This is a genomic window from Mesorhizobium sp. ArgA1 (assembly GCF_053714375.1).
In genome coordinates this window covers 1-50,665 of record NZ_JBSKBQ010000024.1, presented here as the reverse complement: position 1 = coordinate 50,665, position 50,665 = coordinate 1, and the positions used below count along the sequence as shown (strand labels likewise).

Annotated in this window: 47 protein-coding genes and 2 pseudogenes; 28 read left to right on the top strand and 21 right to left on the bottom strand. The window is 61.8% G+C overall.

What is annotated here, in order from left to right:
• On the top strand, positions 1-301 hold a 301-nt coding region (locus tag ACWGTI_RS29295), incomplete at its 5' end, for a hypothetical protein (RefSeq protein ID WP_454590265.1).
• Here the strand turns inward: ACWGTI_RS29295 and ACWGTI_RS29290 are convergent.
• From ACWGTI_RS29290 to ACWGTI_RS29280, 3 genes are all read right to left on the bottom strand, one after another.
• Positions 298-636: a hypothetical protein gene (locus ACWGTI_RS29290; RefSeq protein WP_454590264.1), complete on the bottom strand. Its 339-nt coding sequence runs from the start codon at positions 634-636 to the stop codon at positions 298-300. The two genes, ACWGTI_RS29295 and ACWGTI_RS29290, sit on opposite strands and share 4 nt — an antisense overlap.
• Positions 637-923: 287 nt before the next feature.
• Positions 924-1,103, bottom strand: coding sequence for a thermonuclease family protein (locus tag ACWGTI_RS29285; RefSeq protein WP_454590263.1), 180 nt, complete (start codon positions 1,101-1,103; stop codon positions 924-926).
• 183 nt (positions 1,104-1,286) lie between these two features.
• Positions 1,287-1,886, bottom strand: coding sequence for a thermonuclease family protein (locus ACWGTI_RS29280; RefSeq protein WP_454590268.1), 600 nt, complete (start codon positions 1,884-1,886; stop codon positions 1,287-1,289).
• A 628-nt stretch (positions 1,887-2,514) separates the two neighbouring features.
• On the opposite strand from ACWGTI_RS29280, the gene ACWGTI_RS29275 reads away from it, so the two are divergent.
• The 14 genes from ACWGTI_RS29275 (at position 2,515) to ACWGTI_RS29210 (ending at position 17,271) form a co-directional block, all read left to right on the top strand.
• Positions 2,515-3,375 carry a lytic transglycosylase domain-containing protein gene (locus tag ACWGTI_RS29275; protein ID WP_454590262.1) on the top strand — a complete coding sequence of 287 codons (861 nt, stop codon included), beginning with the start codon at positions 2,515-2,517 and terminating at the stop codon, positions 3,373-3,375.
• Between the two features lie 12 nt (positions 3,376-3,387).
• Entirely contained in the window at positions 3,388-3,696 is a 309-nt protein-coding gene (locus ACWGTI_RS29270) for a TrbC/VirB2 family protein (protein WP_454590261.1), read from the top strand.
• Between the two features lie 5 nt (positions 3,697-3,701).
• Positions 3,702-4,010: a type IV secretion system protein VirB3 gene (locus ACWGTI_RS29265; protein ID WP_454590260.1), complete on the top strand. Its 309-nt coding sequence runs from the start codon at positions 3,702-3,704 to the stop codon at positions 4,008-4,010.
• A gap of 2 nt (positions 4,011-4,012) precedes the next feature.
• On the top strand, positions 4,013-6,424 hold the full coding sequence (locus ACWGTI_RS29260) for a VirB4 family type IV secretion/conjugal transfer ATPase (RefSeq protein ID WP_454590259.1): 2,412 nt from the start codon (positions 4,013-4,015) through the stop codon (positions 6,422-6,424).
• Entirely contained in the window at positions 6,421-7,308 is an 888-nt protein-coding gene (locus ACWGTI_RS29255) for a hypothetical protein (protein ID WP_454590258.1), read from the top strand. The genes ACWGTI_RS29260 and ACWGTI_RS29255 overlap by 4 nt, the downstream gene beginning before the upstream one ends.
• A 12-nt stretch (positions 7,309-7,320) precedes the next feature.
• Positions 7,321-8,034, top strand: a complete 714-nt coding sequence (locus ACWGTI_RS29250) for a type IV secretion system protein (protein ID WP_454590257.1) — start codon at positions 7,321-7,323, stop codon at positions 8,032-8,034.
• Positions 8,035-8,260: 226 nt separating this feature from the next.
• Positions 8,261-9,328, top strand: coding sequence for a type IV secretion system protein (locus ACWGTI_RS29245; RefSeq protein WP_454590256.1), 1,068 nt, complete (start codon positions 8,261-8,263; stop codon positions 9,326-9,328).
• 15 nt (positions 9,329-9,343) lie between these two features.
• Positions 9,344-10,075: a virB8 family protein gene (locus tag ACWGTI_RS29240; protein WP_454590255.1), complete on the top strand. Its 732-nt coding sequence runs from the start codon at positions 9,344-9,346 to the stop codon at positions 10,073-10,075.
• Positions 10,072-10,908 carry a P-type conjugative transfer protein VirB9 gene (virB9, locus tag ACWGTI_RS29235; RefSeq protein WP_454590254.1) on the top strand — a complete coding sequence of 279 codons (837 nt, stop codon included), beginning with the start codon at positions 10,072-10,074 and terminating at the stop codon, positions 10,906-10,908. The genes ACWGTI_RS29240 and virB9 overlap by 4 nt, the downstream gene beginning before the upstream one ends.
• Entirely contained in the window at positions 10,892-12,247 is a 1,356-nt protein-coding gene (gene virB10, locus ACWGTI_RS29230; protein WP_454590253.1) for a type IV secretion system protein VirB10, read from the top strand. The genes virB9 and virB10 overlap by 17 nt, the downstream gene beginning before the upstream one ends.
• Positions 12,213-13,259, top strand: coding sequence for a P-type DNA transfer ATPase VirB11 (gene virB11 / locus ACWGTI_RS29225; protein ID WP_454590252.1), 1,047 nt, complete (start codon positions 12,213-12,215; stop codon positions 13,257-13,259). The genes virB10 and virB11 overlap by 35 nt, the downstream gene beginning before the upstream one ends.
• 64 nt (positions 13,260-13,323) lie before the next feature.
• The gene (locus tag ACWGTI_RS29220; protein ID WP_454590251.1) at positions 13,324-15,624 is read left to right on the top strand and encodes a type IV secretory system conjugative DNA transfer family protein; all 2,301 of its coding nucleotides are present in this window, start codon (positions 13,324-13,326) and stop codon (positions 15,622-15,624) included.
• Positions 15,625-15,953: 329 nt separating this feature from the next.
• The gene (locus ACWGTI_RS29215; RefSeq protein ID WP_454590250.1) at positions 15,954-16,370 is read left to right on the top strand and encodes a DUF6088 family protein; all 417 of its coding nucleotides are present in this window, start codon (positions 15,954-15,956) and stop codon (positions 16,368-16,370) included.
• The gene (locus ACWGTI_RS29210; RefSeq protein ID WP_454590249.1) at positions 16,360-17,271 is read left to right on the top strand and encodes a nucleotidyl transferase AbiEii/AbiGii toxin family protein; all 912 of its coding nucleotides are present in this window, start codon (positions 16,360-16,362) and stop codon (positions 17,269-17,271) included. The genes ACWGTI_RS29215 and ACWGTI_RS29210 overlap by 11 nt, the downstream gene beginning before the upstream one ends.
• A gap of 290 nt (positions 17,272-17,561) precedes the next feature.
• Here the strand turns inward: ACWGTI_RS29210 and ACWGTI_RS29205 are convergent, their stop codons facing one another.
• On the bottom strand, positions 17,562-19,832 hold the full coding sequence (locus ACWGTI_RS29205) for a relaxase/mobilization nuclease domain-containing protein (RefSeq protein ID WP_454590248.1): 2,271 nt from the start codon (positions 19,830-19,832) through the stop codon (positions 17,562-17,564).
• Positions 19,829-20,146 (bottom strand): hypothetical protein, encoded by a 318-nt coding sequence (locus ACWGTI_RS29200; protein ID WP_454590247.1) that lies wholly within the window; start codon positions 20,144-20,146, stop codon positions 19,829-19,831. Before ACWGTI_RS29200 ends, ACWGTI_RS29205 begins: the two co-directional genes overlap by 4 nt.
• Before the next feature lie 438 nt (positions 20,147-20,584).
• On the opposite strand from ACWGTI_RS29200, the gene ACWGTI_RS29195 reads away from it, so the two are divergent.
• A complete protein-coding gene (locus ACWGTI_RS29195; protein WP_454590246.1) occupies positions 20,585-21,292 on the top strand; it encodes a ParA family protein in 708 nt (235 codons plus the stop codon).
• Positions 21,292-21,753, top strand: coding sequence for a hypothetical protein (locus ACWGTI_RS29190; protein WP_454590245.1), 462 nt, complete (start codon positions 21,292-21,294; stop codon positions 21,751-21,753). The genes ACWGTI_RS29195 and ACWGTI_RS29190 overlap by 1 nt, the downstream gene beginning before the upstream one ends.
• 234 nt (positions 21,754-21,987) lie before the next feature.
• On the opposite strand, the gene ACWGTI_RS29185 is transcribed toward ACWGTI_RS29190, so the two are convergent.
• The 13 genes from ACWGTI_RS29185 to ACWGTI_RS29125 all read right to left on the bottom strand — a co-directional run bounded on the left by ACWGTI_RS29185 (position 21,988) and on the right by ACWGTI_RS29125 (position 36,838).
• Positions 21,988-22,329: a hypothetical protein gene (locus tag ACWGTI_RS29185; RefSeq protein WP_454590244.1), complete on the bottom strand. Its 342-nt coding sequence runs from the start codon at positions 22,327-22,329 to the stop codon at positions 21,988-21,990.
• A 58-nt stretch (positions 22,330-22,387) separates the two neighbouring features.
• A complete protein-coding gene (locus ACWGTI_RS29180; RefSeq protein WP_352778180.1) occupies positions 22,388-22,711 on the bottom strand; it encodes a DUF736 domain-containing protein in 324 nt (107 codons plus the stop codon).
• Between the two features lie 711 nt (positions 22,712-23,422).
• Complete coding sequence (locus ACWGTI_RS29175) at positions 23,423-23,956, bottom strand: hypothetical protein (RefSeq protein ID WP_454590243.1); 534 nt, start codon at positions 23,954-23,956, stop codon at positions 23,423-23,425.
• Positions 23,957-24,136: 180 nt separating this feature from the next.
• Positions 24,137-24,646, bottom strand: coding sequence for a GNAT family N-acetyltransferase (locus ACWGTI_RS29170; protein WP_454590242.1), 510 nt, complete (start codon positions 24,644-24,646; stop codon positions 24,137-24,139).
• Positions 24,647-24,931: a type II toxin-antitoxin system TacA family antitoxin gene (locus tag ACWGTI_RS29165; RefSeq protein WP_454590241.1), complete on the bottom strand. Its 285-nt coding sequence runs from the start codon at positions 24,929-24,931 to the stop codon at positions 24,647-24,649.
• A 163-nt stretch (positions 24,932-25,094) separates the two neighbouring features.
• Positions 25,095-26,036, bottom strand: coding sequence for a DUF2493 domain-containing protein (locus ACWGTI_RS29160; protein ID WP_454590240.1), 942 nt, complete (start codon positions 26,034-26,036; stop codon positions 25,095-25,097).
• A gap of 242 nt (positions 26,037-26,278) precedes the next feature.
• A complete protein-coding gene (locus tag ACWGTI_RS29155) occupies positions 26,279-27,328 on the bottom strand; it encodes a DUF7146 domain-containing protein (RefSeq protein ID WP_454590239.1) in 1,050 nt (349 codons plus the stop codon).
• 15 nt (positions 27,329-27,343) lie between these two features.
• The gene (locus ACWGTI_RS29150; RefSeq protein WP_454590238.1) at positions 27,344-31,876 is read right to left on the bottom strand and encodes a strawberry notch-like NTP hydrolase domain-containing protein; all 4,533 of its coding nucleotides are present in this window, start codon (positions 31,874-31,876) and stop codon (positions 27,344-27,346) included.
• A 338-nt stretch (positions 31,877-32,214) separates the two neighbouring features.
• Entirely contained in the window at positions 32,215-32,484 is a 270-nt protein-coding gene (locus ACWGTI_RS29145) for a DUF982 domain-containing protein (RefSeq protein WP_454590267.1), read from the bottom strand.
• Between the two features lie 154 nt (positions 32,485-32,638).
• Positions 32,639-33,328, bottom strand: a complete 690-nt coding sequence (locus ACWGTI_RS29140; protein ID WP_454590237.1) for a transposase — start codon at positions 33,326-33,328, stop codon at positions 32,639-32,641.
• A 188-nt stretch (positions 33,329-33,516) separates the two neighbouring features.
• Positions 33,517-34,101, bottom strand: a complete 585-nt coding sequence (locus ACWGTI_RS29135) for a DUF1419 domain-containing protein (protein ID WP_454590236.1) — start codon at positions 34,099-34,101, stop codon at positions 33,517-33,519.
• 170 nt (positions 34,102-34,271) lie between these two features.
• Positions 34,272-34,505: a hypothetical protein gene (locus ACWGTI_RS29130; RefSeq protein WP_454590235.1), complete on the bottom strand. Its 234-nt coding sequence runs from the start codon at positions 34,503-34,505 to the stop codon at positions 34,272-34,274.
• A gap of 185 nt (positions 34,506-34,690) precedes the next feature.
• Complete coding sequence (locus ACWGTI_RS29125; protein WP_454578182.1) at positions 34,691-36,838, bottom strand: ParB/RepB/Spo0J family partition protein; 2,148 nt, start codon at positions 36,836-36,838, stop codon at positions 34,691-34,693.
• Between the two features lie 193 nt (positions 36,839-37,031).
• Between ACWGTI_RS29125 and ACWGTI_RS29120 the strand changes: the two genes are divergently transcribed.
• Both ACWGTI_RS29120 and ACWGTI_RS29115 read left to right on the top strand, forming a co-directional pair.
• A complete protein-coding gene (locus ACWGTI_RS29120) occupies positions 37,032-37,652 on the top strand; it encodes a DUF433 domain-containing protein (RefSeq protein ID WP_454590234.1) in 621 nt (206 codons plus the stop codon).
• Positions 37,649-38,035 (top strand): DUF5615 family PIN-like protein, encoded by a 387-nt coding sequence (locus tag ACWGTI_RS29115; protein WP_454590233.1) that lies wholly within the window; start codon positions 37,649-37,651, stop codon positions 38,033-38,035. Before ACWGTI_RS29120 ends, ACWGTI_RS29115 begins: the two co-directional genes overlap by 4 nt.
• Before the next feature lie 277 nt (positions 38,036-38,312).
• Here the strand turns inward: ACWGTI_RS29115 and ACWGTI_RS29110 are convergent, their stop codons facing one another.
• Positions 38,313-39,509 carry a DUF932 domain-containing protein gene (locus ACWGTI_RS29110; RefSeq protein WP_454590232.1) on the bottom strand — a complete coding sequence of 399 codons (1,197 nt, stop codon included), beginning with the start codon at positions 39,507-39,509 and terminating at the stop codon, positions 38,313-38,315.
• 368 nt (positions 39,510-39,877) lie between these two features.
• Here ACWGTI_RS29110 and ACWGTI_RS29105 point away from each other — a divergent pair, with 368 nt between their 5' ends.
• The gene (locus tag ACWGTI_RS29105; RefSeq protein ID WP_454590266.1) at positions 39,878-41,071 is read left to right on the top strand and encodes a DUF1173 domain-containing protein; all 1,194 of its coding nucleotides are present in this window, start codon (positions 39,878-39,880) and stop codon (positions 41,069-41,071) included.
• Positions 41,072-41,395: 324 nt separating this feature from the next.
• Here ACWGTI_RS29105 and panC read toward each other — a convergent pair whose 3' ends face one another.
• Together panC and panB are read right to left on the bottom strand one after the other, a co-directional pair.
• Positions 41,396-42,277: a pantoate--beta-alanine ligase gene (panC, locus tag ACWGTI_RS29100; RefSeq protein WP_454590231.1), complete on the bottom strand. Its 882-nt coding sequence runs from the start codon at positions 42,275-42,277 to the stop codon at positions 41,396-41,398.
• A pseudogene (gene panB / locus ACWGTI_RS29095) lies at positions 42,274-43,114 on the bottom strand (3-methyl-2-oxobutanoate hydroxymethyltransferase). The gene panC and the pseudogene panB overlap by 4 nt, the downstream one beginning before the upstream one ends.
• Before the next feature lie 476 nt (positions 43,115-43,590).
• Here panB and ACWGTI_RS29090 point away from each other — a divergent pair.
• The 8 genes and pseudogenes from ACWGTI_RS29090 to ACWGTI_RS29055 all read left to right on the top strand — a co-directional run bounded on the left by ACWGTI_RS29090 (position 43,591) and on the right by ACWGTI_RS29055 (position 50,616).
• Positions 43,591-44,148, top strand: a pseudogene (locus tag ACWGTI_RS29090) (NAD(P)H-dependent oxidoreductase).
• 157 nt (positions 44,149-44,305) lie between these two features.
• A complete protein-coding gene (locus tag ACWGTI_RS29085) occupies positions 44,306-45,238 on the top strand; it encodes a TauD/TfdA dioxygenase family protein (protein ID WP_454590230.1) in 933 nt (310 codons plus the stop codon).
• 32 nt (positions 45,239-45,270) lie between these two features.
• Positions 45,271-46,626, top strand: coding sequence for an LLM class flavin-dependent oxidoreductase (locus tag ACWGTI_RS29080; RefSeq protein ID WP_454590229.1), 1,356 nt, complete (start codon positions 45,271-45,273; stop codon positions 46,624-46,626).
• A gap of 24 nt (positions 46,627-46,650) precedes the next feature.
• A complete protein-coding gene (locus tag ACWGTI_RS29075) occupies positions 46,651-47,514 on the top strand; it encodes an ABC transporter permease (RefSeq protein WP_454590228.1) in 864 nt (287 codons plus the stop codon).
• A 47-nt stretch (positions 47,515-47,561) separates the two neighbouring features.
• The gene (locus tag ACWGTI_RS29070) at positions 47,562-48,560 is read left to right on the top strand and encodes an ABC transporter substrate-binding protein (RefSeq protein ID WP_454590227.1); all 999 of its coding nucleotides are present in this window, start codon (positions 47,562-47,564) and stop codon (positions 48,558-48,560) included.
• 118 nt (positions 48,561-48,678) lie between these two features.
• Positions 48,679-49,440 (top strand): ABC transporter ATP-binding protein, encoded by a 762-nt coding sequence (locus ACWGTI_RS29065; RefSeq protein ID WP_454590226.1) that lies wholly within the window; start codon positions 48,679-48,681, stop codon positions 49,438-49,440.
• A gap of 187 nt (positions 49,441-49,627) precedes the next feature.
• Positions 49,628-50,113 (top strand): type II RES/Xre toxin-antitoxin system antitoxin, encoded by a 486-nt coding sequence (gene parS, locus ACWGTI_RS29060; RefSeq protein WP_454578825.1) that lies wholly within the window; start codon positions 49,628-49,630, stop codon positions 50,111-50,113.
• A complete protein-coding gene (locus tag ACWGTI_RS29055; RefSeq protein WP_454590225.1) occupies positions 50,110-50,616 on the top strand; it encodes an RES family NAD+ phosphorylase in 507 nt (168 codons plus the stop codon). The genes parS and ACWGTI_RS29055 overlap by 4 nt, the downstream gene beginning before the upstream one ends.
• Positions 50,617-50,665: the final 49 nt, after the last annotated feature.

The following is a 50,665-nucleotide window of genomic DNA, read 5'->3' as shown; positions in this document are numbered from 1 at the left end:
AACGATTGAAGGCCGGATGGAACGAGGACTTTCTCGTCAGCCTCATCTCGTGAAAATTAACTCACCCGATTCCCCTGTTCCGGCGGAACAACAAGTTCGCCTATCAGGGCTGCATGAATTGCGAGGTTTGGCGATCGGCTGGTGGTGCTGCCGCATGTCGCATCGATCGTCAGAGAAGGCGGGACGGCCGCCGCTAGCGTCGGGGTCGATCTGTTCCAGCAATGGTCGATCGGGGATCAGACAAAGCGTTTTCCCTTCAATAAAACCTGTCGACATGCGGCAATGCGACGGCGGCCGTTAATAGCGGTCGCCGAACCAACCCTTGCTCTTGGGGGGCGAGGGTTCCCGATAGGCCCACGGCACGGGCTTGTAGGACGGCCTCGGGTCTTGGACGCGCCAAGCCTTCTGCCAGTAGTAGAAATTGAGGGGTACCCGTGCGAGCACGCGGCCATCGGCCGACAGGAGGTCGGAAGCGCAGACGACGACCGGGCCGTTGTAAGATTGCACACGGCCGGTATAGCCGTTGAGCGCACCGGGCCGGCAAGCGAAGATGCGGACGCTTGCAGCGATCGTGTCCGGGGCTTCTGCAGGGACGGAGATCGTCTTGATGCCTTCCTTTGTGACGAGCGTTCGCACAGGCGCGGAACTCCAACGCGAGCGCCGCAATGCGGTGTTCGCCTCGGAAACGGTTGGGTAGCCGGTTCGCTGGGTCATGACTGGCGGGAACCGACCCCAGTCGGGAGTATATTCCTGTCGGCTGCGGTTGGCCCAACCCGGCTTCCAATAGGAGTCTGTGATTGGAACGGGGCTGGGCTGGGCGGGTTGTGAAGCATCCGGCGGGCGTCCGGCGCAGCCGGCGAGCAAGGCCGCGGATGCGACGACGGGAAGGATATGGCGAAAAGAACGCATGTCGTGCTCCGGGGTCATGGACGTGGAGGTGAGGATTTCCGGTAGAGCCAAGGCAAAGGTTCTTGCCAAATACCGCGATAGGATTTGCGAGCCTCGCGCTCGAGTTGGGCGTAGGTCGGAATGCGACGATCGGCATCGTCAGGAAGGGTGATGGCTATGCCGGCTTTCAGCATCTCGCCCGCGACGTCGGCCATTTCGCCACTGACCCTTACGTCTGGCCGACCTGGCGCGGTTCCTGGCCGACATTTCCACGGAGCATAAGTCGATTGATGGTCCCCATGACTAACTCCTCTCCAGATAAGCGCTGGCCGTCGCATTCGTGATGCGGCGACGGCCTCTGCAGGATGTCGGGTATGATGCAGCTCGTCAGGATCCCATTATTGATTTGCAGGCGGATGCGACGGATCACCGGCCGCGTTAGAAGCGTTGCGCATGTTCCGAAGGATGATGGCATTGGGATCGGGAACGTCGGCGAACTGCCACAGGCCAAGGCGCTGTTTTTTCGCGACCTCCTGCGCGACGATATAGGGAGCATGAACCGGAGCGCCGTTCGGAGTGACGGCCGCAAAGGCCCAGCCAGTCGAAACCATTGCCGTGCCGAGATCGATGCGAGAACCGGCCGCTGATCCTTCAGTAGGCTGTGCGACACAAACGACGAAGCGTGTCTTGGTCGCGGCCTGCCAGGCTGCTGTGTAGCACTGAGGTTTGAGATCTCGGATAAGAGAAACGAGCATGGCAAGGCTGGCCTCTCCGCAATCGACACGCCCCCCTGCCCCATTTGTGAAATATGTGCCTCGTAGACACGCTTGAACGCCGTAGAGACGATGGGTCTCGCCGGCATAGGTCCAGGTGTCGCCGGTGCTGAAAGACGCAGTGGCGGGGACTGGAAACCAGGGATTGGGTTTATCCTCGGCCCGTGCCGGAACACCGGCGAGGATGGCTGCGAGAAAGCCAGCGGCGACAAGGCCACGGTTCATCATCGATACCTGCTCAGATTGAACCAGAAGCGCTGCGTGCCGTCCGAGGACGTGAGATCCACATAGTTGGGATCGGTGCGCTGCTCGCGTGGCTTTATGCCTGTCGCTGAGATGGGGGCAGACCCCGAGCCTCTTGGGTTCGTGCCCCATGAGCCACTGGTCGCATTGCGGGGGGCGCAGAAAGCGCCGTTGCTCTCTGGCCTATAGAGAGTACGTGAATGGGAGCTGTTGTCGCCTCCACTCCACTCTGTTTCGGGCGTGACGGCGATCGTGCCGTCAGGGCAGGGTTTGAATCTCTCATAGCCGATACGACCGGAACTGCCGGCTTCGGGGCACTGAGGCCAGGGCTCTCCGTGCGCGACTAAACGGAACGCGCGTTCGACCGGGGGCACACATTCCCCGACGCTCGCCCAACCCTGCGGGTTGAGGATGCACAGCAAGACCTTGCAGCCAAAATCATCGGCAGAGGCCGGCACCGATGACAGAGCCGCCAAGATCGGCAAAATCGCCACAACGGGGGGAACTTTGCTCATTTTCATTGTGCGCACCTCAATTTCGCGATTGCAGTTCATTGCGTCATTGTATTAATTCGATATCGCTGACTCGGCAACGGCACAGGATTATTTTGATGATCCCATTATTCCAGAAAGCCATTCTGGCAGCGGGTGCAACCTTGGTGGTGAGCCAAAGTGCGTTTGCCCAAGAAGCTTCGCAGAAATTCCAGGCTCGCGTTACGGCACCCGCCAGGCACATCGTCAATGCTGCCGTCGACGCGAATGGTCGGGTGATTCCGGTCTATCAGGTTGAGAGCCAAGACGTGCAGCGGATCGGCGCCCCAGGGGTCGCGGGTAGCGCGGCCACGACAGTGACGACGACAAAGGCCGAGAGCCCCTGCCCCGGCATCTCAGCCCTCTCTAGGGAAGAAGGCCAGCGAATCGTCGAAACGGTCGCGCGCCAGCAAGGCTTTGCGCCGCTTCTCGTTCTCGCGGTTGCCCGTGCCGAAAGCCGCTTTAATTCCGGTGCGTTATCGCCCAAGGGGGCCTATGGGCTGATGCAGCTTTTGCCGTCCACGGCAACAAGCTACGCCGTCAATATCTGCGATCCCGCGGACAACGTGAAAGGCGGGATCGCCTTTCTCCGGGATCTGCATCGCAAATATCCGAACCCGATGTACATGCTCGCGGCGTACAACGCAGGCGAGGTGGCGGTTCTCAAATACAAGGGCGTACCGCCCTTCTCCGAGACGGTCGGCTACGTCGCGAAAGTCATCAATGATTTCTATCAATGGCCATCGGTCGGATCTGAGGCGGTGATGCCTGCTGGGGCAGTGAGCCTTGACCTGGCCAGTGTTCAACAGACGGCAGTCGGTGCAGTGGATCAGCAAAATGATCCGATATCCGGCCCTAACACCCGCAATGGCAGCACCGCGAAACGTCGCGAAGCGACAGCGCCGGTCTGGCAGGGAGGGATGGTGCAAAACCTTGACTGAGGAGAACCCTTGATGAGCTTGTTGAAGACGATTGGTGCTCGCAGCACTGGTGCGGCGATGCCGCTCATGCTGCTGGCGACGCAGGCGATGGCCGCTGGCGGAAATCTCCAGCCGGTGCAAAACACGTTGCAAACGTTGGTGCAGACCTTGACCGGGCCGATTGCGACGGCCTTGGCGGTTCTGTTCTGCATTTTCATGGGCTTCATGGCATGGGCGGCACGCCTGTCATGGTTTGTGGCCGGAAGCTGGATTTTGGGCGTCGTGTTGGTCTTCGGATCGGCCCAGATCGTCGAATTCTTTCAATCCGCAGTGGGTGGGTGATCGGTATGGCAGACGGTCGGATCGATCCTGGCGAGCCCAGATTGTTGATTACTCCGCTCGTCAAGGGTTTGACCCGAGCGCCGACGGTGCTCGGCATACCCTACGAGCTAGCGGGGTTCATCGGCGTGCTGACAGCCGTCGTGTTCCTCGCAACCCATAATCTGTTCATGCTCGGTATCTGCGTGCCGCTCTATGCGGTCGCCAGGATCGCGATCATGCGCGATCCGATGTTCATCGAGATCATGTTCATCCGTTCACGAAAGACGCCACCCCGGAGCGCTAGCTTCTGGGGCGCGCGCAGTTATCGGGTGTGACCATGGCAATCGCGCGCGCGCTTCGTGATGAACTGAGCTTCGGGGCCGTGTCTCGTCGGGAAAACCCCGTTTCCGCCCACATACCTTATTCCCGGCATGTGTCGGACGAGGTGATCAAGACGCAGGACGGCATGCTGATGTCCTTCGTCCACATGAGCGGCCTGTGCTTCGAGACGATCGATATCGCGGAGATCAATTCGCGCCTGCTCGGCCGCAACGATCTTATTCGGGGTCTGGCGAATTCCAGATACGCGATCTACTCCCACATTGTGCGCCGCGAGGTGAAGCCCGCAATCGAGTCGAGCTTTGATAATAAGTTCTGCCAAGATCTGGATCAGCGCTATACGGCGGCCCTGCGTACCCAGCGCATGTTTGTGAACGACATTTACCTGACGATCGTGCGGCGCGAGCTGCAGGGCACAGTCGGGACGGCGGATCTGGTGATCCGCAAGCTTTTCGGACGCAGGGCAGCGGATGGTCGCTCCTCGACGGAGGAGCGGGCATTGATCGAACTCACCGACGTGATGAAAGCCGTCCGTGAGAGCCTGCAGGCTTATGGCGCTCGGGTCCTTTCGGTCGTCAAGCGCGATGACGTTTGGCATTCCGAGCCGTTGGAATTCCTGGTGCAGCTTGTGAATGGCGGATTTGCGCGGCCGATGGCATTGCCGCGCATGAAGCTCGCTGAGGCATTGGCGACGAAGCGGCTGTTCTTTGGTCCGAACGCATTGGAGATCCGGGGAGCCCACCCCAGCGAAACTCGGTACGGCGCCATCATTTCGGTGAGCGAGTACCCCTCCATCACGGGGCCGGGGATGCTCAACCCGATGCTGAAGGCGCCGCACGAATTCATCGTGACGCAATCCTTCGCTATCATCGACAAGCCACAGGCGCTGACCCAGATGGAGCGGGTCGGACGCAAGATCGACATGTCGGATGAAGCCGGCTCGATCGTGGCTGATCAGCTCAGTGAAGCCCGCGATGAGCTTCTGTCCTCGGAAGCCCTCTACGGCATGCATCATCTGATGGTGCTTTGCCTTGGGAAAACCATGGACGACGTCGCCCGCTGCGTGACCGATGTCGGCACGGCGCTGACGGAGGTGTCCGCCCTATGGGTTCGCGAGGACCTGAATTGTGAACCCGCGTTCTGGGCCACCCTGCCTGGCAATTTCGCCTATGTGGCGCGCAAGTCCATGATTTCCTCGAAGAACATGGCGGGCTTCTCGGCCTTCCATAATTATCCGAGCGGGCGGACTGGCGGCGTTCATTGGGGAAGCCCGATAAGCGTCCTCGAGACGACGTCGCAAACGGCTTATTTCTTCAACTTCCATGTTCGAGACCTCGGCAACTTCACCCTGAACGGCCCCTCGGGCTCGGGCAAGACGGTGTTGCTCGGCTTTCTGGCGGCACAGGCGCAGCGCCTTGCGCCCCGCCCCAAGCTGGTGATGATCGACAAGGATCGGGGCCTGGATATCTTCGTGCGGTCTCTGGGAGGGCGCTATGAGGTCCTGAAGGCCGGGGAGCCTTCCGGCTTCAATCCGTTGCGCCTGCCCGACACCGCGCACAACCGGGAATTTCTCTTCCAGCTTTTCAGCTTCATGCTCCGTCGTGTCGACGGGCACGGGCACTCGACGCGCGAGGAGCAAGTCATCCGGAACGCGATCGCCCAGGTGGCGAGCGCGCCGCCGGAGGGCCGGACGATGGAGGAGTTCGCGGAGCTGTTGCGCGGTGCCATGCGCGCCGGCGATGACGATCTCTATTCGCGCCTTCAGCCATGGATGAGGCCGGACCAGCGAGGTTGGTTGTTCAACAACGCGGAAGACACGTTTTCGATGTCGTCAATTTTCGGGTTCGACATGACGAGCGTTCTGAGCGACACAACGACCAGCACGGCGGCCTTGCTCTATATTTTCCATCGCATCGAGGAACTGCTCGACGGGCAACCGGTGATGATCTTCCTCGATGAGGGCTGGAAGCTCCTCGACAATGATATTTTCAGCTACTTTATCAAGGACAAGCTGAAAACCATTCGTAAGCTGAATGGCATCATCGGCTTCGGCACGCAATCTGCTGCCGATATTGTGAAGTCGTCGATCGCCAATACGCTGATCGAACAGACGCCGACCAACATCTTTTTCCCCAATCCGAAGGCCGACGAGGAATCGCACAGAGCGTTCGGGCTGTCGGAGCGCGAGATTAAATGGATCCGCGAAACCCCGCCGGAAGCTCGCAAATTCCTGATCAGGCATGATCACGACAGCGTCATCGCGCGCCTGAACCTGGGCGCGATGCCTGACGCTATCAAGATCCTTTCCGGTCGAATTGAGACGGTTCAGGAGCTGGACGCGCTGCGTGCGCGCGTCGGCGACGATCCGGAGGTTTGGTTGCCAATCTTTCTTGGGAGGGACCAGCAATGAAGACCATCATCGGCGCGACGGTCGCCCTCACAACGATTTTTGCGGGATCGGCGGCCGTGGCGGCCGTGCCGGTATCGGACAGCTCGATCTTGTCGAAGCGAAGCGAGGACAAGACCGACAAGGTTCAGATCCAGTTGATTCAGGACGGCACGAAATCCTCAACGCAGGGCGTCAATTGCGCTGTAACGACGCCGAAGAAGGCGGACAACGTCAAGAGCCCGACGGGTTCAGTCGATCCGTCGAGTGGGCGCGCGTCCCTCGAACAGGCCAATCCCGATATTAAGGCCTCCTCCGCGTTCGCCTCGATCGGATCGGGATCGGGCGCTGTCGCTGGCAATGCCGGCGACAGGAGCATGCTGGATATCACTGGCACTGTCGTTGGCGGCATGAACAGCAGCATGTCGACCGTCGCGCCCAACAAGCAGGTCTTCGAGACCATGGGCCAGGATATCGGAACCGACAAAACCGTTATGGAAGCTTTCGACCGCAACAGCGGTATCCGCGCGCAAGGTGGGTTGACCTTCAATGAGGTGATCCAGTCTACCGGGTTCTTCGCGCAAGCTTTCAATGTTCGAAACATCGGCACGGCCACGATGACGAGCCGTGGAACTTCCGGGTTGGTGGTGCCAACACCGCCGCCCCCTTCCCCTGGGACGGGCTCGGGCAGCTCCACAAACTGCCCGAACGGCACGGGTGGCGCCGGCACGGCCGGCACCTCGTGCTGCTCGTCAACGGACAGCGGATGCACCGCACCGCGCACGACCGACACGGTTGAGAACGTGTCGCCCATGCTTTCGCAAATTCAAAAGGAGGCGAACAGCGCCCCTGTCAACCTGACCACGGACGATTTGATGTCCGCGGTCAATCAGTATCAGGCTCGATAGGAGAGACAGGCCATGCGTAGACTTACGTTGTCAGCGGCAACCTTGTTTGGCTTTGCCAGCGTCGCCTTGGCCCAGGTGCCCACGATCGACGCGGCCAATCTGGAACAGGCTCGGCAGATTGCATCGGCGACGAGCCAGATTCTGAGCACCGACCGCAACATCATGAACTATACGCAAAAGACGCTGCAGGCCGTCACGGGCGACCGGTCGAGCCAGGCGGGCCAGCTCGCGCAGATGGCCTTGGGCAACGGTGGCTTTTCCATGGCTGGCGCGCCGTCCCTCGGCAGCGTGATCTCGGGCGGTTCGTTGTCGTTCGGCGGCCTCGGCAATGGATCGCAAGGAATCGTTTCGAACCTCATCAACGGCCTGCAGCTTGTCAAAACCATCTCGGGTCTGATCAACGGTCAGACGACGCAGATGGATAAAAACTACAGCTCCCTCGTCAATGTTGCGGCCACAGTCACAGGGTTGGTCGACTCCTCGCAAACCGGTGTGAAGACCCGCTCCAGCGCCTTTCAGTCGGGTGCTCAGAAGATCGGCACTGCGCAGGACATTAAAGGCTCGATCGATCAGAACAGCCAGATCATGGTCCAAACCGGCCTGACTGTGAATGAGCTGATCGGCTCGGTGAACACCGCTACGGCCGCTGCCAATCAGGAAAACATCGATCGGATGAACCTGATTACTCAGGCCACGCGGGCGCTCGATTACAAGTCGAGCCAATGACAGTGCGCTTTTTCCTTTTTACGGCCGCCGTCATTGGCGCCGTCGCGACCTCGGGATGCAGCCACAAGCCGCTCAAGGCTCCGTGCTCACGTGACGAGGGACCGATGCAGCCAATGGCGTTTGCGGCGCTCGAACCAAAAACAGAAGCGGCGAGCCCACCTGAGTGCGGTCCGATGCGGGCACTCAATAGCGATCCATCTCTGTTTCCAGGCGGGATGGCGAAAAAATGAACTTCAATATCACGACGCTTCTGCAACAGGTCGACCAGTTCGGCAACAACTACGTATCGCAAGCCTACCAGAATCTCGCGTCGGCCTTGACCGGTGGGGGAACGGTTGGTGTCGCCGGCCTGATGCTGACGCTGTACGTGATATTCTGGGCTGTCAGCATCTGGCAGGGAACCTCGACAGGATCGGGAAAAGAGATGGTCTGGCGCTTGTTCCGCGCCTTCGTCATCTACGCCCTGGCGACCAGCTGGGCGGACTTTCAAAAATATGCCTACACGTTCGCGAATGAGACACCTTCCGCGATCGGGAACAGCCTGCTGACGAGCGTGTCGGCCAATGTGACGGGGACATCGGCCGGGTTGAACTCCGTCAATTCCGTGCAAACGGCCCTCCAAAACATCTGGGATTCGCTCGCCAACTCCACCTCTGCCTTTATCAAGAACCTGGGGGTGTTGAACTTCGGCGGCTATGTGCTGGGTGCGCTCATCCTTATCGTCGGCGCGCTGCTCATCGGTTATGCGATCTTTCTCATCATTCTGTCGAAAATCTTCCTGTGGCTTTTGCTGGCGCTCGCGCCAGTGTTCATCATTCTCATGCTGTTCGGCTATACGACCAGGTTCTTCGCTGGCTGGATGACGGCGATCGTGCAGTACATGTGTGTACAGATTCTCGTCTATGCCTTCTGCGCATTCTTCATTTCGATCACGCAGACCTATTTCGACGCGGTCAACCGCTCGAACGGCGCTGCGACAACGACATTGACCGAAGCCGCGCCGCTCATCCTGATCTGCCTTGTTGGCGTGCTGCTGCTGTCGCAAATCACGAACGTTGCCGCCTCGCTCGCCGGCGGAATTGGCATCGGAACGCCCTCCTTTGGACGGTTCTATGGCGGCGCTTTCGGAGCAATGGGGGCCGGTTCGAACGCGGCCATGAGGCGCATGGGTATGAGCACCCGCCAGGAACGCTTGGCGGGTCGTGAGCGGGCGCGGGTTAGCTTTGCCCAGAGAAGATATGAGAGTTCAGCGGAGTATGCGCGGCTTTCCCGAAAGCTGACGGATTCCGCATAGCGTTTTGGGGTGCCAATGAGCGATGTGAAGCAAAACGCTGGGCGACCGGCGAAGGGAAACGAGTCTCCATTGCCGTACTACGCGGATGCGGCAATCTGGGAAAAGGATATCGCGCGGCGCAATCGCTGGTCGCGATCTCTGGCGTGGTGCGTGGCGACCGTAGCCTCGGTCATTGCCGTAGCAGCCATGGGGGCGCTGATCCTGGCGCTGCCGCTCAAGACCTATGAGCCCTACATGGTGGTGGTCGACAAATCCACCGGGTTTGTCGAGGTGAAGCGCCCGTTGGCCGACGGTCCTTTGCAGCAGGACGAGTCGATGGGGATGTTCGATATCGTCCGCTATGTGAAGGCGCGCGAGACCTACGATCCCAAGGCCCTAAAGGACAATTTCGATCTCGCGCAATTGCTCAGCACCGCGGACGCCTCGCGCGAACTCGTCGAGCTTTTCAGTCCGGCCAACAAGGTGACGAATCCCGTTGTGCTCTACGGGCGAAACACCGTCGTGGCGGTGACGGTCAAGTCGGTAACATTTCCTAACCAGAGGACCGCCCTGGTCCGGTTCATGACGGAGGAAAAGAGCCAGGCGAACACGATACAGCGGCATTGGGTGTCGTTGATCCGCTTCCGCTACACCGGCGTGCCAGCCAAGAACGAGATCCGTTTTCAGAATCCGCTCGGCTTCCAGGTGCTCGAATATCGGCGCGATCAAGAGACCGCGCCGGCACCCACCGCGGAGAGCCCGAATTGAAGGTCGCCAGCATCCTGACAGCAATCGGGCTCGCCGTTTTCGCGGTTCAGCCGGGCTTTGCGGTACAAACCCCACGGGCTGGATCTCGTGATAGTCGCATTCGCTTCGTCTGGTATCAAAAGGACGATGTGGTGTCGGTGCCGGCAAGCTACGGCGCCTCGACCATGATCGAATTCGGCGATGACGAGAAGATCGAGACCCTCGGCGCCGGCGACGTGCCGGCCTGGAGCATCGAGCCCAACAAGAAGGGCAACGTGCTCTTCGTGAAGCCAATCGAGAAGAACGCAGGCGGTAATCTCAACGTCCTGACGAATAAGCGCAGCTATGTGTTCTTTCTGACGGGCGAGTTTCGGCCGATTGCACAACAGGTCTATGCGATCAAGTTTCGCTATCCGGAGGAGGCGTCGGACGCGGCTTTGATGGACGAAGCCCGGGCCCGGGCTGCGCAGCCGAACCGGCAGGGCTTCAAGGCGGAAAATGCCAATTCGTCCTATGGCTATAAGGGCTCGTCGGTAAATAAGCCGCTCGTGATCTACGACGATGGCGTGAAGACCTGGTTCCGCTTCGATCCGGCGCGGGAAGTGCCGGCGATCTACGTCGTTGATAGCGAGCGCAATGAGACCCTTGTGAATTATCGCCGCGAGGGCGCGTACATCGTGGTCGACAAGGTCAACTACCAATGGACCCTGCGCAACGGCAACGAAGCAACCTGCGTATTTAATCTGAGACTGAACAACGTGAACGAACCGACGGGGCTCGAACCTTACGAGCCGCAGCGTGTCGGTGGTGAGACGGTTCGGAAAGTGAGGGGACCTAATGCCATCTCCCAATGAGTACAGAGCGCTCGCTGAGGAGAGCACGGCGGTCGCCGCGCCAAAATTCGGGGCAAGCACGTTCTTCAAGATCGCGGTACCGCTGGGTGCGGTAATCGTCGCTGGCTGGATGATCTACACGGCGACGCGTGCTCCGGATAGGCCGTTGTTGACGGCGTCGGATGGCGAGGAGTTTCACACCACGCAGTTTCCAGCGCCGGGGCTCGATACGCCGCGTCCCCAGCTTGATAACGGGACCTTGAAAATCCCGACGGCTCCCGAGGAACCGCCGCCAGCGCCGCAACCGCCATCGACAATTGAGGCGCCCCCTCCCCCGCCGCCCGCTTTGCAACCCCCGACAGCAGCACCACAGGTCCAGGACGATTCCGAGGCCCGGCGTCTGGCTGAGGAAGAGCGGCGGCGGCGTGAGGAGGAGGAACGGCAGAAATGGGAGCGCTTGCGTGCCAAGCAGCTCATCGTCGATACCGGTGATGCGCCTGGCAGTGCATCGACACTGGGCGGCAATGCGGCGGATGCAGCAGCGGCCGCAACCGCCGGTGAGGGCGAGGAGGATCCCAATCGGCGTTTTTTGGCCAGGGCGAGCCAGAGCGGAGCGGATACATCGAAGGCCACGATGAACCCGCGGACGGACGCGCTGGTCGCCCAAGGTACGATGATCAAGGGCGTGCTCGAGACGGCGATTCAGAGCGATCTTGCCGGCATGGTCAGAGCCGTGGTGTCGGAGGATGTGTGGTCGTTCGACGGCCGCAGGGTTTTGATCCCCGGCGGCTCCCGCCTTATCGGTGAATATCGCAGTGGCCTCGCGACCGGTCAAACTCGTGTTTTCATCGTGTGGACCCGGCTGCTGCGCTCGGATGGCGTGTCGGTCCAGCTCGGTTCGACCGGCACCGACGATCTCGGCCGGAGCGGTATGCCGGGCGAGGTCGACAACCATTATTTCGAGCGGTTCGGTTCCGCGATCCTTCTGAGCGTCGTGGGGGGCGCGACGCAGTTCATCGCCAACCTCGGCACGGACCAAAACGCATCGAACGCCAATCAGACCTACACCGATCCGACGACTGGTCAAACGGTGACAATCCAGACGCAACCCAACCAATACATGCAGAGCGCGCGCCAGATCGGTGCTCAACAGGTTTCACAAAGCCTCAACCGCATTGCCGAAGAGGCGCTTCGTAATTCGATCAATATCCCGCCCACGATCCACGTTGATCAGGGGTCGCGGATCATTGTGTTCGTCCGGCGCGACCTCGATTTTTCGGAATTCTATCTGGACCCGGTGCGCGAGGCGTTGAGGGAGATAAGACGTGAGCGGGCTCCAAAGAACCGTATTTCTAAATAGGGCTCTGGAGCCTGTTCGGCGCTGGCTCGATGACGACAGCGTGGTGGAAATCTGCGCGAACGGGCCTGGACGCGTTTGGGTCGAGATCGTCGGGTCCACACATATGGAATCCTTCGACGTTCCCGAACTCGACCGCGCCGCGATCACCTACCTCATGGAGCGCGTCGCGGCGTCATCCTCGCAGTCCGTCAGCGAGGAAAATCCGTTGCTTTCGGCCGCCCTGCCGGGCGGCGAACGCTTTCAGGGCGTGCTTCCACCGGCGTCACCAACAGGAGGCGCCTTCGCAATCCGCAAGCAGGTCGTGAAGGATATGCGCCTTGAGGATTATCGGCAGCGGGGGTCGTTCGATACGATCTCCGTCCAAGATCCCGGCGAATTGAGCGAGACTGACAATGCCCTTTGTGAATATCTCGACGCTGGCAAGATCGAGGATTTCATCCGTTTGGCCGTTCGGGAGCGTTATTCGATCTTGCTTTCAGGAGGAACGTCGTCGGGCAAAACGACATTTCTGAACGCGATCTTGCATGAGGTGCCCTCGGATGAGCGGATCCTCACCATTGAGGATACGCGAGAGGTCAAACCACACCAGCCCAACTATCTGCCCCTAGTCGCGTCAAAGGGTGACCAGGGTCTGGCGCGTGTGACTGTTGAAACGCTTCTGCAAGCGGCCATGCGTTTGCGACCTGATCGAATATTCCTTGGCGAGATCCGGGGAGCGGAAGCCTATTCATTCTTGCGCGCCGTCAACACAGGTCATCCGGGATCGATCACGACGGTTCATGCGGACAGCCCGACCGGTGCATTCGAACAGCTAGCGCTCATGGTCATGCAAGCTGGCCTCGGACTGAGCAAGGCGGAGATCATTGATTACGTGCGGTCTGTCCTGCCGATTGTGATCCAACAAACGCGCCGGGGCGGCTGGCGCGGAACTTCGGCGATTTGGTTCAACCGCATGACCGAATGGAGAGCCGCCAGAAAGGTTCCCCTGAATGTCTCGCGTATTCGCTTATAGGCTTCTCCTCGGCCTCATCGGCCTCGCCGCCTTCCTTGCCCTTTGGAGCCTGGCCTACGAGCTGGTGGCGACATGGCGGTGGAATCCCGCCCTCCCCTCTGAAGGCGCCTCGCGCTGGGGGCTTCTAAAGTACCAGAACGCGCAACGCAGCCTAAGCGGCCTGTTCGTTGCCTGGCAGCATTTCAGTCAGCGCCTGGCCTATCATCCCACGCAGAGCGAGACGATCATCCGGGGCGCGATCGCGATCGCGGTTGTCGTGGCGATCGGCGTCGGCCTGATCTTTGCAAGCCTGATCAACCGCAAGCCAAAGCACTACGGCGATGCGCGGTTCGGCACAATCATGGACGCCGAAAGGAAAAACCTGCTGGCAAAGCAAGGCTTGATCCTCGGCAAGATGGGTGGGGCGACGATCCGCTCGGACGAGCCAGCGCACGTCTTGGTGGTCGGGCCGACCCGATCCGGCAAGGGCGTCAGCTTTGTCATTCCGAACGGTTATATGTGGCGAGGATCCTCGGTGTGGTTCGATCCGAAGCGGGAGAACTTCGAGGCGTTCGGTGCGCACCGGCAGGCTCTCGGCGACAAGGTTTTTTTCTTTTCGCCCGGCGAGCAGGATTCGCATCGCTATAATCCGCTGGATTTCATCCGGCGCGATGCGCGCATGCCGACGGACTGCGCGGTGGTCTCCTCCTTCATCATCCCCGAGGCGACAGGAAGTTCCGAGATCTGGGCGCGCGCCGGCCGGCAGCTGCTTTCGGCCATGATAGGCTATGTGCTGACGTCACCACGCTATGAGGGGCAGCGTCATTTGCGCGCCGTCGCGATGCTTCTTTCGACCGGCGTGGATTTTCTCAGGGTGCTGACGAACATCCGCAATGACGAGGAAAAATATCTGCCTTCGTGGGTCGTGCACGGTCTCAACCAGTTCATTGCGCTGGAAAAGGAAACGCGAAACTCGGCCTACTTCAACCTGACGGCGGCTCTCAACCCCTGGACTAATGATCTCGTTGCAGCCGCTACGGCGTCGACCGATTTCGATATCTCGAAGTTTCGGAAGGACCCGACCGCTCTCTTCATCGGCTGCTCGGTGGCGCAGCTCGACGTGTTCCGGCCCATCATCAAACTCCTGGTTCAGCAAATCCATGATGTGCTGATGGCTTCCTCGCCAGGCCCAGACGAGCCATATCAGGTCCTGGTGATGATCGACGAGTTTCGCCAGCTCGGCAAAATGGAGTCTATCGTTTCCAAGCTGGCGATCAACGCGGGCTATGGCTTTCGCATGGTCCTGATCCTGCAGGATCTTGCCCAGCTTGACGAAGTCTATGGAAAAGCGACGCGGCAGACCACGGTGACCGCGTGTCAGGTGAAGCTTTTCATCCGCATGAACGACGTGGAGACCTCGGAACATGTCTCTGTAATGCTGGGACCGACCACGATCGAGGTGCCCACACCGATCATCAGGGCTGGTCAAGGTATATTTGGGGCCCGAGACAAGAGTTTAAGTTATCAGGAAAGGCCGTTCCGGACGGCGGCGGAGCTTCGGCAAATGCCGGCGAAGCAGGCCGTGGTTCTGGGCTCGAGCCCCCCTGGTTTCATGGTGCGCAAGATCATCTATTATAAGGACGCTCCCTATAAGGCGACCTACCAGGAATTTCGGCACCGGCGCTTGAAGGTTCCGCCTCTCTCACGATGGCAGGATATGCCGTTACGTTCTCTCGCGGAGATCGAGGCGGCTGCTAACCGGGCTCCCGCCGTCCCATTCGAGCTCGGCGAGCCTGACCCTATCGTCGCGCCGGATTCCGGTGGCACGGCTTATGCGGACGCGGTTCCAGCGGCGAGTTGGGTGACGCCGGCGACCGCCGCGATGCCTCCGGCTGAAGCTGTCGAACTGAAGCCAATGACGGCCGGAGCCGTTACCGGCCCGCCTCGCTCGCTGCCAACCCTCAGTCGCCATCCTGCCGAAGAGACTGAGGTAACCGCCCCAACGGATGAGCCGAACGCTGAAATTCCGAATCTGAAGCCGAGGGCGGATCAGGCCGCTGAGGATGCCCCGCGTTCGCTTCCGACCCTCAGCCGGCGATCGGCGCCGCCGTCGTCAGGCGGGACCAATGGCAAGGCGAGTGTCCTGCAATTCCAAGCTCGGCCAGGCAACAAGTCGGCGTCGATCGCCGCGTTGCTCGCATCGATCGATCAGGACGTGGAGGCCGGCGCTCGGTCACTGGCGCCGGCGGGAGATGGCAAAGAAGCCGGAGGCGTGCCGTCTGCCGCGATCGAAGGGCTGCAGGATCAGATCCGACGGCATGGCGATCGGCGGGACGCCTCGTCAGAGGTCCGGATAAGATCCCGCACAGATGGGCATTCGGCTTGAGCCCATATTTGCGGATTTTGGATAGGAGGTGCTGCGCTTCAAGCTGATGATAAATATGGTCTGTTTTCCAACAGCCACAAACATCGGAAGGGAAGCGCAGCATTGCGAATTATGCGGGTTTGGACGTCTCGCTGAAAGAGACCTCTGTATGCATTCTGGACGAAACGGGCACACGAAAGCCCCAAGGCATCCTGAAGATCTGATCCCGATATTTTATTGAAGGATCCCGCCTCGGCCGGAGTGGGCTTTCCAATTCATCACAAAGCCCTTGTCGCGTGTCGGGTTTTTGCATACATTGAGTGTCGGGTGTTTGAAGAAAGAAGTCGAGCATGCACCAGCCAAGGACATTGAAGCAGAAAGTCCAGAACCGCGTCGCCAGAACGAAGAAGACTGATGTCTTTCTTCCGCGGGATTTTGCTGATCTCAGTGGTGAGGACCAGGTTTTACGCGCGCTCAGGTCCCTGGTCCATGATGGGACTCTGATGCGACTGGGTTACGGTGTTTACGCCCGCGCGATGCGATCGCGCATATCGGGCCGGCTCATGGTCTCCAGTTCCAACGGCTTCCATAGCGCGGCACTTCAGGCGCTTAACAAGCTTGGTGTGCCTTGGGAGCAGAGTGCCAGCACAAAAGCCTACAATGAAGGTCGTTCAACTCAGATCCCAGTGAACCCGACAGTCAAAGTCAAGGCGCGTTTCAGCCGACGGCTATCCGATGGCCGCACGGAGCTTCGCGTTGAACGGTAAGCCAGACCAGAAAACTCTTCTGGAGGTACAGGATTATTTTGGCCTTCCTTCGCCTGCGTTGGTCGAGAAGGACTGGTTTGTCGTTCGAGCCTTGGCTGCCATCCATGATGTGCAGGTCGATGGACTGACTCTGGCGTTCGGCGGGGGAACAGCGCTTGGCCGCGCCTATCGCCTGCTCGAACGGATGTCAGAGGACATTGACTTGCGCATCGTGGGCCAAAAGGCCAATTCGCGCGGCGCGCTCAAGCGTTTGCGAGGCGAGGTGAACGAGAAGCTCGAAGCGGCTGGTTTCGCGGTAGAAGGCCGCTACTCCGTCAAGCAGAAGGACCGATATGTCCGCTACGATCTGCCCTATGAGCCTATCGCAAGGGGAGAGGGTGTTTTGCGCCCGGAGATCAAGATCGAAATCGCTGCGTTTCCCCTTTCAATGGCACCGGAAAAACGCTCGGTCTCATCCTTTGTTGCTGACGCCCAAGGCGCTGCTGCCGAGGCAATAGATGTTGCCTGCGTGAGACTGGTAGAAACCGTAGCGGACAAGTTCGTTGCGCTTGGGCGTCGCGCCGGTTTTGCTTTTGCGGGGCTTGGGGACCTCGACCACACGCTAGTCCGTCACGTCTACGACTTGTCACGCATGGATGGCCACTATGATGTGGACGAGGCGGCCGCAATAGCCTTGGAAACGATGAAGGCCGAAGCGGAAAGCCGTGCTGACGACTATCCTGCCTACAAGGCCGACCCAAGGGCTGAAACGCTCCGCGCGTACGCGGCCATGTCCAAAGACGCAAAGTTCGTCGAGGGCTATGCGAAGCTGCTCGATGATATGGTTTATGGCAAGAAACCTGACTTCGCATCAGCTTTCGAAGTGGTGCAACGCTTCGCGGACCGCATCCGGACCTATTAACTCGAAAAATCGAGAACCTATTGGCAGTTTGCCCTCGTGCATTACGATCCTCGACTCCCCAGAAATGAAAAAAGGCGCTCTTCGGGGCGTCTTTTTTCGTTTCAGCTTACATGTACGGGGAAGGTTCCGGGACACACAAACCGCTCGTGACAAACCGGGATCTGGCGTTGAGGCCGGTGAACGGTCCGAAGCGAGATTTGGACCGGGTGATCCCGCGTTCTTGCCCAAAATATCGTGGTGGGCTCCGCTTCGGACGAAACGAGCGCCACCCGATCTTGCATGAGAGGTGACTACTGTTTTTGCGGCTTCTGTGAATCCGGCTCCTCGTCTTCGACTGGAGCGGTGTTGATGCTCTTCGATTGCAGGCGCTGCAATTCTTCGAGCCGTTCGCCTTTGATGGCGTTAGGATCAAGCCGCTCGTTCGGGTTCTGCGCCAAGGCGCGGGCGGCTTCGCTCGCGGCCTGTGCCTCACCAGCCTCCTTCGCCGCGATGCTTTCGGCGTTGCGCACCATTTCACGGTCTTGCGCAACCTGTTCGAGCGAGGTCGGATCAGCCGATCCAGCACGTTCGTCGCGTATCTGCTGCTCAATGGCGCGATTGCGGATCTCGCGGGCGCGATCGGCCTCCAGCCGCTCTGCCGCCTCGATCTCTTGAGCGCGATGGATTAGAGCTTCAGCACGTGGGCCGGCGATCTGATGCGCCTCATGCTCGCTGACATGCGTTACGCCGCGCTCCTGGATCGATTTAAGATCCGTCCGGATCGCAAGCAACTCCATGGTGGGCGCCGCCCGCCGCAAGAACTCCGCTTTGGTCTGGCCGTTCATCATGGCGGCCGTCTTGTTAACCGTCTCATTGATCTCTTTCAGGTTTTCCCGCATCTGGTCTGCGGTGGCATCTGAACTCATTCGAATACCCTTTCCATCCCGAATAGCGACCACGATAGTACCTGACCGGACGGCCTGCGTCATCCGATCATTGAATTGACTCGCTATTGCGCTGTTCGGCCGAGATGCGGCGACCGATTGCCAGTCCTGAAGGCCCGCCTGGGTGGCCCGAAGCTGACGCGCCGAAACCGGAATTTTGATGGGATTGGCCTTTGCATGGCTGATGCGTTGGCGGGCTTTCTGGATGACATGCGGGTTCGCTCGGGCATAGGCGCGGTCACGTGCCTCCCTCCCGGGCCGTGGCTTGTCGGCTGCGGCGGCGATTGCCTTGTCTCGCGGGCCATAGCTTTGTGATGACGCACGATAGGCCGCCGAGGTCGCGACGATTTTCATGCCCTGCGCTTCTGCATGCTGGGCATAGAGCGACCGCCATTCACGAAGCTGTGCCGGGCCAGGCCGCAAGCGCTGGCCGTCCTCGCCTTTCACCGCCACGATGGCATGGACGTGAATGTGTCCCCCCTCCTCTGCCATGTCGGCATGCATGCCGAAGGCGAATTTGTGATTGGGGAACTGCTCATGCAGGAACCCACGCGCTGCCCTTACGAGCGCCTCCCTGTCCTCGCCGGCCTTGGCCGACAGGATCATATGCATTGTGTCGCGAGGCTTATACGAATTCAGCGTCTTGTCCCAGGACTGGGCGGTCTGCCGAACCGCCTCCTCTGCAGCGATCGTGGCGCCGTCCGCACCGATCGCCGCCCCGTCATGGGTAAGGCGCGAGAGCTGGAACACGACGCCAGCTTTGCCGTGGCTCGGTTCTCCAAGTGGTTTGACCGATACGGCATCCTCGCTGACAACAAGCGTCTCGGAGATCCGCGAGGCGATCATGGCTCGGGTCGGTGCCGAGAACTGGCGATCAGACTGGCGTGCGTCGGAAAGGTGAAACCGGTGCTTCACCTTCTTGTCCCCGTCCTCCCCTTGGACGACATCGTGGCCGGCCATGGTCGCGACCACACGTGCGATGCTCGAACCGTCCTGCAGCGTGTCGATACGATAGGCGTAGCCGTGGCCGGCAAATCCAGCCTGAACGGCGTGCTTTAGCCGCTCGGCACTCTGCTCCCCTGCCACCGAAAGCCGAAACGTCGCGACATCCTCGCTTTCACGCCGCTTGTCGAAGCCCTTGGCCCACTGTTTCATCTCTTCGGCAACGGCCTCCTGCGTCGCCAGGATGCGGGTATCATGAGTTTCGAGGCTGACGCCCTCCTTCTGGATGTATTGGCCGATGGCGGTCGCTCTTGTGACGCCATGCCCGTAGGAAATCACCTTCAGGACGGCTGGCTGATAACCCGACGCGAGCTTGCTGGCGACCGCCTTCTCTGCGGGACCGCCGGCAAGCTGACGGCGCTTCGTGGGAAGCGCTAGATTTAGCCGCCCGGCCTTGCCGCGTGGCGGCTCCAGTTCATGCGCCGCCGCGCTCGGAACAGTCGGTTCCGACGGCCGGCTTGCACCGAAACCGCCATCCCCTCGCCGGCCGCGAACCGTTTTGATGAACCAATCGTCGTCATTGCTCGCAAAGGATAAAGCGGCCTGGTGGCGACTCTTTCGATTCTCCGCCTCGACGGCGGCGCTTGCGCGAATCCTATCTGCAATGGCCTGAATAGAGGACTGGTCGAGGTTCACGCTTCCTCACCGTCCAGCAGATGCGCCGCCTTCCGAAGTTTCAGCCCATGGGCGATCGTCATCGCCGTTAACTCGGCGTCGACAGCTCTGACCCTCTCGTCGAGCGCCTCCCATATCGGCAACGCTGCCTCCATGGGGGCAGCGTGGCCGGAATGAATGGCATGGAGAAGCTGGCTGAGGTTTCGGCCGACCATTCGAACTTGCGAGGCCAAGGCCGCCACAGTTCGTGAATTGTTAGCGGACAGAGCCGGACCAACATCCAGGCTTGCGCGGATAATGCGCCGCAACGTCTCGGCCCGGTCGAGTTGGAACACCTTGGAAGCCTCATCCAGGAGCGCGGTCGCCTCCGGTCCGAGATCGATCCGGGAGCGCTTTCGAGGACCTTTTTGCGGCCGTCTGGTATCCAAAATTCCTCACTTTGACGGGTGGCCTCCCCGTCGAAGACGGTCCAGGTCGAAGCAAAGCGACGACCTGCTCAGCGGTTTGGACCCAAATTGCGTATCTTGTCAACTTAACCAAAAGCACACTCCTCTTAGAAGCTTCGATGCCACTCCTTTTCGCCCCAATGACGCCAGCAAGTGATGACCATCACATTGGGTGCACATCTCATGTTTTAATGAGCCCATGACTAGATTAGTTCCGCGTTTCATGGGATCTGTGTCTCATGGCCACATCAGATCATGACTTCACCGGACGATGTTACAGCTTTCAGCGACTTCCATAGACGGGTGTTCCAGGTAGAGGGAAAAAGAATGAGTATGGCGGCGGCGGACAATGACGAACGACCATTCGTGATCACAATCGGATCGCCCAAGGGTGGTTGCGGCAAGACGATGACGACCATCCTGCTGGCGGGGGAATTCGCCGCAGGGGATTACAAGGTCCTTGTGATCGATACCGATCCGCAGAGGTCGGCCGCCAACTGGTACGACACCAGCAAGAAGGCTGGCTACACGCTGAAGAACATCGAAGTCCAGGCGATCACAGATCTTGGTGATCTGGCCAAAACGTTGGAAAAGCCCGGCGACTACCAGCTCGTACTGGTCGACATTCAGGGAACCGCTGCCGCAGCCGTTGGATCGGCTGTTGCATTTGCCGATTTCGTTCTGATCCCGACGCGAGCGCACATGTACGATGTCAACGGGACAATCGGCATGGTCGACCAGGTGAGGCTTGCAGGTGGAAGGCACCGAAAAATTCCGTTCGGCATCTTGCTCAATGCGGTGAACGGGATCGATGCAAGGACGACGGCCTTCAAGCTCGCAATGGATCGGCTCAAAACGGCCGGGCTTCATGTCATGGATAGCTTCCTATCCTATCGACCTACATTTCAAGCGATCGCGACCGCGGGCAGCCTCTATGAAACGGACGGTACGAACAAGGCGATCCAGGACGCGCGAGACCAGACCAACACTGTGGCGGCCGAGATAATCCGACGGATGGGTGAGGAGGCCGCCTGATGGACCCCGAAAAAAACAAGGCCGCCGCCATAGAAGAACCGGAAACGACGAAGCGCAGGCTTCCGACGCTTCCGAAGCGTGCCGGTCCGTTTTCGAAGCTCGCTAGTCTCGACCCGCAATCCTTCGCAAACCCTCCTAGCCTGGTCGAACAGGCAAAGGTCGATCCTCAGGCGACAGCGCCTGAAAGCGCGCCCTCTGGAGACAAGGCCGTCGCGCCGGAAGATCATGCTGCACCGCCGGCCCCTGCTGAAGCGAGAGCAGCGCCGGCGCGCGCTCCAACTCGAGCGGCCCGTCCACCAAAACCCATGAAGGCCGAGACGCCGGGCGAAACCATGGTCTTGCAGACGAGTGTTCCATTCGAAGTGGCACTGGCATTCAAGGCCCTGTGTGCTCGGTCCCGTTCGTCAGTCCGCGAGGAACTGGCGAAGATGGTACAGGAAGCCGTCGACAGAACCAGGTGAACCCCGGCCGGCGCTATTAGCAAAGCGGCGACCTCGACGGCGACCGATCAAATCGGAACTCGCTATGGACCATCGGCCAGCTCTTACATCCCGATGAAGGAGCTGGAATCGACCCCGGCGCGTGCCCGCGTGATGATCGGATCGCTCCTCAACGCCGTCTAGAGCTTCGTCACGACGTGCAAAAAAAAGGGCCGGCGACGGAGCTGCGTCGCCGGCCCTTGAGCCTGTGTTCGTCTAGCCAAGATCGTCGAGGTAATACAGAAGCTCGCGAAGGGCGCCGTCGCGCGCGGGGCGATCGCCAGCAGCGATTTTATCGTCGACCAGCTTGGTGGCGATATCGTGCGGCAGCGGCATGAAGTCGTAGCCGTGCGCTACGGCAGCCTGGTGAAGATCTTCCAGTACTTCGAATGCCTGGTCGTGGGTGCCAAGCCAGAGCGCGGGTTCGTCGGTCACCTCGTGGGGGAACGCCTGCAGAAAGTAAGTCTGGAGCGGCGGGTCGTAGCCGATAATCGCGTCCGGGTCCGAGCGGCCTTGTCGGGTGACTGTGCCAGTGACGGTGATGGTGTGGCGGCTCATGGGATCCTCCTGTTGCCGGGGGCGAAGCCGGCCCCTTGCGGGGCCGGCCAGCAATGCCTCACTGGGGGTTGTTCCAGAGGATGACCTTCTTGTTTTCCTCGCCACCCGGGGCGGGAGCGAGATTGCCGAAGATCACGCCGATCTCGGGGGCTTCCAGCTTGACCGAGAGGTACTCCTCGCCCGAACGCTGGGAGATGCGGTGCCAGCCGGCTCCGATCTCGAAGCCCGTGCGCTTGTTGACGATCCGGTAGTCGGGGGCGTCCTCGCGCGACTTGTTGGGGTTCGGGATGAGGGTGATCGGGGCGTTGACCCGGAGCGTGGCGAAGACGCCTTCCATCGAGCCGTCGGCCTTGGTGGTGAGGTTTGCGATCGTGGTGGCCATGGTAGTTCTCCTTCGGTTGCATCGGGACCATTCCCGATGGCGCCAAAGGAGAGGGCCGTCCTGCTGCGGTCATCGCGGCGAAAATTCTGGAAAATTCTATTTGCTAAAAAACGCGGGCGGCCCTTCGCCTGACCGCAACCAAAAAACAGAAATCGAATTTTCCTGAATTTTCGCCGCGTGTACCCCCAACGGGGGTTGACCGCACAAAGCAGGCGGTCGTCTACAAAGGCGACATGAAACGGGAATGGTCCCGGATGCGACCGAAGGAGAAGACCCCAGGACGCCATCGCAGACCGCATCCGCGCGCCGCCGGTTCGCCGGAAGACGCTTGCCGGCCTGGCCTCTCGGGTCATGCCCCTCCGTCGCCGCTGCCGCGAACAGCAGTACGGCGCGTGAACAGCCTTGCGGCTTCGGTATGGCGACACAGCGGCTTCGAGATCGGCGCTGGGTCTCAGCGAATTCACGCCCTCGGCAGGCGGGGCCTCGCAGCCAGGCTGGATGACCATGCAAGCCAGGGATGTTCGGCACGCTTGCGCCTGCTTCAGATGCGGCGACGGGGCAGGATGATCATTCGCACACGCCCCGGAGCTGCGCGCGTGGCCGGCTTCGAAAGGGGGCGCGCTACCCGGACGTTCACACAACGGAGGTGAGCGCGCCGGGCCAAGCCAAACATGCCGGACATTCGGTAGACCGCGGCGTCGATCACGTCCATCATCCTGGCAACGCCAGACGTTCGTCCGCCGTCATGCAGGCTTCGGCTTGTCGGCGAATGTCCGAGCCGGCCCGGTGGAGCATGGCGCACCAGTCTTCCACATCGCATGTGGTCGCCACGCTGCCCCTGGCCAGATCGTAAATGACGCACGGCTTGTTTGCCATGGCGAGCCGAAGCACGTTCACGGCGGTGCCTGGCGATGCGCCATCCCAGACCATCATCCCGAAGTCGGCGCGGCGCGCCATCTCACGGTCTTTGGCAGCGTCGACCTGGTACCCATGAGCGCCTTCAGGAGGCGGGACATGGTAGGCGGCCCAATCGCCGAGATTGTTGCAGGGTTCCATGTCGGCGTGGAAGACGCCGACATGTTCGTAGCCGTAGCCCGCGAGTAGGCTCTGCGCCTCGGAATCGGCTCCGGGCGCGTCGCCGACCAACACGCCGTGCTCGGCAGCGACGATCGCGCCGATGCGTGTGATGGCAGGTTCCGGCAGCTCGAATATCTCGCGTGATCCACCTATGAATATCAGCGACATCGTGACCTTCCCTTTCTCTCCAGCGTCCCCCGCCCCGCGCCGGCCCCCCTCTTCCTCTGGCCCTACGCGAGGGATATCGTCCCCCGAAGGCCGAGACGGCGAAGCCGGCGCAGGGAGTGGCGGGACGCGGGCCCGGCGCGCCCGGACCCTGCCGCTGCCGGAGGCGCTACACGCGTGGAGCTAGTGGCCTTTGTCGGTCAGCCAGAGGCTCACGTCCTGGATCGAGCGCATGAGCACCGACGGATTGTCCGGTGCGGGAATGAAGCCCCAGCTCTGCCAGTAGCGCTCGGCCTCGCCGTCGATCGCCCGCACCACCACCGCCCGGCCGCCGACGATGTCAGCGCCGGCGACGCAGCGATGCAGCGCGTCCTTGACCAGACCGCTGCCGATGCCTTGTCCGGCATAACGATGGTCGACGGCGAGTTGTCCAATCAACAGGCAGGGGATCGGATCGGGGGGCGGTCCGGTGCGGATGGCGCGCGGTGCGCTGTTTGGCTGGATCACGCCCGGCGCGAGGCCGTAATAGCCGACGACTGGTCCCTCGTCGTGAACGACCAGGACGCGGGTAAACCCGCAGGCCTGGTTCGTTCGCGCGAAGCCGGCCAGCCAAGCGTTGAGCGCCGACTTACCGCAATCGAAGCTGTCGAGGCGGTGCGCGTCGTCGAGGAGTTCGATGCGTGAAAGCGCCACCTAGCGGTCCCAGGGTGGGGACCGACGCAGCCGCTCGGCCGCCTTCGGCGGGGGCATGACGGCGGGGGCTGAGATCGCCTGCATGAAGGCGTCATAGGCTTCCGGGGACACACGGATGACGGTTTCGTTGAGGATGGCCGCCTGCGCCTCGTGGAGTGCTGCGCGCCGCATGAACTCCGTGCGCGACAGGCCGAGCAGCTCCGCGCCGCGGTCGATGATGGTGAGATCATCGTCGCGAAACCGCATCGAGACGGGTGTTTCCTTCCTCGTGGCTGTGATGGCCATGGCGCGCTCCTGTGCTGCGGACGTATATACGTCTATGTAACGCGGAACGCAATACCACATTGCGTGGCCGCAGGTTTCGCAGCGTCGATACGATCCGCGGAGGCGGAGGGTGCGGTGCTTCGCGCGCGGGGTTCGGTGGTGCGGATTGCGAGGAAGACGGCGCTCACGCGCCGCCCTCCTTGAAGCGCCAGACCGGGATCCCGAGGTGGCGGGCCTTATCGGCCAGGTTCTCGGTGATGCCGGAGCCAGGGAAGACGATGATGCCTGCCGGCACGACCGACAGCAGCTGGTCGTTGCGCCGGAACGGCGCCGCCTTGGCGTGGCGGTTCCAGTCCGGCTTGAAGGCGATCTGCGTGACCTTGCGGTTCTCGGCCCAGCAGGCGGCGATGCGCTCGGCGCCGCGCGGGCTGCCGCCGTGCAGCAGGACCATGTCGGGGTGCTTTTCGCGGGCCTTGTCGAGCGCGTCCCAGATCCGATCGTGATCGTTGAAGTCGAGCCCGCCGGCAAAGGCGATCTTGGTGCCGGCGGGCACCAGCACCTCGGTTTCGGCACGCCGCCGCGCGGCGAGGAAATCCCGGGAGTCGATGACCGCCGCTGTCAGCGACCGATGGGAGACTTTGGAGCCGGTGCGCGGACGCCATGCCGATCCCGTATTGGCCTCGTAGAGGTCGGCGGCCTCGTCGCGCATGATCTCGAACACGTTGCGGCGCTCGATGAGGGTGATGCCTTCGGCCGTGAGTCGTTCGAGCTCGACCGATTTCACCTCGGAGCCGTCCTGCTCGTGCTGGCTCGTGCGCTGCGCGTCCTCGTTGCGATCGAGGCCGCGGGAAACGCGCTCGGCGGCGCGGTGGAAGAGATTGGTGAAGGACCAGAGCAGGTCGTCGAGGTCAGGTTCGAGCCTAGTATCGCCCAGCATGCCGGCGAAAGTCTCGGCGATGCCCGCAAGCCCGGCCCGGATCGCCGTCTCGTCTGGCAGGGGGCGGGGGTCCGGCTCGTCCTGATGTGGACGGTGACCGTACATCTGCAGCTCGAGAATGACGCGGTCGGTCGGCGAGGAGGCGTGGTAGGGCTCGTAGGCGTCGTCGGAAGGAAGCTCGAAGGTCATGGCGCGTCTCCGTGGGTTGTGGCCGCGCCTGTCGCGGCCTGACAGCGCACCACGGCCTCGCTCGGGACGCGGCCGCACCGAAGGCCGTAGCGAAGCGGAGGACGGCGCAGCCGTTGCGGCCGTGGCCTGGGCGTGGCAGGGGTCGCCTCTCAGGCAGGCCGCGGGCGCGACCTCTCGATGGAACCCGCCATGCCTGCAAGCCTTTCAATGACGCCGCCCTGCCCGCCCGCGGGCTTGCGCCGTCATCCGAACGGAGGCAAGAGACTGGCATCCTCCGGGACGAGCTGATCGCGCAGCCATGCCGCAAGATGGGCCGGGCCAAGATGGCGCAGATCATCGTTGAAGTCGCCGAGCCGCGGCCGCAATGCCAGCGCGAGAATCCCGGCCGCGCCTGCGCGCCGGCTGAGACGCTCGATGCCATGCCGGCCGGCGGCGTCCGCATCCGCCGCGATGTAGAGGCGGCGGCAGCCAAGCGGAAAGCTCAGGCCGGCGAGGTGATTGGCCGAGGTGGCGGCGGCTACCGGCAGCGCTGGCATCACGATCTTTAGCGATGCCAGCGTCTCGAGGCCCTCGCCAGCAGCCATGACCGGAACAGGCGAACCGGGCTGGAGGCCAAGCCAGATGCAGTTTCCGAGTAAGTGACCGAGCGAGCGGCGCGGATCGGCGATCGGCGCCTTTCCGTTGCCGCGTGCGTCCAGCCAGGTGCGCTGGACACCGGTAATACGCCCGTCGAGGTTGGTGACGGCGGCAATCAGGGCAGGAAGCGTCTGGCTGTCGCCCGTCACGAGATCGCGGTAGTAACAGCCTGGATGGAAGCGCAGCGCACGCTCATGCGTGGAGAGCAGGATGCCGCGCCCGGCGAGATAGCGTTCGGCAAGCGTGCCGGGAATCGGCTGCGACATGCTGAACAGGCGGCGCGCGGCGTCGGGAGAACCGCGTGCGGCGGCCAGCTGGCGCTCTGCGCCATCGGTTTGAGACTGGGGCTTCGGTCGCGGCATGGCGAGGAAGCGGCGGGCCTCTTCCGCGACCTCGCGGAACTCCGTGAGGCCACAAGTTTCGCCGATGACATCGAGTAGATCGCCGAATTCCGAGGACGCTTCATCCACCCACCTGCCGGCTGGACCCTTGGCATTGGCCTTCAGCCGGACGTGCATGGAGCGGCCACGCGTGTTGCGAACATCGCCGACGATCCAGTAGTTGCCGCTGCGGCGGCCGTTGGAGAGATATTCGCGGCACACCGCCTCGGCATGTTCGCCAAGACGCTGTGCCAGCTCGGATGCCGAGCTGGTCATGATCGCCTCCTCCGCTCAAGCGACTGTCTTACGATCGGTGACGCCGACTAGCGTATGGCGATCAAGCAGCGCAGCGAGGATGGACAAGCCCAGATCGCCGGTCGGGATGAATAGCCTGAGCTTCCAGGAGATGATTTCGGCGATCAGGCCCAAAGTCTTCAGCCGCGGCACCATCGCTTCGGCAAAGCCGATCAGCTCGACGCGATAATCGTTCATGACGCGGCCACGACGAAGGATCAGGCCATCGGCGAGCTGCAACCCGATCCGTCCCTCGACCAGGCCGCTCCAGGCTTCGTCTGGAGTGAGCGTCGGGACATGATCAAGCCCGAGGTTGCGCAACATGGTCGCGACAAGCGTCGGCGCGATATGGCGTCCGATGATGCGTTCACCCTCATCGGTCTGGATGCGGTAGACCCGGCAGTCATTGTCCGGCAGGCGCCGCCAGATCGGCAGGAGGAGGCCGGTGACGATGTGGAACGCGCTGGTGCTGAACTCGGGCACCGCCGACAGTTCAGTCTGCCAGCATTCGCAAAACAGTTTCTTGTCTGCGGGCTGCCAATGCGTTTCGGCAAGCGCCTCGAGACCGAAGCGCAGCTCGTCCGTCGGCCGCAACAGCCGTACCCTGTGTTCGACGCTGCCGTCGTCGAGCATGAGACTCGCGGTCGGAAGCTGTATCGCCGCGCGCCTCGAACGGGTGTTGACGAGCAGGACCGATTGCGGCTCGCTACGTGCAATGTCGAGCGCATCGACAAGGCCGAGCGGACGCATGCGATCCTTGCGTGCGACGGTCAGCACGTGCGACTGTGCTCCTGAAACCGGGTGCGTGTAGACGGTGCGGCGGTCGGTGACAACGATGCTTTCCGCCGTGACCGTCTCCAGCCCTTTGTCGTAATTGCCGGCAGCGACAGCGCCTTCGATCTTGGCGGCCATCAACTGCTCGAAAACCTCGAACAGCAGGTTCTGCGTCTCGATGCGCAGCGCCAGAAGACGATTGAGCCAGGTCGTGATTGGCGGCAGCTCGTCGCGAAGGCCGCCTTCGTCCGTGGTTAGCGACAGGCCGGTGACGGTTTCGAAGGTGGTGAGCGAGCAGCCCTCGATCTTGCCTTGGTGCAGCAGCATGTAGAATTGCCGCAGGGCTGCGCGGGCGTATGGGCTTTCAAGATTGTCCTCGGCGCGGAACAGTCCGGCCCCGCCGGTCTGGCGCTGGCCGCGCGTGATGGCGCCAAGCGTGTCGAGCCGCCTGGCGATCGTCGATAGGAAGCGCTTACCTGCCTTGACATTGGCGGCCATCGGTCGAAACAGCGGCGGTTGTTTCTGATTTGTGCGGTGGGTGCGCCCGAGGCCCTGGATGGCATTGTCGGCGCGCCAGCCGGCTTCGAGCAGATAGTGCTTGCGCAGCCTCTGGTTTTTCGCGCCGAGATCGGCGTGATACGAGCGGCCGGTCCCGCCGGCGTCGGAGAAAATCAGGACGCGTTTTTCATCGTCCATGAAGCCCTGGGTCTCGGCAAGGTTGGCCGAGACCGGACGGTTCTCCACCGCAAGCCGGTCGATGCCGTCGCGACCGGTCTTCCTGACAATGCGCCGGGCGCGGCCCGTCACCTCGGCGACGATCTCCGTCCCGAAATGGTGGATGATCTGGTCGAGGGCGCTGCCGACCGGGGGTAACGACGCGAGCTTCTCGATCATCTCGTCGCGCCGACGGACCGCCTCGCGGCATTGAACCGGATTGCCGTCCTTATCATGCACGGGGCGCGAAAACACGTTGCCTTCGGCATCCGAATATTCTTCGAACAACTGGGTGGGGAAGGAGTGCGTCAAATACCCGCCGACGTATTCACGGGGTGTGACGTCGACGTTGAGGTCGGACCATTCCTCGGCGGGGATCTCGGCAAGGCGGCGTTCCATCAGCGCCTCGCCTGTCGAGACGATCTGAACAACGGCCGCGTGGCCATCGGCGAGGTCCCGCCCGATCGCGCCGAGCAGGCTCGGCGTCATCATCGAAGTAATCAGATGGCTGAAGAAGCGCTGCTTTGTGCTTTCGAAGGCCGATCGCGCCGCCGCCTTGGCATTGCGGTTCAGCGTGGCCGCCTCGCTGGTGATGTTGGTCGCCTCGAGCGCGGCGCTGAGGTTGTTGTGGATGATGGCGAAGGCATCGGCATAGGCATTGTAGATGCGGATCTGTTCCTCGCTCAGCTCGTGCTCCAGCAGGTCGTATTCGACGCCGTCATAAGATAGCGAGCGCGAGGTGTAGAGCCCAAGCGATTTGAGATCGCGGGCAAGCACTTCCATGGCGGCGACACCGCCATCCTCGATCGCGGCGATGAAATCGGCGCGGTTGGCGAACGGAAAATCGTCGCTCCCCCAGATGCCGAGGCGCTGCGCATAGGCGAGGTTCTCGACAGCGGTCGCACCTGTCGCCGATACATAAACGACCCGGGCGTCGGGCAGTGCGTGCTGTAGACGCAAGCCGGCCTTGCCCTGCTGCGAGGGTGCGACGTCGCCGCGCTCGCTTTTGCCCCCCGCGGCATTGGCCATGGCATGCGCCTCGTCGAAGACGATAACCCCGTCGAAAGGCCTTTTCGACGGCGTCGCAGGTTCGCCGATTCCCGCCGAGTTTTCTTTTGTGCCGGTCGGGTTAACCCTCCCCGCCTGCTGGCCGACCCAATCGATGATCTGGGCGAGCCGGGACTTATTGCCGTTGCGTTCCTGCGAGCGCAGGGTCGCATAGGTGGTGAACAGGATGCCTTCGGCAAGGCGGATCGGCGTGCCCTGCCGAAAGCGGGAGAGCGGCTGCACCAGAAGCTTCTCCTGGCCGAGGGCTGCCCAGTCGCGCTGGGCATCCTCGAGCAGCTTGTCCGATTTGGAAATCCAGATCGCCCGGCGGCGGCCCTGAAGCCAGTTATCCAGGATGATGCCGGCGACCTGGCGGCCCTTGCCGCAACCGGTGCCGTCGCCCAGGAACCATCCACGGCGGAAGCGGACGGCGTTTTGGGCGCCTTCAGGTGCTGCCGAGACGACATCGCAGGTGTCGTCGACAGTCCATGCGCCTGCGAGATGACCGCAGTGTGCTTCGCCGGCATAGATGACGCTTTCGATCTGTGCATCCGACAGCAGCCCCTCATCGATCACAGCATCCGGTATCAATGGGCGATAGGAGGGCTTGGGCGGTGCAACCGCTGCCATCGCGGCCGATTGCACGAGCGACGTCGGATGCGGCATCGCCCTTGGAATGTGGATCGACTGGAGCGCGTAGGGCTCGTAGATGGTGTCGGTTAGATGGCCTCCAGCTTGCGGCGCCCAGTCGCGCAGCTCGTAGGCAAGCGGCTCGGCCGGCAGGCTGTTTGCCAGGACCGATCGGGCAGGCAAGGCCCGGGCAAGCGGGCGAGCCGGCCGGAAAACCTTCAAAGCGTTCGGCAAGGCATTGGCGGGTGCGGAGCTTGCCGCGGATCGGTCGACCATGCGCCGCGAGGCGCTGCGCAGAACCCCGTTGGCAACAGCACCAATGGAATCGGGGTAGCCGCCCGGGATCCGTGGCGGCAGACCGTAAATCCAGGAAAGAAGCGTCTCTACGTCCGGAGCCTTGCCCGGCGAGGCGACGAAGCGGGTGGGGTCGGCGGCCGGTGACTTGTCGATGACGGTTACCCGGGTTTCGGCAGTCGTGCCATGGCGGGCGTAGACGCGGCCGTCGATCGCCGCCGTGAACACGACAGTGCCTTGCTCCTGCAGGCGCGCGAAAGCCGGTCGCCATTTTGGGTTTTCGGGAGAAAAGTTGGCGCTGGTGATCGCGACTAGCCGCCCGCCTGGCTGAAGGCGTGCAAGAGCGGACGTCAAATGCCGCCATGATGCGTCGGCGACACGGCCATCGACATAGGCGCCGACCGTGAACGGCGGGTTCATCAACACCACGGACGGCTGGACGCCGGCATCGAGATGGTCGTCGATGTGAGCGGCATCATGACGAAAGGTGGCAGCGCGCGGAAACAAGAGGCCGAGCAGACCGGCGCGCGTTGCAGCCAGCTCGTTGAGCGCGAGTGAGGCCTGCGCGATTTCGGCATGCACGGCAAGCAGGCCGGTGCCGGCCGACGGCTCCAGCACGAGATCCGATGGAACGATCGCCGCGGCTCGGGCGGCGACAAAGGCAAGCGGCAGCGGTGTGGAAAGCTGCTGCATCGCCTGGCTTTCTTGTGAGCGCCGCGTATGCGTGGGCACGAGCTGCGCGACCTTCGTCATCATGGCGAGGGCTGCCTCTGGCGAAGTCGAGCGCGAAAGAATTGCCGCTCCGAACTTGCGGATGAACAAGTCTTGGGCCACCTCGAGTGCCTCGTAGGCGTCCTTCCAGACCCAATAGCCCTGCGCGTCCGTCCCGCCGAAGCAAGAAGCCATGGCGGCCCCCAGCACACTGGTGCTGATCGGCCGCCCGCCTTCGAGCGAGACCAGGAGAAGATGGCCTGCCCGAAGGATTGCCTCGGCGCGGTTGGCTCGGTGAAGCGTGGGCGTGGCAAGGGTAGCGGGCGCCGTGGCGGCGGCCGGGGCGGTGACTATGTTCATGGGATCGTTCCTTGTCCGTGGAGGGGTTCAGCCTCGCCGGCGCTCTCTCTGCGCCGCCTGGGCCGCATCCCTCCCGGCCCCCACTCTGCCTCCAGCGACGGAACGCCCAGCGGGATGCCCTCCAGGAAATGTCACACCCGATTCGGGAGCAACGCTGCTGTGGCGATGAGGGACTTCAGCTGGGAAGATTAATGACAGCGATCCGCCTCGCTTCAGGCGGCGCTTGGCGAGCGCATTTTTCCATGCCGCGGAGAAACACTTCGCAGACGCGCGACACGGTCGCCACACTGCGCGTGGATTCAATTGATTAATCGTAAGCTCGATGAACGCGTTCCGCCCTAATCACTGCGCAAGATCTTTGCCTCGAGCGCGGCCGCCACGAATGCGCGCCGAGCGGCTGGGGGACGAGCCTCGCCACGCAGCACCTGCAGACAGATGTCCATCGCTGTCCTGCGTTTCTCGGTCTGGTGAGGGAGATCGCGAAGCAAAATGGTGGCTGCGTCGTTGACATCGTGCACGATGCGCTCCGATCCGTGGCGGCCAAGCTGAACAACGACTGGCCTCTCAAACCTGCTCAAGACAGCCAACTCCCCCGCATTCCATCGCATTGCCGCACGGAAACCCTGCATTCAGCGTCCCTGAACACGGCAGATAACCAGGGCTATCTGCGCAGGAGATCCTCTCGAAGCAAATCCCTCACCGGGAACATGACAGCCCAATGATCTTGAGCCGGGCCTGCTCTTGCTAGGCCGGAGACCGCTTTTAGTGGAGCCCAAGCCTTTTTTTCAGCTCGGCATTCTCCTGGCGAAGGCGTTCCGCAAGCAGGCTCTTCAGGCGCTTGTTTTCTTCCTCGAGCGCGACCAGGTCCTTGAGTTCGTCGGTCTCTGCTGCAGGGATCGTGGCTTTCTTCCAAAGATAATAGGTCTGCTCCGAGATCCCGGCCTGCTTCACCGCGCTCCTGTGGGTGGCACCGCTTCTGACCGACCTTTCGATCTGGGTAAGCTTTTGGGCGCGATCCTTTTCAGAATATACCTTGCGGGGTGCGCTGGCCGTCGCCGCCGCTACCCCATTGGCTTGGGCAGCCGCCTCGGCGCCATTGGTCCGGGCGGGTGGGGTCGACTGAGCTTTTATCTTCCCCGAGCTCCGGGGCTTTTTCTTGGTACCTGGCGTGTCCAATTTCGTCGCGCCTTCCGTTGCGGCACCTGTTGATTCAGCTTGTTCTGGATCCGGCATTTGGTGCTCCAATGTCGTTTGCTGCAATCCTTCAGCATCACGGCCCACGATACTGGAGTCAATATCCTGATGACTTGACGGAGCAACGTTCTGGAGCTCTTTCGATGCTTCGGCGAAGGCTGCTGAGAAATCAATGTCGCCCCAGATAGAGCCATTGCGCCTTTCATAACCGCGCTTCTGTCTGACTTCCACAATGAACGGTAGGGTCTGCCGCCTCATAATTCTTCCTTGACTGAAATACGATCGTATAGAAACCGCAACTGAAGACGACTCAAATCGTTCAGGCAATCTCCATTGTGGGCGGAGCTTTATCGGACAACGTCGATTAGGAGCAAGAGCCGTTTTACATCGATCGAATTTGGCGTTCAGCCGGTACCCAGCTCCAAGGAATTGAGCGCTCTCGTTGGTCACTTGATAGGCAGAAGGTGATCGATTTCGTCATCGGACAGATCCTCGAGGAGCTTGAGAACGGCGCCCGACCCGCCAGCGTTGACCGTAATGGTCCGCTTTCCCCGATGCTGTGACGGCCAGGCATCGGGATCGATGTCGCCGGCGCGCCCCTTGAAATCCGGATGCGTCGCAGTCCAGATTGCTTCGAGCTTTTCCTCGCGCGTCATGCTGTCGGCGGCGCCCGTTTCATGAGCGACGATGGCGGCTCGCATCGCGTCCGGACTGTGTCTGTCGGACAGGTCGCAGAACCCGTGGAACCACCGTTCGCGGCCGCGGACTCTGATCGCAAAAAAGACGCTGGTGATATACCCGGCCTTGTATTCCGAGATGCCGAACATGCCGGTGCGCTGAAACAACGGTGGCAGGAGCTCAAGCATGGAGTGGTATTCCACGCTGGAGATCTGGAACCACTCACCAGCGTATGGAGTGCCCGATAGCGGGTCGACGCCTGGCACGTCGCGGTGGCGGTTGAACAGTTCGAACATCTGCTCGCGTGTCGCGACACCGTCGAACACTTTTCTAAAGGGCGGATGTGAAGGCATGGCGCTTCTCCTCGAAGGCACGCCAAAGGCGCGCGGAATGTTCCACGAGAGCGCCGCGGTGGCGTGAAGGTTTTGTCCTGGATTGAAGGTCGGTGGCGCTAGCTGGCGCCTGCCGGCAGCCCATTGAGCGACTGGCAGAGCAGGCGGAGCTTTGCCGGCAGGCAGCGTCGTCAGGCGGCGCGAGCTCTGTTGGTCATCACAGCTTGATTTCGACCGAGGCCAGTTTTGGCGCGAACAGCAGCAGCGAGCGCCGGGATGTCGTCCAGTAGGGCAAGCGCCACAATGTGGTTGGCGCCGCCTGTATAGTCCTTGCGGCCGTTGCAGGTGCGGATCAGGATGCCGTGCCCGGACGAGCGTCTCTTCTGCTGGCCGTCATAGGCGCAGCTTTTGTTCCAGTCGAACATCTCGATCTCCATGAACCGGAATTGGCCTGCTGTCGTTCGACCGCAGACCTGTCGTCGGTTGGCTATTTGGGTTGGAAAGGTGGGACGACCGCCCCTCGTTGGTCACGTCGGGGCCAAGCTCGTTGCCGAAAACTCACCATGAGGGCCCGGCAATTGCGCCGGACCCTCCTGGTTCGTGACGCCGGTTATTCGGCGGCCTGGAGACGGTTCGTCTCGTCGTCGACACCGGAGGCGACCTCCACCGACGGGCAATCTGCATCGCCGGTGAGAAAGGCCGGCAACTCGGCTGGGCCGACCTCGGCACCGTCGCCCGATATGTCTCCGACCACCGGCTCGTCGGTATCGGCAACAGGACCGTCCTGTTCGAGGCGCAGCGGCTCGGGCAGCCAGTTCGACCCTTCGAGAAGACGGCCAGCTTCACGCGCCATGAGGTCCTTCTTCATGTGGTCGATCATCTGCGCGGAGTCCTCGCCGCGGGCCTCGCGAACCGCCTGCACAATCCGGGCTTTGGTGACCCGGCCGAGATAGTTGTCGACAGTCGGTTCCCAGCCGGCCGTGACCATGTCAAAGCCGAGCGTGGTGGCAAGTGCATCTGCGTGGGCAAGCGCACCCGGCCGCCTGTTCCAGGGCTCGACGACGGCGTTGAGCGAGAGCGACGCGCAGTGCGCGAGCAGCGCCTTGCGGCTCGCTTCGTCGAGACCGAGCAGGAAGTCCCAGAGCTTGTCGCTGTCGGGCATATCCCGGTCCCAGGCCTCGTGACGCTCGGCAATCTCTTTCGCCCAGGGAGTTTCGGCGAGACCCTGGACCTGACCGAAGCTGTTGTTCACCATGGTGACCTCGAGGCAGCTGTCCTTGGCGAAATGGTAGAACACCTGCAGCATGAGGGCATGGAGAACGGTGACGAAGGCGATGTCGACGTTGCTCGCGAGCGCGTTGCGCAGCGCCAGCGTCTTTTGCGCCGTAAGGTCGAAGACAAGCCGTTCCGGCAGCGGCTTGATGCCTTCTTCCTCGGGCTCGTCGGCCGCATCGGATCCGCCGTTCGTCGACCTGCTGTTGACTACGACGCCATTGGCGCCGTCCTCATCGGACTGCGACGCGTCACGTTCCCCGCCGTCGGCCTCCTTGTCATCGTCGGCCTCAGCCCGGGGCTCATCCTCGGGACGAACAAATCCGGCTTCGATCTGGAGCTGGCCGTTGGCGCCGAGGGTCACGAACGCTCCGGCAATGCCCTTCTGCGCCGGATCGTAGACCTGTGGTCGATCGCTGAACGCGTCTAGTTCGGCGCCAAGCTGATCAAGCCTGTCCTCGATCTCCTGGTCGGCTTCCTCCATCTCGGCATATTTGGCGTCGAGCGCATCATACTCGGCCTTCGCCGCGTCGTAACGGGCGATCTCCTCGACGCTCATCTCCGCCTGTTCCGCGTAGATGCGCCGCATGCCGGAGGTATGCCCATAAGCGAAGCTGATTGCCGCTTCGACCCACTTCCAGCCGTCGGCGCGGATTGTCTCGGCATCGATCTTCAGCCTGTCGAAGACCAGCTGCTCGAGAAGGGCAGCATCCTGGAACCAGCCGCCGGAATCCTGCTCGAACAGATCGCGCAGGATGACGCCGCCGGCAGCCTCGTAGGCCTCTGCGCCGACATAGACCGCCCGGCGGTCATCGGCGCGAACCGTGGTCTCCGTTAGAAGGCGCCGGATGTAATAGGGTTCCTGCATGTGCGGATTGCCGGATATGCGCTCCCAGACCTGCTCCTGACGGGAATGGTCGTCGGAGATCGAGAACGCCATGATCTGCTCGAGGCGGATTTCATCCTTCTCGTAGAGCTCGAGCAGTTTTGGCGTGACCGAGGCGAGCCTCAGCCGCTGTTTGACGGTCGCCGCCGACACGAAGAACCGGGCGGCGATTTCCTCGACGTCGAGCCCCTGCTCCTTCAGTGCCCTGAACGCTCGGAACTGGTCGAGCGGATGCAGGGTTTCGCGATGCAGATTCTCGGCAAGCGAGTCCTCTTCGGCCGATGTCGTTGCGCTGCGGTTGAGGATGCAGGGGATCGGCTCGTTCTTCGCCAGACGCTTCTGCTTGACGAGAATGCCGAGCGCGAGATAGCGGCGGCCGCCGGCAGGCACCTCATACATGCCGGTCTCCTCGTCGTTTGCGTCGAGCACCGGACGGACGTTCAGGCTCTGCAGGAGCTTGCGGCGACCGATGTCCTCTGCGAGTTGCTCGATGGTGACGCCGTCCTTCACCCGACGAACGTTCTTCTGCGACAGCACGAGTTTGTCATAGGCAATGTTCTCCGCTGCATTCATAGCGATCTTCTGGCTGGCCTTTGCCATGGTCAGGGTCTCCATGACGGGCGGCCCGGGGCCTCTCCCCGAACCTCCAAACCCGTCAAAAACCCCTCCCCTCCCCCCTCTGCCTCTCACGGCCGCGCCGGCGCGGCACAGGCCGGTTCCACGCAACCTGGCGGCTGGACCGACGGAGAAAGACGAGCTATATATCTTCCACAAACGTGGAAGGATTACTGTCGTGGCCGGATTTAACAGCGAGGTACTCACCGCCACTGAGGCAGCGTCGGTGACGCGTGTGCCGCTCAAGCAGGTGCATCGAATCATCGACGCCGGCTTGCTGCGCGGCCGTGTCGAGATGCGTCGCGGCAGCCGAGTCATCGTCGGTTCGGGACTAGTGGGATTGCGTCTGGCGTGGTTGACGGCCGAGACACTGACGCCAACGGCACGTCGGCGCATCGTCGAGCGCGCGATCGCAACCGACGCGGCATCGGTGGTTGCCGCCGCCCCACTGAAGGTCGACCTGAAGCCGATCGCCGCCGAGGTGAAGATCGGCCTCGCCCGGCTTCGGAAAGCGAAGGCGATGGTGGCGCGCGATGCAGACATTCTCGGCGGCCAGCCGGTGTTTACCGGAACGCGTGTGCTTGTTCATGACATCGCTGACATGCTCGCGGCTGGCGATACGCCGGACGCGATCCATGCCGGCTATCCGCAGTTGGCCCTCGACCAGGTCGAGCTTGCCGCCGACTACGCGCTTGCCTATCCCCGGCGCGGCCGTCCGCCGGCAAAGCCAGTCTGGCGGACCACGCCGTCAAAATCGTCGCGCACGGTCAGTCTCGACGATTTGCCGGCGACTTCGTGAAGTTCCTGATCGACGAATGCCTGAGCCCGGACCTTGCGAAATTGGCGCGAGAGAGTGGGTATCCGCAGTCCAGCCACGTGCGCTGGCTGGGCCTGGCGGGCGCGAAAGATCATGTTGTGACCAGACGCGCTGTCGATGACGGCTATGTCCTGATTACCCACAACACGACGGATTTCCGGGGGCTTTATGGTCGCGAAGACCTGCACGTCGGATTAATAGCCTTCAACACGGCGCCAGGATTGATGAGTCTCGATCTTCAGGTGCGGCTTTTCCTCCTCGCCCTTTCGGAACTCGGCGGCGAGGAGGCATGGAACGAAGCGCTGGAGATCTCAGTGGACGCGGATCGAACCGTGACGATCGAGAGGTTCGATCTTCCAGAATAGCGGTTATTCGTCCGGTTCGCGAATGTCGACCTGGCCAGCGAAGCGCCTCCAACATACGGGCATGGTCGATGAGGACATGGATGAGCGCCTGGCGATCGAGGGTGACGGTCATGCTGGTGCTGCGTGTGCGCTCATGCCGTTCATTCAGCGTTTCGAACTCGTCCATGGTGGTGTGACGAAAGGCGCCGTCCCCCTGGTTGGCGGAGCGGCGCCTCGAAGAGGGCGATGATCGGAGAGCCGGCGATGCGATGTGCAGGATCGCCGGTTGGGCGCAGGATCAGTGGGCGAGGTCGAGGAGCTTCTTGGCCTTGCCTTCCAACTCGAGCCGGACGTCTTGGTGCTGCTTGTCGCGCGCGACGCGGGTGATGCCCTGCACGAAATCGAAAACCGATGCCGGCGGATGGCCTTCGTTGGTAAGCACGGCATCGATGATCTTCGCGGTTTCGCCCTTGGAAAAGCCCCGCTTGCGCAGGAAGGTGGTTCGGTCGTCGTCGTTACGTGCGACAACGCGCTCGCGCGCCGCCTTGATGCCGTTGACGAAGGGCATCGGCGAGGATTCGGCGAACTGGATCAGCGCCGGCTCGGCTTCGAGCGGAAAGCGCGAAGCAGCATATTTGGAGTGGCGGATGGTGATCTCCTCGAATTCTTCAACACCCCAGAGATTGCGGTTCTGGCAGACGGCGCGGAGGTAGAAGCTCGCTATGCCGAGCGTCTTGGCGCCGACCTCTGAGTTCCAACAGTAGAAGCCGCGGAAATAGAGATCGGGCGAGCCGTCCGGGAGCCGCCCAGCCTCTATGGGGTTGAGGTCGTCGACCAGGAAAATGAAGATGTCGCGGTCCGAGGCATAAAGCGTCGTCGTGTCCTTCGAGATGTCTACATTGGGATTGTAAATGCTGGTCGACCAGTCGAGCACGCCGGGCACCTTCCAGCGCGTGTCGCCAGTGCCGTTGCCAGCGATCTTTTGTACGGCCTCAACGAGTTCGTGGTCGAAAATCCTCCCATAGTCTGGACCAGTGACTGCTCGGAGCTCGAGACGGCCGTTCGCGATCTCGAGCGTCTTGACCTGCTCGGCGCGGTGCGTGGAAAGGCCATACTGCAGATTGATCCCGGCGAGCGCAGCCGGAAGCTGGCGCAGATAGGTTGCGGGTGCGCCGACCAGGCTGGCGAGCTGACCAAAACTCCAGTGTGTCGGCGCGACCGGCGTGTGGGCGTCCGGCAGCATGAGCGTCAGCCTCTCGGGATTTTCACGGGAGGCTTCCACACGGATCGCGTCGCTTTCCACGATTCGCGTCTTGCTGCGTTCGGACCGCCGCCTCACCGCATTGTTGAGGTCGGTGAGCGACAGGTAGCGTTCGTCGTCCGGCCGGTTGAACCATTCCGACGACACGCGGCCAATGCGCTGGCCGCGGCTGACATCCACCTTGTAACCGTTGTTCCCGCTCCGCACGGGCGCCTGAATTTCCATCTGGGTCATAGCTCTTGCTCCTCGACGGGGCGCCAGGAGCCTCTCTCCAGGCTTTCGCCCGCCGCCAGCACTCCGCTCCACCCTCTCCCTCTGTTGGCGCCGGCCAAACCGGCACGAGCGCTGCGCTTGCGGCAGCTTTTTCCTCGGAGATCTGCCTACGGTGAAGACCGGCCGCAGGCCGGCCTTCAGCGCAACGGCAGTCCGCTCCCGCAGCGAGACGCCCCCGCTATTGGCCGGGGCTAGTCACCCACATGAAGCGTCAGGCCACCTTCCAGCGCATTCGCACTGCCGGCGAGAACAATCGCGGTTGCCACGATGCCGAAATCATGAATCAATGCGCGTCCAGGGATGCGGCGGCACCCGGAGCGATGGAGGCGATGCGACGATTCAGAATTGCTGACCAGGTCATAGAAGAAACGGTGTCTGACCTGCAGGTCGTGCTTGCGGATGCCTACCAGCGCAAGAGCCGGCCACTTTGCCTGTGCCAAGCGCCGGGTGTGGCAATGTATATTGCCCAGGTCGGCGAGCAGTACATCGTCAAGCGCATGCCATCGTCGGGCGGCGGGCATGATCCGTCCTGTTCGTCCTACGAGCCGCCCGATGAGCTATCCGGTCTCGGCATGCTGATGGGGAGCGCAATCCAGGTTGATCCCGAGAGTGGGCTGGCCTCGCTGAAGCTGGATTTCAGCCTGTCGAAGGTCGCTGGCCGGGCAAGACCTGTCGCGGGTGCGGGCAGCTCCGACAGCGTGACCGGCGATGCAAAGAAATTGTCCTTGCGCAGCCTGCTTCAATACCTTTGGCACGAAGCTGAATTGACGGCCTGGACCTCACGCTGGACCGGGAAGCGCCATTGGTGGAACATCCGATGGCACCTGATCGAAGCCGCAAGACAGATGACGGCGAAGGGCGGGATGTTGAGCGAAATCCTGTTCGTGCCGGAGCCGTTCCGGTCCGCCGACAAGGCCGGGATCGAGCAGCGACGTGCTGCGGCGCTTGCGCCTGCTCAGCCACCGAAGACCGGCCCGAGGCAGCTGATGATCCTCGTTGGCGAGGTCAAGGAACTTGAGCCGGCGCGCAGCGGTCATAAGCTGATCATCAAGCACATGCCAGGGTTGGTATTTTTGGTCGATGATGGACTTTACCGCCGGCTTCAGTCTCGCTTTGAGACCGAGCTAATGCTGTGGGACACTGATGAGGCGTCACACCTGATCGCGATCGCGACGTTCGCACTCACACCGACCGGGCTCGCCGTCATCGAGGAACTGGCACTGATGGTGGTGGCGGAAAACTGGGTACCTTACGAGTCCGCTTACGAAAAGAAGCTGGTCGATGCACTGGCCAGGGTGCAGACGCGCAGCGTAAAGGGCCTGCGCTACAATTTGCCGGCAGAGCGGCCGGTAGCTGCCGCCCTGGCACAGGGGCAGCCGCGATCGACTGCGCTTTACATCGTCCCGCCAATTGCCGATTCATCCTACCTGGATGCAGTTGAGGAGTTGATCGCATCGCGACCCGAAATCGATGCGTGGTTGTGGAGGGTGGCGGATGGAGACATGCCACCCCTGCCCACATGATTTTAGCTGGGGGCTTTGGCCGAACAAAAGCCAATAAGCGAAAGCCCACTCGGCCGGGGCCAAGTGGGCTTTGTCTGGCGGAACGCAGCACCTATCCGTCCGTGAAGGTCACATTGCCATGGTAAAGATTAGATTAGCGAGATCGAATTTTCGAATATGTTTAGGTTCTGGCGCAGCTTGCGGCAGGCGAAAGCTGTTCCGCCCGCGGCGAGGTTTTGGAGCGTCATGATGACCGTCTCCTTGCATGCCTGCAGGAGTCGATCTCCCCACAGCCTTGCTTAGGATCGCCGGGCAGTTCCCGCGTTCCTGCCACGTCCTCTCGATTCAAGCAGCGGCTTGATGCAACACTTCAGGGCGCGGCAACGCTACCTGGAGATTGTCGATTAGCCGCGTTTCGCCAAGCCAGGCAGCGACGAGCAGGCGCGCTGGTCGATCCAATGTGAGTATTGAGGCAAGGTCCCTCTCCGAGCGCAGCTCGAGATACTCGACCTTCGAGAAGCCGGCGGCGAGGATCGCCTCTCGGCCGACAGTCAGCGCACGCTGTATAGATTCTCCTGAACTCAGCTGCCTGGCAGTTTGGCCCAGGATTTCAGCCAGTCGAGGCGCCCTGTGGCGCTCAGCCAAGGACAGGCGCGCGTTGCGCGACGACATTGCCAGGCCATCGGCTTCGCGAACCGTCGGGCCAGCGATGATCTTGATTGGGATATCGAGGTCACGGACAAGCTGGCGCACGACGTGAAGTTGCTGAAAATCCTTTTCGCCGAAAAACGCCAGATCGGCGCCAGTCTGAAGAAGAAGCTTCGTGACCACGGTGGCTACACCATCGAAGTGGCCGGGCCGAAACGTGCCGCAAAGCCCCTCGCTCACACCGCCGACCGAAACTGTGGTCCCGAAGCCTTGCGGATATATGTCGGCGGCATCGGGAGCATAAAGAATATGGGCGCCAGCAGACGCGAGCTTGGCGGCGTCATCGTGTTCCGTGCGCGGATAGGCAGCCAGGTCATCGGCATTGTTGAATTGCCTCGGGTTGACGAACAGCGTCACGATCACCCGATCAGCCTTGGCCAGCGCGGCCCGCACGAGGCTGAGATGACCCTCATGCAGGGCACCCATGGTTGGCACAACGGCAATCCGTAGGCCCTCGCGGCGCCACGCGGCAACGATGCTGCGCAATTCTGAGACGATCCGGACGATCGCGGTGCTCATGCGCCTTCTCCTCCACTAACCGTGCCCGGCTCATCGCCGAAGACGTGATCGGCGGCCGGAAAGCAGCGCTCGCGCACCTCCTTTGCGTATGCCGCGATCGCTGTCTCGGCGTCGTTTCCCAGCTCTGCATAGCGTTTGACAAATCTTGGCCGAAAAGCGCCAAACAAGCCAAGCATGTCATCGACAACCAAGATTTGACCGTGCAGGCCGGCGATGCACCGATACCGATTGTGGGAATTGCAACTTCCTGTGTAATCAGCCGAGCAAGAGCTTCCGGTATCTTCTCGAGTACGACGGCGAATGCGCCAGCCTCGGCCACCGCCGTTGCATCGCGCAGGATTCGTTCGGCATCCTCGCCTCGTCCCTGAATGTGATAACCGCCAAAAGCATTGACAGCCTGCGGCGTCAGTCCGACATGGCCCATCACAGGTATGCCGCGTGCGGTCATAAACCGGATTGTCTCGGCGACGCTTTCGCCGCCTTCGAGCTTGACCGCCGCCGCCCCGGTTTCGGAACCAGGGCCGCATTGCGGAAGGCCTGCGCGGGGCTTTCCTCATAAGAGCCAAAGGGCATGTCCACGACCATCAGAGCGCTATGAAGTCCGCGCCGCACCGCCTTGCCGTGCAGGATCATCATTTCGAGCGTGACCCCAACAGTTGAGGACATGCCGTGCAACACCATGCCGACACTGTCGCCGACCAGCACCACGTCGCAATGCCCGTCGACAAGCTTGGCGACGGGCGTCGTATAGGCCGTCAAGCAAACAAGGGGCGTCTTGCCCTTCCGCGCCGCGATATCCGGGGCCGTCAATGCCTTCGATCCTCCGGTTGCGCTCACCAGATGTCTCCTTCCCCTGCGTCAGAGGATGGAAGCATGTGCCACATTTTTGTGCAGTTGCGAAGAGAAAATTAGCAGCGCACAATCATTTGCCGGCGACATTCATCGTCACGACCAGTCGGGCGACCCTGCGCTCAGATTCTGCACCAACAGTTCGGTAAGTGCTTCTCCGTGCACAACACAATTAAACGCCAGTCGTGAACACATGGGGCCGGGTAAGCGCCTGGCTCCCCAGACGACAAAGCATCAAGTCGCATCTGGAACCGTTCACCTTGCGGATTAGTGCTGACCGCAGCCGCGACAACGTCCGCGATCGCTCGTCGAATGTGAGAACCGCACCGCGTCGAAAACCGAGAAAACCAATTTACGAATAGCTGCAAACACGCAATATGCTTTCTCTATAGATTTTGTATAATTACCTAGACTGATCCCGTCTTCACGAATGCGGCTGCATTCCAAAGGAGAAGGGCCGGACCATGACCACCCCCGCCATCGTCGGACTTTCCGGCAGCTACAACTCCCCTTCCCGCACGCGCGTCCTGGTCGAAGAGATCGTCAGGCGAGCGGCGCGCCGATATGACAAGACCGCCGAAATCCTCGACATCGGCCAGTTCCCCAATTTGGGAACCGCCGTCCGCCTCTCCGATCTCGATCCCAGCGCAAGGAGGCTCGTTGACCGCCTCCTTCAAGCCGAGGCATTGGTTGTCGCAAGTCCGGTCTACAAAGGCAGCTACACCGGCCTCTTCAAGCACCTGATCGATCTTCTGGAGCCCACTGCGTTCAGCGGCAAGCCGATCCTGCTCGCAGCGACTGGCGGCGGGGATCGCCATGCGCTGGTGATCGAGCATCAGTTGCGGCCGCTCTTCGGCTTCTTCGAAGCATGAACGCTTGCGACCGGCCTCTATGCCTCGGAACGGGATTTTGCCGATCCGACGTCCATTTTCCCCGCCCTGGCCGAGCGACTCGAGCGCGCGATCGGGCAGTTCGAACCTTATCTCGAACCTCGAAGGAGCCGTCCTCGCGGCCCAGAATGATCCGAGCCAACGGTTCGGCGAGCGGAACGCTAGGGCACTCACTGAGCCGAATTCCCCTCGCAAATTTGGAGTGACGGATCTTTCAGTCCCCACTTCGGACATTGGACGATTCCGAAATCGTCCAGACCAGCAGCTCACTTAACCCACGGAGAAAGCCATGACCAAGCCAGTTCTCGTTGACGCTCCCATAGCGCAAGCCGATGTCGCGCCGCTCACGGTGCATGTGGGCGCCGAAATTCGCAACGTTCGCCTCTCCGGCGATCTGCCGCACGCGGTCGTGACTGCGATCAACGACCTCCTGCTGCGCCACAAGGTGGTGTTCTTCCGCGATCAAGACCACCTTGACGATGCCGAGCAGGAGTGCTTTGCGCGACGGCTGGGCGACCTGGTGCCACATCCGACTCAGGGTCCGGTTGCCGGGACCGCGTCGATCCTCGAACTGGATTCAAGCCGCGGTGGCGGGCGCGCCGATCAGTGGCATACCGACGTCACATTCGTCGACGCCTACCCAAAATTCTCGGTTCTGCGCGGCGTCGTCATTCCGCCGGCGGGTGGCGACACGATCTGGGCCAACACCACCGCTGCCTATGAGAGCCTGCCGACGGCACTGAAGCAGCTGGCCGAAAATCTTTGGGCGGTGCACTCCAACGCATACGACTACGCCGCCGCGCGACCGCGCTCGACCGAGGCGGAGAAAAGGCACTTCGAAGAGGTGTTCACCTCGACGATCTACGAAACCGAGCACCCGGTTGTGCGGGTTCATCCCGAAACTGGCGAGCGCACGCTGCTTTTGGGCAATTTCGTGCAGCGTTTTGTCGGCCTCTCCAAGAACGATTCCCAGAAACTTTACGAGGTTTTACAATCCTACGTCACCGCACCGGAAAACACCGTGCGCTGGCATTGGCGGCCAGGAGACGTGGCGATCTGGGATAACCGCGCCACCCAGCATTATGCCGTCAATGACTATGGCGACCAGCACCGGGTGGTCCGGCGCGCGACCGTCGATGGCGACGTGCCCGTTGCCATCGACGGGCGTCGAAGCGTCATCCGCACCAAGGCAACCAAGCCGGCGACAGCCAAGGCCGCCTGAACCCATCCCTTCACTCAGCGATGAGAGCACAAATGTCCAGAAAGATCAGACTTGGCGCATTCCTGCCCGGTGGCGGACAGCATCTTGCCGCCTGGCGCCATCCCGATGCGCCGGCCGATGGCGCCACCAATTTCGAGTTCCACAAGCAATTAGCCCAAACCGCCGAGCGCGGCCTGTTCGACGCTTATTTCCTGGCCGACAGCCTGTCGGTAGGGCTTGGCGGCCGCGAGGGCGGCAATGCCAAGATCGCCGGCTTCGAGCCGGTGACGCTGTTTGCAGCACTGGCCCCGCTGACCAAGCACCTCGGCTTCATCGCGACCGCTTCCACGACCTACGAGGAGCCTTACACGCTTGCGCGCAAATTCGCCTCTCTGGATCTGCTCTCCAATGGCCGCGCCGGCTGGAACGTCGTGACCTCGGCCGGCGATGAGACCGCGCAGAATTTCAACCGCGACACCCAGCCCGATCATGCCGACCGCTATGCAAGGGCGCACGAGCATGTCGAGACGGTCAAGGCGCTGTGGGACAGCTGGGAAGACGACGCCTTCATCCGCGACAAGAAGTCGGGCCGCTTTTACGACAAGGACAAGCTGCACGACATCGACCACAAGGGCGAGCATTTCAGCGTCAAGGGTCCGCTCAACGTCCCGCGGCCGGTGCAGGGCCATCCGGTCGTGGTGCAGGCGGGGCAGTCTGAGGACGGACGCGGGCTTGCCGCGCACTCGGCCGAGGTTATCTTCACCGCCCACCAGAAGCTCGAGACGGCGCAGGAATTCTACCGCGACATCAAGGCGCGCGTGGTTGAAGCCGGCCGCGACCCCGGCCAGGTGCTGATCATGCCGGGTGTGGCGCCCTTCGTCGGCCGCACGAGGGAAGAAGCGCAAGCCAAGTACCAGCAGCTCAACGACCTGATCCTGCCCGAGGATGGCGTGGCGCTGCTCAACGGACTTGCCGGCCAGACGCTCGACATCAGGGGCTATCCGCTCGACGGACCGCTGCCGGTAGCCAAGGAAACCGAAGGCCTGAAGAGCCGCCAGGCGCTGATCCGCCAGATCGCCGACGAGCACAATTTTTCGATCCGCCAGCTCTATCAATGGGTGGCGACCGCGCGCGGCCACTACACCATCATCGGCAGCGCCACCGACATCGCCGACCAGCTGGAAGAATGGTTCACGAGCGAGGCGGCCGACGGCTTCAACATCCTGCCGCCCTGGCTGCCCGGCGCGCTCGACGACTTCGTCGACCTGGTGATCCCCGAGCTGCAGCGCCGCGGCCTGTTCCGCACCGCTTACGAAGGCAGGACCTTGCGTGAAAACCTCGGTCTCAGGCGGCCGGAAAATCCATGGACCGTGGCCCCCGCGCGCTCGACCGTACTGGCCGCCGAGTAATCTTCCCCAACGAAAGGCATGACGATGAGTTTGCAACACATCGAGCGGCCAGTTCTTGGCCACAGTGGAATCCTTGGTCGAGATGGCAATGGCGGCGGCCTCGGCATCGATGCCTTGCGCCTCGGCGGCCGGACGGCCGTCCGCTTCCTGTCGCGCTACGGCGTGCTGGTGGCCTTCCTCTTTCTCTGGCAGGTATCGAGCAGCGTCGGTTGGGTCAACGCCGCCGTGCTGCCACCGCTCGACAAAATTGTCGTCGCCCTGTCGAAGGGTCTAGCCGGCGGCACGCTCGTCGGCGATATCGCTATCAGCCTCCAGCGCGCCGGTACCGCCTTTGCCGCCGCCGTCGCGGTCGCCATTCCACTTGGCCTGTTGATGGGCCAGGTGCGCGCTGTGGAAACCGCGCTCGACCCGATCCTGCAGCTGTTCCGGCAGACCTCGGCGCTGGCGCTCTACCCTGTCTTTATCCTGCTCATGGGTCTGGGCGAAACCTCTAAAATCTTCATTATCTTCTGGGCGACGTTGTTTCCGCTGCTGCTCAACACCACCAGCGGTGTCAAGGAAGTGGATCCAAAACTGCTCGAAATGGCCCGCGTCTATGGCGCCAACCGGTTCACCGTGTTCCGCCGCGTCGTGCTGCCGGGTGCCGTGCCGTCGATCTTCGTCGGCTTGAGGCTCAGTGCCTCCACGGCGCTGCTGCTTCTGATCGCCTCGGAAATGATCGGCGCCAACAAGGGCATCGGCTTCCAGGTGATGAACGCGCAGTACAATTTCCAGGTCCCGCTGATGTTCGCGGCGATCGTCATCCTCGCCGGCCTCGGCCTGATCGCCAACCGGGCGCTGGTCGCCCTGCAGCGGCGGCTGTGCCGCTGGAACAATCCCGTCGGCTGAGCAGCCGTCCGCTTCACCTCATTTCCTAAACAATGAAGGACTAGATCATGACCGTCACACGCCGTTCGCTTCTTCTGCATGCTCCCATCGCCGCCGGCATCATCGCCGCCGGAATGCCTTCGATAGCCCGGTCGCAGGCCGCTTCCGTCAAAATCCGCTATCTCGCCGGCCGCGGCGGCTTCTCTCCGCATGAGCTCGCCAACGAGCTTGGCTATTTCAAAGGCCTCGGCATTGAGCTCGAAAATGTCGGCTATGTCGGCGGCGGCCCGGAATCGCTGTTCGCGCTGGCTTCCGGCAGCGTCGATCTGGGTTCGGCCGCCACGCCGGCGGTGATCAATTCGATCGCCGGCGGCAACGATTTCGTCGCGGCCTATCCGAGCAACGGCATTAACAAGCAAGTCAAAAGCATCTTCTATGTACTCGAGGACAGTCCTATCAAATCGATCGCCGACATCGCCGGCAAGACGATCTCGGTCAACACGCTCGGCGCTCATCTCGACTATACGGTGCGCGAGGCGCTGCGCAGCATCGGCCTGCCGCCTGATGCCGCCAAGTTGGTCGTAGTGCCCGGGCCGCAGCTCGAGCAAACCTTACGTTCACGCCAGGTCGATATCGCCGGGTTCGGCTACTGGCAGGCGACGTTCGGCGGCGCCCTTGTCAACAAGGGCGGTGTGCGCGGCGTGTTCAACGATACCGATGTGCTCGGCGAAATCGCAGGCGGTTTCGTCGTGCTGCGGCGGGATTTCATCGCCGCCAATCCCGACGCTGCCCGCAACTTCGTGCAACAGTCGGCGCGCGCCGCCGACTGGTCACGGCAAAATCCTGACGAGGCGCGCAAGGTGCTGGCCGACTTCCTTAACAAACGCGGTGAGAATGGCGAGCTTGCGCGTTACTGGACCGGCTTCGGCCTACGCGAGGGCGCTAAGGCGACCGACCACGACGTCGATTTCTGGTTGAGCATTTTGGAGCGCGACGGCCGTTTGCCCAAGGGCAAACTCAAGGCCGCCGACATTCTCTACCGGCCGGGCGAAACCAAGACCAACTGAGCCCAGATCGGTTCAGCGTATGGTTGAACCGCCGAACCGATCAAACTTTTTTGTTTTACGCAATTCGGACGGAAAACCGTTTGACCAAAATTCGGGAATTGCTCTGGAGGCGCGAGCCATGGTTACCCCACACGGCGGCGAGATCACGATACGCGACTTGTCCAGATCATTCAGCCTCGGCGGGCGCCAGCTTGCCGTGCTGCGCTCGCTCAATTTCGACATCCACCCCGGCGAGTGCCTCGTGATCGTCGGCGCAAGCGGATCGGGCAAGACGACGCTTCTGCGCATCCTGGCGGGGCTGGAAAGCGCCGACAGTGGCGCCGTCGCGATCGACGGCAGAAAGGTGGAGGGTGTCGGCGCGGAGCGCGCGGTGATCTTCCAGGAGCCGCGCCTGCTGCCGTGGCTGACCGTGCTCGGCAATGTCGCCTTCGGGCTTGAAGTGCGCGGCGCGCCCAAGGCGGAAGCCGAAGAGCGGGCGCGGTTCTATATCGCGCTGGTTGGCCTTGCCGAGTTCACCGATGCGTGGCCGCGGCAGCTTTCGGGCGGCATGGCGCAACGTGTCGGCATTGCCCGGGCGTTGACGGTGCAACCTGAGATCCTGCTACTCGACGAACCGCTCGGGGCTCTCGACGCCATGACCAAGATCGGCATGCAGGAGGAATTGGCACGCATATGGAGTGAGGAGAACGTTACCATGGTCATGGTCACGCATGATCTGGAAGAGGCGATCTATCTCGCCGACAGGGTGCTGATCCTGCCCAAGGAAAAAGGCGGCGCGGCGCGGCTGATCACCATCGACCTGCCACGGCCGCGTGACCGCAGCGAAAGCCGCTTCGTGCGTTATCGCGAGGAACTGCTGCGCGTGTTCGGCCTGCACTGAGGGCGGCAACACGCCAGACGCGCCCATATCGCCTCGGCCTATGAACTTCGCGGAACAGCGTCACACCCCGCACGTCTTGTTGCTCCGGTTGGCATGGTCCGCGGCCCCAAAGATCGCATACGCACCGCCCCTTGAAATCTTGGGTGTCAACTGTCATATTTTGAGCGACACATGACATAGGGCACACATGGCAGCCACAGCGGATAAGGTTCTTGCGGAAGCGAGAAGCGGCGATCTCCAGAAGGTGGAGGCACTGCTCGGCGGGTCTCGTGTCTTATCGCGTCGATTGACCGGCGCACTAGATGCGCATGAATTGCTGCTAAGCGGTCTACCGGCCTCGGCCTTGCACCATCTCGTCGGGCAACTGGTCTTCATCGACAAGACGGCGTCGCTCGAAAAGGCGGTTGGTATGAGCCTGCGAACCTGGCAGCGCCGCAAAGATGCTCCATCCAAACCTCTTAGCCAGGAGCAGAGCGGACGGACGTGGAAGTTCGCCGAGATCCTGGCAAAGGCGACGGATGTCCTCGGCACGCAGGCGGAAGCCGAGCAATGGTTGGAGCGTCCGGCGATCGGGCTCGACCAACATCGTCCGATCGATTTGCTGGGCACCCCCGCTGGCGTCGAACTGGTCGAAGACTATCTGCAGCGGCTTGAATATGGCGTCTATGCGTGACGCCTCTGCCGTTAGCGCTCGGAGGAACGGAACTCATTGCATGGCGGCTCGATCAGACCCTCCACGCCTCGACTTGGGACAGTGGCGAAGGTGCCTATCGGGTCGGTGGTCGTTGGAACAGTAAGGGCGTGAGAGCGGTCTACTGCTCGATTGATCCCGCGGCGGCCATTCTCGAAGTCGCCGTGCACAAGGGTTTTCGCGCGCTCGACACAGTTCCTCACACGCTAACGGCCACTGTCATCGGCGATGCGTCCGCCATACATGTCGTTGATCCTGCCAGCGTGCCCAATCCGAACTGGCTGCGCCCCGGCATACCAGGCGCGGGTCAGCAGGCATTCGGGGATGACCTTCTGCTGAAACATCGCTTCGTGGCGATACCGAGCGCGGTTTCGTCATATAGCTGGAACCTTATCTTCGTGGCGAGCGTGGCGGCAGGTGCCTATGCGCTTAAGCTCCAGGAAGCCTTTGCCCTTGACCCGACTTCAACAGTTGTTTTTGAATAGATCTTTATAATCAATGAGATGTGCGGCCCCCAAGTTTCCTTAGCACCAC

Bases quoted from the DNA above. Each gene is read 5' to 3' on its own strand.
- ACWGTI_RS29080 (WP_454590229.1), top strand. From the start codon at position 45,271: ATGTCCAGAAAGATCAGACTTGGCGCATTCCTGCCCGGTGGCGGACAG.
- ACWGTI_RS29270 (WP_454590261.1), top strand. From the start codon at position 3,388: ATGAGCTTGTTGAAGACGATTGGTGCTCGCAGCACTGGTGCGGCGATG.
- ACWGTI_RS29190 (WP_454590245.1), top strand. From the start codon at position 21,292: ATGGACCCCGAAAAAAACAAGGCCGCCGCCATAGAAGAACCGGAAACG.
- ACWGTI_RS29280 (WP_454590268.1), bottom strand. From the start codon at position 1,886: ATGAACCGTGGCCTTGTCGCCGCTGGCTTTCTCGCAGCCATCCTCGCC.
- ACWGTI_RS29110 (WP_454590232.1), bottom strand. From the start codon at position 39,509: ATGACCCAGATGGAAATTCAGGCGCCCGTGCGGAGCGGGAACAACGGT.
- ACWGTI_RS29085 (WP_454590230.1), top strand. From the start codon at position 44,306: ATGACCAAGCCAGTTCTCGTTGACGCTCCCATAGCGCAAGCCGATGTC.
- ACWGTI_RS29105 (WP_454590266.1), top strand. From the start codon at position 39,878: ATGCGACGATTCAGAATTGCTGACCAGGTCATAGAAGAAACGGTGTCT.
- ACWGTI_RS29240 (WP_454590255.1), top strand. From the start codon at position 9,344: ATGAGCGATGTGAAGCAAAACGCTGGGCGACCGGCGAAGGGAAACGAG.
- ACWGTI_RS29135 (WP_454590236.1), bottom strand. From the start codon at position 34,101: ATGCCTTCACATCCGCCCTTTAGAAAAGTGTTCGACGGTGTCGCGACA.
- ACWGTI_RS29250 (WP_454590257.1), top strand. From the start codon at position 7,321: ATGCGTAGACTTACGTTGTCAGCGGCAACCTTGTTTGGCTTTGCCAGC.
- parS (WP_454578825.1), top strand. From the start codon at position 49,628: ATGGCAGCCACAGCGGATAAGGTTCTTGCGGAAGCGAGAAGCGGCGAT.
- ACWGTI_RS29265 (WP_454590260.1), top strand. From the start codon at position 3,702: ATGGCAGACGGTCGGATCGATCCTGGCGAGCCCAGATTGTTGATTACT.
- ACWGTI_RS29255 (WP_454590258.1), top strand. From the start codon at position 6,421: ATGAAGACCATCATCGGCGCGACGGTCGCCCTCACAACGATTTTTGCG.
- ACWGTI_RS29150 (WP_454590238.1), bottom strand. From the start codon at position 31,876: ATGAACATAGTCACCGCCCCGGCCGCCGCCACGGCGCCCGCTACCCTT.
- ACWGTI_RS29065 (WP_454590226.1), top strand. From the start codon at position 48,679: ATGGTTACCCCACACGGCGGCGAGATCACGATACGCGACTTGTCCAGA.
- ACWGTI_RS29185 (WP_454590244.1), bottom strand. From the start codon at position 22,329: ATGAGCCGCCACACCATCACCGTCACTGGCACAGTCACCCGACAAGGC.
- ACWGTI_RS29130 (WP_454590235.1), bottom strand. From the start codon at position 34,505: ATGTTCGACTGGAACAAAAGCTGCGCCTATGACGGCCAGCAGAAGAGA.
- ACWGTI_RS29215 (WP_454590250.1), top strand. From the start codon at position 15,954: ATGCACCAGCCAAGGACATTGAAGCAGAAAGTCCAGAACCGCGTCGCC.
- virB10 (WP_454590253.1), top strand. From the start codon at position 10,892: ATGCCATCTCCCAATGAGTACAGAGCGCTCGCTGAGGAGAGCACGGCG.
- ACWGTI_RS29275 (WP_454590262.1), top strand. From the start codon at position 2,515: ATGATCCCATTATTCCAGAAAGCCATTCTGGCAGCGGGTGCAACCTTG.
- panC (WP_454590231.1), bottom strand. From the start codon at position 42,277: ATGAGCACCGCGATCGTCCGGATCGTCTCAGAATTGCGCAGCATCGTT.
- ACWGTI_RS29160 (WP_454590240.1), bottom strand. From the start codon at position 26,036: ATGACCTTCGAGCTTCCTTCCGACGACGCCTACGAGCCCTACCACGCC.
- ACWGTI_RS29155 (WP_454590239.1), bottom strand. From the start codon at position 27,328: ATGACCAGCTCGGCATCCGAGCTGGCACAGCGTCTTGGCGAACATGCC.
- ACWGTI_RS29180 (WP_352778180.1), bottom strand. From the start codon at position 22,711: ATGGCCACCACGATCGCAAACCTCACCACCAAGGCCGACGGCTCGATG.
- ACWGTI_RS29285 (WP_454590263.1), bottom strand. From the start codon at position 1,103: ATGGCCGACGTCGCGGGCGAGATGCTGAAAGCCGGCATAGCCATCACC.
- ACWGTI_RS29245 (WP_454590256.1), top strand. From the start codon at position 8,261: ATGAACTTCAATATCACGACGCTTCTGCAACAGGTCGACCAGTTCGGC.
- ACWGTI_RS29140 (WP_454590237.1), bottom strand. From the start codon at position 33,328: ATGAGGCGGCAGACCCTACCGTTCATTGTGGAAGTCAGACAGAAGCGC.
- ACWGTI_RS29075 (WP_454590228.1), top strand. From the start codon at position 46,651: ATGAGTTTGCAACACATCGAGCGGCCAGTTCTTGGCCACAGTGGAATC.
- ACWGTI_RS29195 (WP_454590246.1), top strand. From the start codon at position 20,585: ATGAGTATGGCGGCGGCGGACAATGACGAACGACCATTCGTGATCACA.
- ACWGTI_RS29165 (WP_454590241.1), bottom strand. From the start codon at position 24,931: ATGGCCATCACAGCCACGAGGAAGGAAACACCCGTCTCGATGCGGTTT.
- ACWGTI_RS29125 (WP_454578182.1), bottom strand. From the start codon at position 36,838: ATGGCAAAGGCCAGCCAGAAGATCGCTATGAATGCAGCGGAGAACATT.
- ACWGTI_RS29175 (WP_454590243.1), bottom strand. From the start codon at position 23,956: ATGTCGCTGATATTCATAGGTGGATCACGCGAGATATTCGAGCTGCCG.
- ACWGTI_RS29145 (WP_454590267.1), bottom strand. From the start codon at position 32,484: ATGCGATGGAATGCGGGGGAGTTGGCTGTCTTGAGCAGGTTTGAGAGG.
- ACWGTI_RS29260 (WP_454590259.1), top strand. From the start codon at position 4,013: ATGGCAATCGCGCGCGCGCTTCGTGATGAACTGAGCTTCGGGGCCGTG.
- ACWGTI_RS29070 (WP_454590227.1), top strand. From the start codon at position 47,562: ATGACCGTCACACGCCGTTCGCTTCTTCTGCATGCTCCCATCGCCGCC.